Origin of the sequence: Vibrio crassostreae 9ZC13 (genome assembly GCF_000272045.2) — a bacterium.
Lineage (GTDB): Bacteria > Pseudomonadota > Gammaproteobacteria > Enterobacterales > Vibrionaceae > Vibrio > Vibrio crassostreae_C.
The window spans coordinates 651,644-708,107 of sequence record NZ_AJYZ02000042.1; the positions used below are offsets into that span (position 1 = coordinate 651,644).

Annotated in this window: 48 protein-coding genes, 3 pseudogenes and 1 riboswitch; of the genes and pseudogenes, 27 read left to right on the top strand and 24 right to left on the bottom strand. The window is 44.8% G+C overall.

Features of this window, described 5'->3' with window-relative positions; all coding sequences use genetic code 11:
- The 10 genes and pseudogenes from holA to lipA all read left to right on the top strand — a co-directional run.
- Positions 1 to 355, top strand: a pseudogene (holA, locus tag A136_RS21675) (DNA polymerase III subunit delta); the annotation flags it as partial.
- Positions 356 to 419: 64 nt separating this feature from the next.
- Positions 420 to 737: a ribosome silencing factor gene (rsfS, locus tag A136_RS21680; protein WP_004735247.1), complete on the top strand. Its 318-nt coding sequence runs from the start codon at positions 420 to 422 to the stop codon at positions 735 to 737.
- Positions 738 to 740: 3 nt separating this feature from the next.
- The gene (rlmH, locus tag A136_RS21685; protein WP_017068506.1) at positions 741 to 1,211 is read left to right on the top strand and encodes a 23S rRNA (pseudouridine(1915)-N(3))-methyltransferase RlmH; all 471 of its coding nucleotides are present in this window, start codon (positions 741 to 743) and stop codon (positions 1,209 to 1,211) included.
- Between the two features lie 6 nt (positions 1,212 to 1,217).
- Positions 1,218 to 3,110 carry a penicillin-binding protein 2 gene (gene mrdA, locus A136_RS21690; RefSeq protein ID WP_017064175.1) on the top strand — a complete coding sequence of 631 codons (1,893 nt, stop codon included), beginning with the start codon at positions 1,218 to 1,220 and terminating at the stop codon, positions 3,108 to 3,110.
- A complete protein-coding gene (rodA, locus tag A136_RS21695) occupies positions 3,110 to 4,231 on the top strand; it encodes a rod shape-determining protein RodA (protein ID WP_017062334.1) in 1,122 nt (373 codons plus the stop codon). Before mrdA ends, rodA begins: the two co-directional genes overlap by 1 nt.
- Before the next feature lie 3 nt (positions 4,232 to 4,234).
- Positions 4,235 to 5,074, top strand: a complete 840-nt coding sequence (locus A136_RS21700; protein WP_017064176.1) for a septal ring lytic transglycosylase RlpA family protein — start codon at positions 4,235 to 4,237, stop codon at positions 5,072 to 5,074.
- 93 nt (positions 5,075 to 5,167) lie between these two features.
- Positions 5,168 to 6,349 carry a serine hydrolase gene (locus A136_RS21705; protein WP_017062336.1) on the top strand — a complete coding sequence of 394 codons (1,182 nt, stop codon included), beginning with the start codon at positions 5,168 to 5,170 and terminating at the stop codon, positions 6,347 to 6,349.
- 232 nt (positions 6,350 to 6,581) lie between these two features.
- The gene (ybeD, locus tag A136_RS21710) at positions 6,582 to 6,860 is read left to right on the top strand and encodes a DUF493 family protein YbeD (protein WP_026084358.1); all 279 of its coding nucleotides are present in this window, start codon (positions 6,582 to 6,584) and stop codon (positions 6,858 to 6,860) included.
- Between the two features lie 195 nt (positions 6,861 to 7,055).
- Positions 7,056 to 7,715, top strand: a complete 660-nt coding sequence (lipB, locus tag A136_RS21715) for a lipoyl(octanoyl) transferase LipB (protein WP_004737632.1) — start codon at positions 7,056 to 7,058, stop codon at positions 7,713 to 7,715.
- Between the two features lie 4 nt (positions 7,716 to 7,719).
- Positions 7,720 to 8,685: a lipoyl synthase gene (lipA, locus tag A136_RS21720; protein WP_017064177.1), complete on the top strand. Its 966-nt coding sequence runs from the start codon at positions 7,720 to 7,722 to the stop codon at positions 8,683 to 8,685.
- Positions 8,686 to 8,889: 204 nt separating this feature from the next.
- Here lipA and A136_RS21725 read toward each other — a convergent pair whose 3' ends face one another.
- The 3 genes from A136_RS21725 to A136_RS21735 all read right to left on the bottom strand — a co-directional run bounded on the left by A136_RS21725 (position 8,890) and on the right by A136_RS21735 (position 11,879).
- Positions 8,890 to 10,251: a sodium-dependent transporter gene (locus tag A136_RS21725; RefSeq protein WP_017064178.1), complete on the bottom strand. Its 1,362-nt coding sequence runs from the start codon at positions 10,249 to 10,251 to the stop codon at positions 8,890 to 8,892.
- A gap of 289 nt (positions 10,252 to 10,540) precedes the next feature.
- Positions 10,541 to 11,317, bottom strand: coding sequence for a YggN family protein (locus tag A136_RS21730; protein ID WP_017064179.1), 777 nt, complete (start codon positions 11,315 to 11,317; stop codon positions 10,541 to 10,543).
- Between the two features lie 88 nt (positions 11,318 to 11,405).
- Positions 11,406 to 11,879 (bottom strand): GreA/GreB family elongation factor, encoded by a 474-nt coding sequence (locus A136_RS21735; RefSeq protein ID WP_017064180.1) that lies wholly within the window; start codon positions 11,877 to 11,879, stop codon positions 11,406 to 11,408.
- Between the two features lie 145 nt (positions 11,880 to 12,024).
- Here A136_RS21735 and A136_RS21740 point away from each other — a divergent pair, with 145 nt between their 5' ends.
- Positions 12,025 to 13,959, top strand: a complete 1,935-nt coding sequence (locus tag A136_RS21740; RefSeq protein ID WP_017064181.1) for a RecQ family ATP-dependent DNA helicase — start codon at positions 12,025 to 12,027, stop codon at positions 13,957 to 13,959.
- A gap of 64 nt (positions 13,960 to 14,023) precedes the next feature.
- Here the strand turns inward: A136_RS21740 and dinB are convergent, their stop codons facing one another.
- A complete protein-coding gene (dinB, locus tag A136_RS21745) occupies positions 14,024 to 15,100 on the bottom strand; it encodes a DNA polymerase IV (protein WP_029235195.1) in 1,077 nt (358 codons plus the stop codon).
- A 162-nt stretch (positions 15,101 to 15,262) separates the two neighbouring features.
- Between dinB and A136_RS21750 the strand changes: the two genes are divergently transcribed.
- A complete protein-coding gene (locus tag A136_RS21750; RefSeq protein ID WP_017064183.1) occupies positions 15,263 to 16,501 on the top strand; it encodes a GGDEF domain-containing response regulator in 1,239 nt (412 codons plus the stop codon).
- A gap of 135 nt (positions 16,502 to 16,636) precedes the next feature.
- Here the strand turns inward: A136_RS21750 and nqrM are convergent, their stop codons facing one another.
- The 9 genes from nqrM to bolA all read right to left on the bottom strand — a co-directional run bounded on the left by nqrM (position 16,637) and on the right by bolA (position 24,756).
- Positions 16,637 to 16,891 carry a (Na+)-NQR maturation NqrM gene (nqrM, locus tag A136_RS21755; protein ID WP_009848378.1) on the bottom strand — a complete coding sequence of 85 codons (255 nt, stop codon included), beginning with the start codon at positions 16,889 to 16,891 and terminating at the stop codon, positions 16,637 to 16,639.
- A gap of 16 nt (positions 16,892 to 16,907) precedes the next feature.
- Positions 16,908 to 17,912 (bottom strand): FAD:protein FMN transferase, encoded by a 1,005-nt coding sequence (locus tag A136_RS21760; RefSeq protein ID WP_017059913.1) that lies wholly within the window; start codon positions 17,910 to 17,912, stop codon positions 16,908 to 16,910.
- 174 nt (positions 17,913 to 18,086) lie between these two features.
- On the bottom strand, positions 18,087 to 19,313 hold the full coding sequence (gene nqrF, locus A136_RS21765) for an NADH:ubiquinone reductase (Na(+)-transporting) subunit F (protein ID WP_017059912.1): 1,227 nt from the start codon (positions 19,311 to 19,313) through the stop codon (positions 18,087 to 18,089).
- Between the two features lie 29 nt (positions 19,314 to 19,342).
- Positions 19,343 to 19,939, bottom strand: coding sequence for an NADH:ubiquinone reductase (Na(+)-transporting) subunit E (nqrE, locus tag A136_RS21770; RefSeq protein ID WP_009848375.1), 597 nt, complete (start codon positions 19,937 to 19,939; stop codon positions 19,343 to 19,345).
- A gap of 7 nt (positions 19,940 to 19,946) precedes the next feature.
- A complete protein-coding gene (locus tag A136_RS21775) occupies positions 19,947 to 20,579 on the bottom strand; it encodes an NADH:ubiquinone reductase (Na(+)-transporting) subunit D (RefSeq protein ID WP_008223083.1) in 633 nt (210 codons plus the stop codon).
- Positions 20,579 to 21,346, bottom strand: coding sequence for a Na(+)-translocating NADH-quinone reductase subunit C (locus tag A136_RS21780; RefSeq protein ID WP_017064184.1), 768 nt, complete (start codon positions 21,344 to 21,346; stop codon positions 20,579 to 20,581). Before A136_RS21780 ends, A136_RS21775 begins: the two co-directional genes overlap by 1 nt.
- Positions 21,336 to 22,580: an NADH:ubiquinone reductase (Na(+)-transporting) subunit B gene (locus tag A136_RS21785; protein ID WP_004735208.1), complete on the bottom strand. Its 1,245-nt coding sequence runs from the start codon at positions 22,578 to 22,580 to the stop codon at positions 21,336 to 21,338. The genes A136_RS21780 and A136_RS21785 overlap by 11 nt, the downstream gene beginning before the upstream one ends.
- 5 nt (positions 22,581 to 22,585) lie before the next feature.
- Positions 22,586 to 23,926 (bottom strand): Na(+)-translocating NADH-quinone reductase subunit A, encoded by a 1,341-nt coding sequence (locus A136_RS21790; RefSeq protein ID WP_032546829.1) that lies wholly within the window; start codon positions 23,924 to 23,926, stop codon positions 22,586 to 22,588.
- Between the two features lie 521 nt (positions 23,927 to 24,447).
- Positions 24,448 to 24,756: a transcriptional regulator BolA gene (bolA, locus tag A136_RS21795; protein WP_017064186.1), complete on the bottom strand. Its 309-nt coding sequence runs from the start codon at positions 24,754 to 24,756 to the stop codon at positions 24,448 to 24,450.
- 174 nt (positions 24,757 to 24,930) lie between these two features.
- Between bolA and A136_RS21800 the strand changes: the two genes are divergently transcribed.
- The 4 genes from A136_RS21800 (at position 24,931) to A136_RS21815 (ending at position 28,678) form a co-directional block, all read left to right on the top strand.
- A complete protein-coding gene (locus A136_RS21800; protein ID WP_017064187.1) occupies positions 24,931 to 26,082 on the top strand; it encodes a methyltransferase in 1,152 nt (383 codons plus the stop codon).
- 66 nt (positions 26,083 to 26,148) lie between these two features.
- A complete protein-coding gene (locus A136_RS21805; protein WP_017059907.1) occupies positions 26,149 to 26,718 on the top strand; it encodes a YajG family lipoprotein in 570 nt (189 codons plus the stop codon).
- Positions 26,718 to 27,266 (top strand): peptidylprolyl isomerase, encoded by a 549-nt coding sequence (locus tag A136_RS21810; protein ID WP_017059906.1) that lies wholly within the window; start codon positions 26,718 to 26,720, stop codon positions 27,264 to 27,266. Before A136_RS21805 ends, A136_RS21810 begins: the two co-directional genes overlap by 1 nt.
- Positions 27,267 to 27,319: 53 nt before the next feature.
- Positions 27,320 to 28,678: an AmpG family muropeptide MFS transporter gene (locus A136_RS21815; RefSeq protein WP_017064188.1), complete on the top strand. Its 1,359-nt coding sequence runs from the start codon at positions 27,320 to 27,322 to the stop codon at positions 28,676 to 28,678.
- Between the two features lie 62 nt (positions 28,679 to 28,740).
- Here A136_RS21815 and A136_RS21820 read toward each other — a convergent pair.
- Positions 28,741 to 28,960, bottom strand: a pseudogene (locus A136_RS21820) (DUF4397 domain-containing protein); the annotation flags it as partial.
- A 360-nt stretch (positions 28,961 to 29,320) separates the two neighbouring features.
- On the opposite strand from A136_RS21820, the gene A136_RS21825 reads away from it, so the two are divergent.
- From A136_RS21825 to csdA, 3 genes are all read left to right on the top strand, one after another.
- Entirely contained in the window at positions 29,321 to 30,103 is a 783-nt protein-coding gene (locus tag A136_RS21825; RefSeq protein ID WP_017059903.1) for an outer membrane protein OmpK, read from the top strand.
- 110 nt (positions 30,104 to 30,213) lie between these two features.
- Positions 30,214 to 31,107, top strand: coding sequence for a 2-dehydropantoate 2-reductase (gene panE, locus A136_RS21830; protein ID WP_017064190.1), 894 nt, complete (start codon positions 30,214 to 30,216; stop codon positions 31,105 to 31,107).
- Between the two features lie 87 nt (positions 31,108 to 31,194).
- On the top strand, positions 31,195 to 32,406 hold the full coding sequence (csdA, locus tag A136_RS21835; RefSeq protein ID WP_017064191.1) for a cysteine desulfurase CsdA: 1,212 nt from the start codon (positions 31,195 to 31,197) through the stop codon (positions 32,404 to 32,406).
- 69 nt (positions 32,407 to 32,475) lie between these two features.
- Here csdA and csdE read toward each other — a convergent pair whose 3' ends face one another.
- The 4 genes from csdE to A136_RS21855 all read right to left on the bottom strand — a co-directional run bounded on the left by csdE (position 32,476) and on the right by A136_RS21855 (position 35,532).
- Positions 32,476 to 32,904, bottom strand: a complete 429-nt coding sequence (gene csdE / locus A136_RS21840) for a cysteine desulfurase sulfur acceptor subunit CsdE (RefSeq protein ID WP_017059900.1) — start codon at positions 32,902 to 32,904, stop codon at positions 32,476 to 32,478.
- 37 nt (positions 32,905 to 32,941) lie between these two features.
- Positions 32,942 to 33,751: a tRNA cyclic N6-threonylcarbamoyladenosine(37) synthase TcdA gene (gene tcdA / locus A136_RS21845; protein WP_017059899.1), complete on the bottom strand. Its 810-nt coding sequence runs from the start codon at positions 33,749 to 33,751 to the stop codon at positions 32,942 to 32,944.
- Positions 33,752 to 33,864: 113 nt separating this feature from the next.
- Positions 33,865 to 34,977, bottom strand: a complete 1,113-nt coding sequence (mltA, locus tag A136_RS21850; RefSeq protein WP_017064192.1) for a murein transglycosylase A — start codon at positions 34,975 to 34,977, stop codon at positions 33,865 to 33,867.
- An 81-nt stretch (positions 34,978 to 35,058) separates the two neighbouring features.
- A complete protein-coding gene (locus A136_RS21855; protein ID WP_017064193.1) occupies positions 35,059 to 35,532 on the bottom strand; it encodes a DUF2850 domain-containing protein in 474 nt (157 codons plus the stop codon).
- A gap of 161 nt (positions 35,533 to 35,693) precedes the next feature.
- Here A136_RS21855 and argA point away from each other — a divergent pair, with 161 nt between their 5' ends.
- Together argA and A136_RS22485 are read left to right on the top strand one after the other, a co-directional pair.
- On the top strand, positions 35,694 to 37,031 hold the full coding sequence (gene argA, locus A136_RS21860) for an amino-acid N-acetyltransferase (protein ID WP_017064194.1): 1,338 nt from the start codon (positions 35,694 to 35,696) through the stop codon (positions 37,029 to 37,031).
- Positions 37,032 to 37,314: 283 nt separating this feature from the next.
- A complete protein-coding gene (locus A136_RS22485; RefSeq protein ID WP_046224581.1) occupies positions 37,315 to 37,506 on the top strand; it encodes a hypothetical protein in 192 nt (63 codons plus the stop codon).
- Between the two features lie 81 nt (positions 37,507 to 37,587).
- On the opposite strand, the gene recD is transcribed toward A136_RS22485, so the two are convergent.
- The 5 genes from recD to A136_RS21885 all read right to left on the bottom strand — a co-directional run bounded on the left by recD (position 37,588) and on the right by A136_RS21885 (position 48,436).
- On the bottom strand, positions 37,588 to 39,798 hold the full coding sequence (recD, locus tag A136_RS21870; protein ID WP_017064195.1) for an exodeoxyribonuclease V subunit alpha: 2,211 nt from the start codon (positions 39,796 to 39,798) through the stop codon (positions 37,588 to 37,590).
- A complete protein-coding gene (recB, locus tag A136_RS21875) occupies positions 39,798 to 43,472 on the bottom strand; it encodes an exodeoxyribonuclease V subunit beta (RefSeq protein WP_017064196.1) in 3,675 nt (1,224 codons plus the stop codon). Before recB ends, recD begins: the two co-directional genes overlap by 1 nt.
- Before the next feature lie 241 nt (positions 43,473 to 43,713).
- Positions 43,714 to 43,875, bottom strand: a complete 162-nt coding sequence (locus tag A136_RS22910; RefSeq protein ID WP_171732527.1) for a hypothetical protein — start codon at positions 43,873 to 43,875, stop codon at positions 43,714 to 43,716.
- Positions 43,876 to 43,881: 6 nt separating this feature from the next.
- Positions 43,882 to 47,358, bottom strand: coding sequence for an exodeoxyribonuclease V subunit gamma (gene recC / locus A136_RS21880; RefSeq protein WP_017064198.1), 3,477 nt, complete (start codon positions 47,356 to 47,358; stop codon positions 43,882 to 43,884).
- Between the two features lie 127 nt (positions 47,359 to 47,485).
- The gene (locus tag A136_RS21885) at positions 47,486 to 48,436 is read right to left on the bottom strand and encodes a TDT family transporter (protein WP_017064199.1); all 951 of its coding nucleotides are present in this window, start codon (positions 48,434 to 48,436) and stop codon (positions 47,486 to 47,488) included.
- Positions 48,437 to 48,644: 208 nt separating this feature from the next.
- Between A136_RS21885 and A136_RS21890 the strand changes: the two genes are divergently transcribed.
- The 5 genes and pseudogenes from A136_RS21890 to A136_RS21910 all read left to right on the top strand — a co-directional run bounded on the left by A136_RS21890 (position 48,645) and on the right by A136_RS21910 (position 52,959).
- Positions 48,645 to 49,541, top strand: a complete 897-nt coding sequence (locus tag A136_RS21890; protein ID WP_017059889.1) for a LysR family transcriptional regulator — start codon at positions 48,645 to 48,647, stop codon at positions 49,539 to 49,541.
- 88 nt (positions 49,542 to 49,629) lie between these two features.
- A complete protein-coding gene (locus tag A136_RS21895) occupies positions 49,630 to 49,923 on the top strand; it encodes a YebG family protein (protein WP_008223840.1) in 294 nt (97 codons plus the stop codon).
- Positions 49,924 to 50,078: 155 nt separating this feature from the next.
- Positions 50,079 to 50,163: riboswitch (Fluoride riboswitch) on the top strand.
- A gap of 194 nt (positions 50,164 to 50,357) precedes the next feature.
- The gene (locus tag A136_RS21900; RefSeq protein ID WP_017064200.1) at positions 50,358 to 51,050 is read left to right on the top strand and encodes an iron-sulfur cluster assembly scaffold protein; all 693 of its coding nucleotides are present in this window, start codon (positions 50,358 to 50,360) and stop codon (positions 51,048 to 51,050) included.
- 25 nt (positions 51,051 to 51,075) lie between these two features.
- A complete protein-coding gene (locus A136_RS21905; protein WP_017064201.1) occupies positions 51,076 to 52,065 on the top strand; it encodes a GGGtGRT protein in 990 nt (329 codons plus the stop codon).
- Positions 52,066 to 52,293: 228 nt separating this feature from the next.
- Positions 52,294 to 52,959: pseudogene (locus tag A136_RS21910) on the top strand (MarC family protein).
- A gap of 51 nt (positions 52,960 to 53,010) precedes the next feature.
- On the opposite strand, the gene ushA reads toward A136_RS21910, so the two are convergent.
- On the bottom strand, positions 53,011 to 54,711 hold the full coding sequence (gene ushA, locus A136_RS21915) for a bifunctional UDP-sugar hydrolase/5'-nucleotidase UshA (protein ID WP_017064205.1): 1,701 nt from the start codon (positions 54,709 to 54,711) through the stop codon (positions 53,011 to 53,013).
- Between the two features lie 505 nt (positions 54,712 to 55,216).
- On the opposite strand from ushA, the gene dapD reads away from it, so the two are divergent.
- Positions 55,217 to 56,248 (top strand): 2,3,4,5-tetrahydropyridine-2,6-dicarboxylate N-succinyltransferase, encoded by a 1,032-nt coding sequence (gene dapD, locus A136_RS21920; RefSeq protein WP_017059885.1) that lies wholly within the window; start codon positions 55,217 to 55,219, stop codon positions 56,246 to 56,248.
- Positions 56,249 to 56,464 lie beyond the last annotated feature (216 nt).

A 56,464-nucleotide genomic window follows, 5' to 3' on the forward strand; every position in this document is an offset into this window, starting at 1 on the left:
AGGAAATCGAGCACAACGAATCCTGCGTCAGCTAGAAGCTGAAGGTGTCGAACCCGTCATTTTATTACGTAGCATACAACGAGAGCTTGCTCTGCTATTACAAATGCAGCAACAAATGAAACAGATGCCGATTGGTCAGGTCTTCGAAAAACACCGTATCTGGCAATCTAAAAAGCCTCTTTATAACGCCGCGCTAACAAGAGTTTCGATTTCTCAATTACACTCTTTGTTCGCGTTGCTCACTCAAGCTGAATTGATGACAAAAACTCAATATGAGCAGTCGCCTTGGCCACTAATTCATCAGTTAAGCGTAGAGTTTTGTATCCCTTCAGCTTCAATACCATTTCACGCATAAAAGCGTGGTATATTCTAGGGTCGACAGCCCCTAAAAAGCTAAATTCAGATTAAAGGAACACCCCGTGTTACGTGAAGAACTAAAAGATTTTCTTGCAGACAAAGCCGACGACATGAAAGCAGAATCGATTGTGACTATCGATGTAGAAGGCAAATCAAGCGTTACTGATTACATGATTGTTTGTACAGGTACCTCTAAGCGCCATGTTGCTTCTATTGCACAGCATGTTGCTGATGAAGTACGTAAAGCAGGTATGCAGCCACTAGGCATGGACGGCCAGCAAGAAGGTGAATGGGTTGTTCTAGATATGGGGACAAGCATGCTTCACGTTATGCAAGAAGAACACCGTGAACTGTACCAACTAGAAAAACTTTGGGGCTAAGCTTTGAAGATCCAGTTAATCGCAGTTGGCACAAAAATGCCAAAGTGGGTTGAAGAAGGGTTTCAAGAATACAAACGCCGCTTCCCTCACGATATGCCATTAGAGCTCATTGAAATTACTGCAGGAAAGCGCGGTAAAAATGCAGATATTGCACGCATTCTTCAAAAAGAAGGTGAAGCGATGCTGGCTGCAGTTCCAAAAGGCAACCGTATTGTCACGCTCGATATCCCAGGTAGAAAGTGGGATACACCTCAACTTGCTGAGCAATTAGAAAGTTGGAAGCTGGATGGACGTGACGTATCTATCCTAATTGGCGGGCCTGAAGGATTAGCACCTGCATGTAAAGCGGCCGCAGACCAAAGTTGGTCTCTGTCTGCGCTTACTCTCCCTCACCCATTAGTACGCGTTATCATGGCTGAAAGCTTGTATCGAGCTTGGAGCATCACTGCTAACCACCCTTATCATCGAGAATAAGCGTTAATGTTACGTAAACGTAGCCAAATCCGTGATTACAAAGCAGAAGCACGACTATTTACTAATCGTGCTTTTGTTGCGTTTGCGGGGATCATAGTCATGATATCGATGTTGGTTGTTAATCTGTACAACATTCAGGTCAATCAATATCAAGACTATAAAACCCGCTCTAACGATAACCGTATCAAGGTCGTTCCAATCGCCCCTAACCGTGGTTTGATTTACGATCGTAATGGTGTACTTCTTGCCGAAAATCGCCCGGTTTTCAATCTAGAAATCATACCCGAAAAAATTAAAGATATGGATGATACGCTTGCTCGTCTGCAAGCATTAATTGAGATCCCGCCAGAGCGTATCGAGCGCTTTAATCGTGATCGTCGCAATTCACGACGCTTCAAGTCAGTACCTATTCTGAATCAGCTTACCGAAGAACAAGTTGCGATCTTCTCTGTAAATCAACATAAGTTCCCAGGCGTTGAAGTTACAGGTACGCTAAAACGTTTCTACCCTTATGGTGATGTGTTAACTCACGTGATTGGCTACGTATCGCGCATCAATGACCGTGATATGCAGCGCCTGGTTCGCGAAGAGAAAGACGCCAATTACCAAGCCACTCGCGACATCGGTAAACTTGGTATTGAGCGCTACTACGAAGACATGCTTCACGGTACCGCTGGCTATCAAGAAGTCGAAGTTAACAGCCGTGGACGAGTGATCCGTACTCTAAAATTTGTACCGTCGGTTCCGGGTAAAGATATCGTGCTCAACTTGGATATCAAGCTACAACTATACGTACATAAGTTACTGGATGGCCGCCGTGGCTCAGCTATCGTTCTCGACCCGAAAGACAATGGCGTGTTAGCCATGGTATCTAGCCCAAGCTACGACCCAAATGCATTCGTACATGGTATTTCGTCTAAAGGTTATAACGCCCTGCTTCAAGACAAAGACCGCCCTTTGGTTAACCGTGCAACGCTAGGTATTTACCCACCAGCATCGACGATCAAGCCATTCATTGCTGTTGCGGCTCTGCAAGAAGGTGTGATTACACCTAATACAACGCGTAATGACCCAGGTTATTGGAAGATCCCTAATTCAAAAACAAGACCATTCCGTGACTGGTTGCGTTGGGGACACGGGGTCGTTGATATAGAGAAAGCGATTGAAGAGTCAGTGGATACTTTCTTTTACCAAATTGCTTATGATCTCGGCATTGATCGCATATCCAAATGGATGATGATGTTCGGCTTTGGTGATTATACTGGCATCGATATTTATGAAGAAAGCAAAGCCAATATGCCAACTCGTGATTGGAAGATGGCCAGACACCGTGTGCCTTGGTATCAAGGTGATACTATTCCAGTTGGTATTGGACAGGGCTACTGGACTGCAACACCCATGCAGATTGCAAAAGCCACATCAGTTTTGGTCAATGAAGGTGAAGTAACCGCACCTCACCTACTTCGTTCAACCATTGATAACGGTCGTCCATTCGATGAACAAATCATGTCGGACATTGAAACTTACCCACCGCTAACCGGGGTTAAGAAGAAGTATTGGGATATCGCTCAGGAAGGTATGAGGCTGGCTAACCACGGTAAGAAAGGTACGGCAAGACGTTCATTCCAGAAGATGTCTTACCAAACCGCTGGTAAATCGGGTACCGCACAGGTATTCGGCTTAAAAGAAGATGAAGAGTACAACGCGGATGAAATCGCAGAGCACTTACGCGATCACGCCCTCTTTACGGGTTACGCGCCTTTTGAAGATCCTGAAGCCGTCGTGACTATCGTTCTAGAGAACGCAGGTGGCGGTTCTTCTAACGGCGGCCCAGTAGTAAGAAGGATTTTAGACCATATTATCCTTGCAGAAGATTATCAAAGTGAGCCAATTAAATAATGAAACTTGATCCTTCAACTGGACGAAATAGAGCCCTATTCGAAAGGCTGCATATCGACCTGCCGCTTTTGCTTGGCATTCTGGTTTTAATGGGCTTTGCCCTGCTGATCATGTACAGCGCAAGCGGACAAAGCCTTGCGATGATGGACCGCCAGGCGATGCGCATGGCTCTGTCTTTAGGTGTGATGATCTTCCTAGCGCAAATCTCACCTCGTACTTATGAAACCTTGGCACCACTGCTATTTGTAGGTGGTGTCATCTTGCTATTGGGCGTGTTGTTCTTTGGTGAAGCCTCTAAAGGCGCCCAGCGTTGGTTAAACTTCGGCTTTGTTCGATTCCAACCGTCAGAGCTATTAAAGCTCGCGGTGCCTTTGATGCTGGCACGATTTATCGGTAAGCGCTCACTTCCACCAACATTCCAAACATTAGCGATCTCGCTAGTGATGGTGTTTGTACCGACGATTCTAATCGCAAAGCAGCCTGACCTAGGTACATCTATCCTTATCGCCGCATCTGGTATCTTCGTGATATTCCTGGCTGGTATCAGTTGGAAAATCATTGCTAGCGCCGCAATCGCATTAGGGGCATTTATCCCAATCCTATGGTTCTTCTTGATGCGTGAATATCAAAAAGTGCGTGTTAGAACCCTTTTTGATCCTGAATCAGATCCATTAGGTGCGGGTTACCACATCATTCAAAGTAAGATTGCGATAGGTTCGGGTGGTATATCAGGAAAAGGTTGGCTGCAAGGCACTCAATCTCAATTAGAATTCATTCCAGAGCGCCACACCGACTTCATTTTTGCGGTCATCGCCGAAGAGTGGGGCATGATTGGTATCTTGTTCTTGCTTGCTATCTACCTGTTTATTATTGGACGTGGCTTAGTGCTTGCGAGCCAAGCTCAAACCGCATTCGGTCGAATGATGGGCGGCAGTATTGTACTGAGCTTCTTCGTTTATATTTTTGTAAACATTGGCATGGTAAGTGGCATTCTACCTGTGGTTGGTGTTCCTCTTCCTTTAGTCAGTTATGGTGGTACTTCAATGGTTACCCTTATGGCTGGTTTTGGTATTTTAATGTCGATCCATACACACAGAAAAGCATTCTCAAAGGCGACCTAATCGATGTCTATTACAACGTTTCAAAAAAAAGCATCCTTGGTTGAAGAGCTGCCAATCAAAAAAATAGTCTCTATCTTGGGGCTAGCGATTTTAATCAATGGTTGTTCTTCAAAGCAGCCAACAGGCCGCTACGATATTGATTCAGATATTGCACCAGACGCACCGATCTCAGTAGAGCATCTCGAGGATGCTCACCCTCAGTATGAACCTTATAGTTTAGGTGGTAACACGGATTACACTTTACGTGGCGAAGACTACAAGATCGTAAAGAAGACCGAAGGGTTTACTGAGAAAGGCAAAGCCTCTTGGTACGGTAAGAAATTTCATGGCCACTTAACGTCGAACGGCGAGATCTACGACATGTATTCGATGTCTGCGGCGCACAAAACATTGCCAATTCCAAGCTATGTAAAAGTGACGAATACTGACAACAACAAAACGACAATTGTTCGTATCAATGACCGCGGCCCATTCCATGAAGGCCGAATCATTGACCTTAGTTATGCGGCAGCTTACAAGCTCGATGTGTTGAGAACCGGCACGACAAATGTTGAGATTGAAGTCATTACTGTGGCTATGCCAACCGACGCAAATAAAAAGGCTGCTTTACCGCAATTTATTATTCAAGTCGCAACATCTCCACATGAAGATAGGACCGAAAAGTTAGCGAAAGATCTAGCCGAAAAGCTAGAAGTAGCAACGTTCTTGCAGCCAAATGATGACAAATACCGTCTGATGATTGGGCCATTTCATGACTATGCTCTGACTCAAGAGAAATTAGAACAAGTTAAGCTAATGGGTTACCCGTCAGCTTATATAAAAAAACACACCCTAACTCGCTAATTAATCTAACAGTTACTTCTGGTAATCAGCGCTCTGGTGTGACAGAGTGATTCTGTTAATATATGAATAGTTCACCAAATAATTGCATTCAAAATGATTAAATCTAATAAACTTGTTAAATCGATTTTTGCTACTTCTGTTGCTCTTTCTGCAACGATAGCTACATCGTCATTCGCCGCTCCTATTGTTGTTCCTGATGCACCTCAAATCGCCGCTAAAGGTTTTGTTCTGATGGATTACCATTCAGGCAAAGTACTAGCAGAGAAAGAGATGAATACTCAGCTTTCTCCAGCAAGTTTAACCAAGATGATGACGAGCTACGTGATCGGCCAAGAGCTCGACCGTGGCAACATCAACCTAAACGACGATGTTGTAATCAGTGAAAATGCTTGGGCTAAAAACTTCCCAGATTCATCTAAGATGTTCGTTGAAGTGGGCACTACGGTTAAAGTTGAAGAATTAAACCGCGGTATCATCATTCAATCAGGTAACGACGCATGTGTTGCTATGGCTGAACACATCGCTGGCTCTGAAGATGCATTCGTTGACCTAATGAACGCTTGGGCAAGCTCTATCGGCATGAAAGACACGCACTTCGCTAACGTGCACGGTCTAGACAACCCGAACCTCTACTCAACGCCTTACGATATGGCGCTACTTGGTCAGGCGCTGATTCGTGACGTTCCTGATGAGTACCGTATCTACTCGCAGAAAAAATTCACTTACAACGGCATCACCCAATACAACCGTAACGGTCTGTTATGGGATAAGAGCATGAACGTTGATGGCATCAAAACGGGCCACACAAGCAATGCAGGTTACAGCCTAGTAAGCTCAGCGACCGAAGGCAAAATGCGCCTAGTTGCTGTAGTTATGGGCACCAAGAATGCGAATGCTCGTAAAACAGAAAGCAAAAAACTGCTTAGCTACGGCTTCCGTTTCTTCGAAACAGTGGCGCCACATACAGCGGGTGAAACCTTCGTAGAAGAGAAGATCTGGATGGGTAGCAAAGACACAGTTGCGCTAGGTGTCGACGAAGATACTTTCGTGACGCTACCTCGTGGTCAAGCTAAGAACCTGAAGGCAAGCTTCGTTCTTGAGAAAGAGCTAGAAGCGCCAATCAGCAAAGGCGATGTAGTTGGTAAACTATTCTACCAAGTAGACGGTGAAGACGTTGCTGAATACCCCCTACTAGCACTTGAAGATGTAGACCAAGGCAGCCTATTCAGCCGTCTATGGGACTACCTAGTTCTTCTATTCAAGGGTTTATTCTAAACAAGCCAAAGGTTTGTTCTAGGTAAAACCTAAGCTTGTTATATAGCTAACCTAATGAGTAAGTTCATGATTTGCTCATTAGTGAACCAAAAGCCGCCATGTGCGGCTTTTGTTGATCTTGAGTTCGGTGATATTTACACGTAATATTCCGCCTTATTACTCGTGTCTGTTGACCGAACACGCTTTTTATCGACATTTCGCCAATTTGCGAGCGTCTAGCCTTTTGGAGCTAATCATGAACATCAATTCTGATGCAAAACTAAAAGACCTCTTAGAGTTCCCTTGTTCATTCACTTACAAAGTAATGGGCCACGCTAAGCCAGAACTGACTGAGCTAGTACTAGAAGTGATCCAGCGTCATGCTCCTGGTGACTACAGCCCAACGCTAAAACCGAGTGCGAAAGGTAACTACCACTCTGTTTCTATCAATATTACTGCGACTTCAATTGAACAAGTAGAAACTCTTTATAAAGAACTGGGCGAGATCGAAATCGTTCGTATGGTTCTGTAATCTCCGATTGCACATGAAAAACAGCGGCTTATTGCCGCTGTTTTTGTTTAAAGCACCCTATCTAGCTCAAATTCATTCAACTTAATTTTCAATAAATACAAAGAAAGTTGAAAAACCTTGCAGTCCGTCTGTAGTTAGAATCATGTTTCGCGTTTATAATGCGTTCACTTTATTAATCCTTGAGGGAGTGCAGCTTTGCAAAATAAGCTAATCGTAAAAAAATTAGGCCGTCAGGATTACGAACCTGTATGGAAAGCCATGCATAAGTTCACAGACGAACGCACGGAAGAAGACGTAGACCAAGTTTGGTTGGTTGAACACAACCCTGTCTTCACTCAAGGACAAGCAGGTAAAGCCGAGCATGTATTGAATGCTGGTGATATCCCTGTAATACAAAGCGATCGCGGTGGCCAAGTGACTTATCACGGCCCAGGCCAATTAGTCGCTTACTTTCTGATTAACATCCGCCGCAAGAAGTTCGGAGTGCGTGATTTGGTTACTCATATCGAGAACCTCGTAATCAATACTCTGAAAGCTTACAATATAGATTCAGCTGCCCGACCTGACGCTCCTGGTGTTTATGTCGATGGCAAGAAAATCTGTTCACTCGGATTACGTATTCGACGTGGCTGCTCGTTCCACGGGCTAGCACTCAACGTCGATATGGACCTGTCTCCATTCCTGCGTATTAACCCATGTGGTTACCAAGGTATGGAAATGGCGCAGGTAAGCCAACTCGGTGGACCAAGTGAACTAGAAAACGTTGAGCAACAGTTAATACAAGAGCTCGTAGAGCTACTCGGCTATGACCAAGTAGACATTCAAGCCACCAGTAACATTACAGCAGAAGCATAAAATCATGAGCAAACCAATCCAAATGGAAAAAGGCGTTAAATATCGTGACGCTGACAAAATGGCATTAATTCCCGTAAAGAATATGCCTGCTGAACAGAAAGAAGTTCTACGTAAGCCTGAATGGATGAAGATTAAACTTCCTTCAGACAGCCATCGTATTCAAGAAATCAAATCAGCAATGCGCAAAAACAACCTGCACTCAGTTTGTGAAGAAGCGTCTTGTCCTAACCTAGCCGAGTGTTTCAACCACGGTACGGCAACGTTTATGATTCTTGGCGCTATCTGTACTCGTCGCTGCCCGTTCTGTGATGTTGCCCATGGTCGCCCTGTTGCTCCTGAAGCTGAAGAGCCGAAGAAACTAGCTAAAACAATTCAAGACATGAAACTGAAGTACGTTGTAATCACTTCAGTTGACCGTGATGACTTGCGTGACGGCGGTGCTCAGCACTTTGCTGACTGTAACCGTGAGATTCGCGAACTCAACCCAAATATTCGTATCGAAACACTGGTTCCAGACTTCCGCGGTCGTATGGACGTTGCGCTTGACCTAATGAAAGACAACCCGCCAGATGTTTTCAACCACAACCTAGAGACAGCGCCACGTCTATACCGTAAAGCGCGTCCAGGTGCGAACTACAAGTGGTCTCTTGATCTACTGAAGAAATTCAAAGAGCAGCACCCTGATATCCCAACAAAATCAGGTGTGATGATGGGTCTTGGTGAGACAAAAGAAGAGATCGTTCAAGTACTGAAAGACCTTCGTGAACATGGTGTGACTATGCTGACACTAGGCCAATACCTAGCACCAAGCCGTCACCACTTACCAGTAGAACGCTACGTGCCGCCTTCTGAGTTCGATGAGCTGAAAGAGATTGCTCTAGAGCTAGGCTTTACTCACGCAGCGTGTGGCCCGTTTGTACGTTCTTCTTACCATGCGGACTTGCAAGCTCAAGGTATGGAAATTAAGTAATCACGATTGCTTAACGAACAATGCAAAGGCGCTGAATATTATGTTCAGCGCCTTTTTTCTATCTTGTTCGTGCCGCTATAGCTTTATATTTCGTGCCACTAAGCTTTATATAAAAACAACAAAGCCACTCTTTATGAGTGGCTTTGTGCTTAATATTTCAAGTTCAGAGGAGGTAATTTCAAAAACCCCAGATAGGGTTCTGCATTAACCGAAAGATGCCCAGATAACCGTTGCTACCAAAATTGGGCACACAAACTTCACATACATTGGCCAAACCTTACCAAACCAACCAAGTTGAAAATCAGGGCTGCCTTGTTCAAGCTCTTTCACTTTTGAAGCTCGGCTCCATACCCAACCACCAAACACACAGAACATCAGTGCAGCGACTGGTTGAAGATACTGAGTTGCAATCATCGCTACCATGCCAAACATCGCAGCAAAGTTGTAAACAATCACCACACTAAACAGCGCGATAGCACCACCAATCACCCAGCTTGTTGGCGTTCGTCTAGTATTGAAACGCTCACTCACTAGCGCAACCGGGCCTTCAAGCATCGAAATCGAAGAAGTCAGTGCAGCAATCGTTAGTAGTAAAAAGAACACAATCGCAAAGATCTGTCCAAGCACACCTAAACTATCAAACATCAACGGCAAAACCGTGAATACTAGAGTGTCAGAGCTTAATAGTGAGCCGTCTTCAGCGTAGATTTGAACGCCTTTTTGCATCGCAACAAACATTGCTGGCATCACCACTAATCCAGCAATAAAAGCGACAGCAGTATCCACCAGAGTTACGTTCATCGCCATTTTTGGTAGGTTCTCTTTCTTGCTTAAGTAAGAGCCATAAACCAACATCGAGCAACCGCCAATAGTGAGTGAGAAGAACCCCTGTCCCATTGCCGCCAGAACCAGTTTTCTATCCCACACTTTCTCAAAGTCTGGAATAAGGTAATGTTTTAGGCCTTCCATCGCGCCAGATTGCGTCATGATGTAAACAAACAATAAGCCAAATAAAACAAACAGCGCAGGCATCAAACGAGTCGACCATTTCTCGATGCCTTGCTTAACACCGCCCTGCACAATCAAGATAGTCAGTACATAGAACGCGACGGTACCAAATACGTTGCGCTCAACACTGAAGCCCTTAAACCAATCAGCAATCGCTTCTAGGCCGATAAGATCCGCGACCGCACCAATTAGGAAACAGATCAACCAGCCACCAACAATACTGTAAAACGCCAACACTGCGCTTGGTACACTCAGTCCAACCCAACCGACAAACTCACCGACTTTCTTACCCAAAGGGTTTGTCGTCAAAGATCGCATGCTATCAACTGGGTTTGCTTGGCCGTGACGGCCTATAGCCATCTCAACCACCAACATAGGGAAAGCAACCACGAAGATCATGATCAAATAGACTAAAAGGAAAGCGCCACCACCGTTGCTAGCAACTTGAGTCGGGAAACCCCAAATATTACCCAAGCCAACCGCTGCACCAGCCGCTGCTAAAATAAAACCTAAACGAGAGCTAAAGTGCTCTCTTGAAGAGGAAGATTGTTGGTCCATATCGCCCGCATTAAAAATCAGTGAACTAGTTGAGAAGTACAGTAATAAAAAGCAATGATAGGCACAACCAATAAATGAACAATTCTCTGATTTTTACAGTCAATGCGCTATTTAGAACAACAAAATTAACAAAAAACCAGTCTTATCGTTCAATTATAAGCAACAAAGCGAAGCAGTAGGCTTAAGAAGGAAATGGATTGAATTGAGATAAATACTCGCCGTGTGGTTCCATTTATACAAACAAAAAGAGCACCGACCGGTGCTCTTACTATTCATCACTAGACTCGAATTAAATTGTGAAGACTTGGTAATCTTTTAAGTTCGGAATGATTTCATGCAGTTCTTGCTCTTGTTCCGCCATCTCATCAAGTGAATCACAGAACTCATTCGCTTCCTCCTGTACTTGTTGAGAGTGTTCTTTCATTCGCTCTTCAACTTTCAGCTTTAATTCAGCCATACTGTCAGCCAATTCAGTCAGGTTTAGGCCACCATCTTGTTTCATTTTTTCTGACATCGCATTAAAAGCGCTAGAGATAAATTCTTGGTTAAAGATTTCTTTCGCCTTCTCGAAATCTTCAGACCAGCCATTGGCCATCGAATCAAAGCTTTCTGCAGGTAACACTAATTCGCCATCTTTGTAATAACGCGCTTCCAGTTCTGCAAAGTAGGTTTTCATCGATTCTTTTACATTATCAAATGACTCAGGTGAATCCAGGCTAGCCGCGATATCATCAATCACGTCATTGGCTAACGCTAAGCTATCGTTCGCCATTTGTTTCGCTCGAGGTAAGTACTCACTCATATTTTCGCGGTATTTCTCAATCGCCGCTTGTTGGTCGGCATCAAGCTCAACCTTCTCACCATGGATATAGAGGTCGTTGTTATCATCAAAAACGGCCGTATCACCATTCACTTGATGGATTTCGACTTTTTGATCATCGATTCTTAGTTCATTCTTCAAATCAACTCGACACTGAGCAGCAAACGTTGGCAGGCTCACAACTGCCATCGCCGCAGTTAACGATGCAATTAATACACTGTTTTTCATAAATACATAGCTTTTCATAACATCCTCTCATCAATCTGACAGATTACTATACCCTTGGTATATGCTTCTTTGTCAGAGAAACGTTTTATATATATCCGTTACTCAGTTAGTCGATAGATATTACTTCATAGCAAAACTGTTTATCTGCAACCTTAAACTCAATTTCATCACCGACTTCTTTACCCATTAGAGCCTGACCAAAAGGTGCGTTCACCGTTACGATAGCAACCTCATTATCATTCCACGCGACAGAAAGTCCTCCGACTCTTGGCCCAATGAAAAAGTGTTTACATTCATCATTTTCGTCAATAACCACAACATAGCTGCTTACTGCAATCTTTTCACTGTCTCGTAAGACGAGATTCCGGTAGCACTGGATATCATCTTCACACTCCTGCACTCGCATCGCTTGACCATGGGCAAGATACGAAGCTTCTAATGCCAATGTATCGTACTTATGTTCAGGCACAGTCTCTTCATCGGTCGCAGCATCAATCGCACGCTGAGTCGCAGATTGTGCGATACGTAATCGGGATTCGAGTTGCTCTATGATTATTTGGCGAAGCTTTGACTTATTCATACTATTGGGGTGCTTTTCTATAGGAGCTACAGAATAGAATTAGGTACAATCAGGTGCAAGACATTTGATTCATCAAGCGACGCTATCATGAATAGGCGCCCGCTTTAGCATCAATACGACACTTAATAACTCAGGTAGAACATAAATGATTGAGCAGAAGCTAAAACAAGTATTCGGATTCGACTCACTGCGCAATGGGCAAAAGCAAGTCATTGATAACGTTCTATCTGGTCACTCGACTGCCGCGATATTCCCGACAGGCTCAGGTAAATCGCTGTGCTATCAATTACCAGCATTAGAGTTACCGCACTTAACCTTGGTGATATCGCCACTGTTAGCCTTGATGAAAGACCAACTCGCTTTCCTGCACAGTAAAGGCATTAGCGCAGCGGCAATCGAATCAAGCCAAGACCGACAAACCACACAACAGGTTATGCAGTCAGTGCGTAACGGTGACACCAAGATCCTCATGATCTCCGTCGAGCGCTTGAAGAACGAACGCTTTCGTCAGTTTATCTCCCAAGTGTCGATCTCACTGCTTGTGGTCGATGAAGCGCACTGTATTTCAGAATGGGGACACAACTTCAGACCCGACTACCTGAAGCTTCCTCAATACCAAAAACAGCTCAATATTCCTCAGGTTCTACTACTGACAGCCACTGCGACTACAGCGGTTATCCAAGATATGAAGTCAAAGTTTGAAATTGATGAGGAGCGCGTTGTGGTTACGGGTTTCTATCGTCAAAATCTCGATCTGTCGATTCAACCTTGTGAACAAACCAGTAAGCTAGAAACCTTGTGCAATGTGGTTAACCAAGCTTCTCTCGCTCCGACTATTGTTTATGTCACCCTTCAACAAACGGCAGAGATGGTGGCTCAGCAGATTCGCAATGCTGGCGTTAATGCAGTGGCTTACCATGCGGGTCTTAAGCCTGAAAATAGAGATGCTATTCAACACCAATTCATGAATGATGACGTGAGCTGTATCGTCGCAACTATCGCGTTTGGTATGGGCGTGGATAAGTCCAACATTCGCCGAGTGATTCACTTTGACTTACCAAAATCGATCGAAAACTACTCACAAGAGATCGGCAGAGCTGGTCGAGATGGGCAAGCGTCTGAATGTATTTTACTGGCTAACAAACACGGTTTAAGCACACTCGAGAACTTCGTTTTTGGTGATACGCCAGACAACATATCGATCCAAGCGGTATTAAAAGAGATCTACGAAAATCAAAACATTGGCGCTTCTGGCTCGAATCAATGGGAGATCATGCTTAATCAACTATCACGTGAATCCAACATTCGTCAGTTACCGCTAAAAACACTACTGGTGTATCTCGAAATTGAAGGTGTGATTGAGCCCAAGTACAGCTACTTCGCAGACTACAAATTTAAATTCATTCGTCCGAAACAGCAGATCACAGAGCAATTTCAAAGTGAACGTCGTCAATTTGTCGAAGCGATTTTCCAATGCTCTCCTCAAGCAAGAGTGTGGTGCCAAGTCGACTTCGATGCGCTTTGGACACACTTCCAAGCCGATCGTCAGCGTGTGATTGCGGCTATCGACTACTTCAATGAACAAGGTTGGATTGAACTAGAAAGCAAGCAGATCACCGATGTCTACGCGATCCACAATACTTCTGAAGATATGATGCAACTGTCAGAGCGTCTAACTGAGTTGTTTAAAGCAAAAGAAAACAGCGAGATAAACCGCCTTAACCAAATGCTGAATTTCTTTGAGGCGGATACTTGCCTAAGCTCACGCCTTGCGAGTTATTTTGCCGATGATAAAGCACCAACAAACTGCGGTCACTGCTCTGTATGTCGAGGAGAAGTGGCAATCTTACCAACCGTTGATGTTGAACCTATCGATGATGAGACGGTGATGACATGGATACATGAGTTTATTTCGGCTAGCCAACAACTGATTACCGACGAGGCAATTACTCGCTTCTTATGTGGAATCGCCACCCCGCTTTCAACCAAACTCAAAGCCAGTAAAATGGTCGGTTACGGCAAGCTAGAGCAGCAACCGTTCAGTGATACCTTAGCGCGAGTAAAACAACTTCCTAGGTAATTCTTACTTATAAAAAACCGACTAGGCTATGAAGCGTAGTCGGTATTCATCTCACTCATTATCTTTAAAAGAAGCTCAACTGACGCATTTGGTCTTTAGGTTGCAGCATTACGCTTAAACCAAGCAGGCGTATTTCTCGCCCCTGTTGTCTTTTCAGTATTTCACTAAGCAGCTCTTTGAAGTGTTCACGATCGAGAGAGGCATGGATGTGTTCAATCGTGGTTTGTTGAAAGTCGGCGAACTTGAGCTTAATGCCCTGCTTGATGATCGCTTTACTTGGGCTAGCCTTTTCTAAGCGAGTTTCGAGTTCAGGAAATAGCTTATCTTCGATTACCTGCCAACATTCTGCGTAGCTTGAAATGTTTTGGGTAAAGGTGCGCTCTACACCTACCGATTTTCGCTCGCGCTCGATGATAACTTCTCGATCATCAATGCCATGACTGCGCTTCCAGAGTGATGCACCTTGACGGCCAAACTTGAGTAGCAGGTCTCGATAGTCAGACTCTTTGATATCCTTACAAGTAAAGAAACCCGCTTGGTGCAGCTTTTCTATGCTCACTTTGCCGACACCGGGAATCTTTTCAAGTGGTAGCTCATCGATCACTGATTGCACGTCTTGTGGAGGGATAACAAACTGACCATTGGGCTTATTCAGATCTGAGGCCACTTTCGCCAAGAATTTAATCGGTGCAATTCCTGCAGAAGCTGTCAGGTTCAGTTCGTTCCAAATATCACGGCGAATAGACTCGGCAATAAGTGTTGCTGAACCGTGACACCGCTTAGAATCGGTGACATCAAGGAAAGCTTCATCCAAGGAAAGTGGTTCAATGATTGATGTGTATCGAGAGAAGATTTCACGGATCTTTTTAGATATCTCGACATAGACCGACATTCTTCCCGGCACAACCAATAGATTAGGACAAAGCTGTAGGGCCTTTCCGGTAGGCATTGCAGAGCGAACACCAAACTTGCGGGCTTCATAATTACAGGTGCTCAAAACGCCGCGTTGCTTTTCATGCCCACCAACAGCTAACGGGCGATTTCGGTAAGCAGGGTTATCACGCATTTCTACAGCCGCGTAAAAACAATCCATATCGACATGGATTATTTTTCTGACTTTCTCTTGGTCCGAACTGCACATTTGGAAATAACTCAACCTTACAACTGTATCTATGAACAGTATAATCAATTATTCTCAGATTTAAAATGATCTGGAGTCCAGCTCAACAGGTTTCACTTCATTCGCCGCCCACTATTCTGATAGTATTGTTAGGAGTATTTAGTCTATAAGTAGGGATAGCTTTTGAGTGAAAAAATACTAGTGGTAGAGGATAGTCGCGCATTCAGAAACTATCTTTACCAACAATTTAAGAACGATGGCTATGAAGTTGCGTTGGCGGAATCTGTAGAAGAAGCCAAAGCGATCTTAGAGCAAGAAACGGATTTCTTGTGTGCAGTCCTCGACTACTGTTTACCTGACGGCCAAGACGGCGAGATCATTGATCTCGTCTTAGGCTATCAACAGAAAATCATTGTCCTGACCGGGATGTTCGACAATCAACTGCGAGAGCAAGTCCTAGCCAAAGGCGTTATCGATTACATACTTAAAGACAGTATGTCATCAGTAAGCTACCTACTTCCCCTGGTTCAAAGAATTTCGAATAATCGCCATCACAAAGCATTGGTTGTCGATGATTCAGCGGTCGTTCGCCGTTACATAGCTCAACTTCTAGAACACCAATATATCCAAACTATCCAAGCCGAAGATGGCGAACAAGCATTAAAGCTCCTTCATAACGATCCCGATATTACGTTCGTTGTTACAGACCATGATATGCCGAAGAAAGACGGTATAGCGATGATCCGTGAGATACGACGCGATCACGACAGAAACCAGTTGGCTATTCTAGGGTTATCAGGCAGCGATGATCGCACCATGACAGCTCGATTCCTTAAAGCGGGGGCTAACGACTTCCTTTACAAGCCTTTTAACCAAGAAGAATTTTTTTGCCGTATCCATCAACTGCTTGATATGAAAGAAGCGGCCAACGAGCTATTTCGACATGCCAACGAGGATGCTCTTACTGGCTTATGGAATCGTCGCTACCTGTTCAATCATCCTTGTAAAGGCTGCGATCAACGAAACATCGCGATGATGGACATCGACTTCTTTAAGAAAGTGAATGATACCTTTGGACACGATGGTGGTGATGCCGTGCTGATCGATGTAGGGAAAATAATCAAAGATCATTTCAAAGACGATGTCGCTGTGCGCTTTGGTGGCGAAGAGTTTTGTATTCAGTCGTGCGGCGCATTTGAAAGCTTTGTTGACAACTTAGAGTCCATGAGAGAAGCCATTGAAAGCCATGTTGTTGAGCATGACTCTCAAAGAATCAAGGTCAGTATCAGTATCGGCGTAACCGATTTAGACGCGAAGTTAGATGAACAGATCAAAGCCGCTGATGAGCTTCTTTATACGGCAAAAGAGCAAGGTAGAAACCAACTAGTGTTTGCGCGTAACAGCATGCAAATCGAACAATAGTCATTCGCCTCTGTTTCCATTTTTGGTATACCAAGATTAATTGCTAGACCTCAAAACTAAAAAAGCTCAAGACGATAATCTTGAGCTTTTCAATTTGAGGGCGTAGATAACTCTATCCCCTATGACTGTCACCAATTAAGCGATACGGTCTTTACTCCAAGCCGCTTCTTTTTGTTGACGCTCAGCCAGCTTCTCTTCACGGTAAGCTTCACGTGCTTCACGCTTCTTACGCGCGTCACAAGGTTCAGGGCAGTTACATACTTTATCAATACCAACAGCACCCAAACCGCCACAGCTACCTTTCACAACTTTCTTTTGGATAATGTAGCCAATTGACATCGCTGCGATTACTGCAAGAAAAACACCAAATGTAATCAGAAATGTATTCATAATTATCTCGCTTACCTTATTTACCTAAGTATGGCTTAAATGCTTCAGAAGCAATTTCTTTAAAGCCATCTGCTGTTTTTACCACCATGAACACTGGGATGTTATGTTGGTTTGCGACTTCCATTCCTTTTTCCTCACCTAAGACCATAAGGCCCGTAGATAAGCCGTCTGCAGTCATTGAAGACGGGTTTAAAACAGTCACAGAAACCACTTTATGGTGAAGAGGCTTTCCTGTTTCAGGGTTGATGATGTGTGAGTAACGAACACCATCACGTTCAAAATAGTTACGGTAATCACCAGAGGTTGCGATAGCCATATCACCCGGCTCGATGATCTCTTGGATATTACGCTCATCAACGCTTGGTTTCTCAATCGCGATACGCCAGCCCACGTTCTCACGGTTTAAACCTTTCAGACGAATTTCGCCACCGACTTCAACCATGTAGTTGTGAATACCGATAGAATCAAGGTAGTCAGCGACGACGTCAACACCCCAACCTTTTGCAATCGTGGATAGATCGACATACAGGTTAGGTAGGTCTTTCTTCAACATGTTGCCTTCAACACTAAGATGATGGATACCAATCTTAGCCTTGCGAGCCGCCAGCTCTTCATCTGATGGCACAACTTCAGGACGAGCTTCAGGACCAAAACCCCATAAGTTAACTAACGGACCAACCGTTACATCCAGAGCTCCTTCAGTAAGACCGTTCAAACGAATCGCTTCTTTCACAACCGTCGCTGTTTGCTCAGATACTTCGAACGCATCCGCACCTTTATGCTGGTTGAAACGGCTTAATTCGGAATCTTCACGGTAAGTCGACATCTGGTCGTTTACTTCTTCAAGTAGACGATCGATCTCTGTATGAACTTCATTAGACTCAGGAAATTCATCACCATTGATGTATTTAATATTGTAACTCGTGCCCATCGTTGGGCCACTCAAATGCACTTGCTCTCTTGACTGCTCACAGCCCGCAAGAAAAATCAAAGAAGTTAATGCAACAAGCCAAATTCTCACTTGCTTACTCCTGTCTAATGTTGAGGATTTATATAAGGAAAAATAAGAGTAAAAAATAGGTATTTTGAATGCCTTACTCTTTCTTATATAAGCCAGTATGTTGTCAAAAGCTGTCTTAGAAAAACAAATGGCTGACTCGTAGGAGTCAGCCATAATATCAATCACTTAAGTGGATTAACCACCGAAGTCATCTAGTAGGATGTTTTCATCTTCTACACCAAGATCTTTCAGCATGCCGATAACAGCAGCGTTCATCATCGGTGGACCACACATGTAGTACTCACAATCTTCAGGAGCTTCGTGATCCTTCAGGTAGTTTTCGTACAGTACATTGTGGATGAAACCAGTGTAACCGTCCCAGTTGTCCTCTGGTTGAGGATCAGACAGTGCACAGTGCCACACGAAGTTTTCGTTTGCAGCCGCTAGGCCATCGAAATCTTCAATGTAGAACATCTCACGCTTAGAACGTGCGCCATACCAGTAAGACATCTTACGAGTAGACTTAAGACGCTTAAGTTGGTCGAAGATATGAGAACGCATAGGCGCCATACCTGCACCACCACCGATGAATACCATTTCATTGTCTGTGTCTTTAGCAAAGAACTCACCAAATGGACCAGAAATAGTACATTTGTCGCCTTCTTTAAGAGACCAGATGTATGAAGACATAACACCAGGAGCTACGTCAGGGTTGTTTGGCGGCGGAGTTGCGATACGCACGTTAAGCTTGATGATGCCTTTCTCTTCTGGGTATGAAGCCATAGAGTAAGCACGGATCGAATGCTCTTTAACGATAGACTCATAACGGAACAAGTTGAACTTATCCCAGTCACCACGGTATTCCTCAGGAATATCGTAATCTGCGTATTTCACGTGATGTGGTTCAGCTTCAATCTGAATGTAACCACCCGCGCGGAACGGTACTTCTTCACCTTCAGGGATCGCTAGAGCAAGTTCTTTGATGAAAGTAGCTTCGTTGTTATTCGAGATAACAGTACATTCCCACTTTTTAACACCAAAGATATCTTCGTCTAGTTCAATCTCCATGTCAGTTTTCATAGCAACTTGACATGCAAGACGTTCGCCTTCGCGAGCTTCACCTTTTGTGATGTGATCAAGTTCAGTTGGAAGGATGTCGCCACCACCAGACTTAACTTTTACACGACACTGACCACAAGAGCCACCGCCACCACAAGCAGAAGATACGAAGATACCAGCGCCAGCCAGGGCACCAAGTAGCTTGCTACCAGGTTGAGTAACGATCGCCTTTTCAGGGTCGCCGTTTACTGAAATAGTGATGTCACCTGATGGTACTAACTTAGACTTAGCGAAAAGAATCACTAGTACTAGAGCCAGTACAATAATGGTAAACATCGCTACGCCAAGAATAATACTAAACATTTGTTATTCCTTATTACTGGGTGCTTACCCTACAGTTGAACACCAGAGAAAGACATAAAGCCTAACGCCATCAGACCAACAGTAATGAACGTGATACCAAGGCCACGAAGACCTGGAGGTACGTCAGAGTACTTCATCTTCTCACGGATACCCGCAAGAGCAACGATAGCTAACATCCAACCCACACCAGAACCGAAGCCGTAAACAACAGATTCAGCAAAGTTGTAGTCACGAGTTACCATGAAAGATACACCACCAAAGATTGCACAGTTAACTGTGATCAGTGGAAGGAAGATACCTAGTGCGTTGTACAAAGGTGGGAAGAAACGGTCTAGAACCATCTCTAGGATTTGTACAAGTGCCGCGATAACACCGATGAATGCGATGAAGTTAAGGAAACTTAAATCGACACCTTCAACAAGCGCGTTTTCTTTCAGGATGTGTGTGTAAACAAGGTTGTTTACAGGAACAGCGATTGTAAGTACTACAACTACCGCAACACCAAGACCAAAAGAAGTTTTAACTTTCTTAGATACCGCTAGGAATGTACACATACCTAGGAAGAAAGAAAGCGCCATGTTTTCGATGAAAATCGATTTAACTAGCAGACTAATATAATGTTCCATGACTACCTTACCCCTTCGCTTCTACTTGTTCTGGTTTGAACACACGAATTGCCCAAATCAAGAAACCAATTAGGAAGAATGCAGAAGGTGCTAGAAGCATCAAGCCGTTTGGCTGATACCAACCACCGTTGCTCACTAGAGGTAGTACTTCCATACCAAATAGTTTGCCAGAGCCTAGAAGCTCACGGAAGAAACCAACAGTGATAAGAACGAAACCGTAACCAAGACCGTTACCAAGACCATCGATTAGAGATGGGATTGGCGCAGACTTCATTGCGAATGCTTCAGCACGACCCATTACAATACAGTTAGTAATGATTAGGCCTACGAATACAGATAGCTGCTTAGAGATATCGTATAGGTATGCTTTAAGCACTTGGTCTACCACGATTACTAGTGATGCGATAATTGCCATCTGAACGATGATACGCACACTGTTAGGAATGTGGTTACGGATCAAAGAAACGAAGAAGTTAGACAGAGCAGTAACGAACATTACCGCGATAGTCATAACAAATGCTGTTTCTAGCTTAGTGGTTACCGCAAGAGCAGAACACACACCAAGAACCTGTAGCGCGATTGGGTTGTTGTCCAACACCGGCGCTAAGATGCTCTTTTTAATTTCTTTTGCACTAGACATTAGTTCAGACCTCCGTCACGAACTTTTGCTAGGAACGGACCAAAGCCCATATCACCTAACCAGAAGTCAAATGTATGTTGAACACCAACGCTAGTCAGTGTTGCACCAGAAAGGCCATCTACACCGTGCTCAGAACCTTGAGGAGCGCCACCTTTAACAACCTGAATAGCAGGTTTGTGGTTTTCGTCGAATAATTTCTTACCAACGAATTGAGCGCGCCAAGATGGGTTCTCAACTTCACCACCAAGTCCAGGAGTTTCACCTTGCTCGTAGTAAGTGATACCAGAAACTGTGTTGCCATCAGTTTCTACCGCAACGAATGCGTACATCATTGACCATAGACCGTTACCGTGAACAGGGATGATAACTTTAGAAGTTTCAGCGCCATCTTTCACAAGGTATACAGTACCCGTGTTAGCACGACGAAGGATCTTAGCGATGTCATCTTCAGCTGAAAGCTTGATTGACTGAGCTGGATCTTTTGCCGCTTTACGTTGGTCGTATGCAGCAGCATCGCCGTCAACGAAATCGCCAGTAGCGAAATCAACTAGACGAGGTTCGATGTTCTCTTTATACAGGTCTGGAATCTTACCCGTAAGCTCAATGCCCGCAACTTCAAGGATCTTAGTTTGCTGATCCAGAACCGCGTTCTCTTGTTGCTTAGGTTTAAGAACAACTGCAGCTGTTGAAACGATGATTGAGCACACTAAGCTCAATGCGATAACAACAAACAGCGTCTTTTTAATGCTATCGTTATTACTTGCCATAGCGCGCTAGTCTCCGCTTAATGTTCTTCTCGATTACAACGTGGTCAAACAGAGGAGCAAATAGGTTTGCGAATAGAATCGCAAGCATCATGCCTTCTGGGTATGCAGGGTTAACTACACGAATCATTACACACATTGCGCCGATTAGGATGCCGTACCACCACTTACCTTTATTGGTAAATGAAGCTGATACTGGGTCAGTCGCCATGAAGAACATACCGAACGCGAAGCCACCTAAAACTAGGTGCCAATGCCAAGGCATGCTAAACATTGCATTAGTGTCAGAACCAATCACGTTAAATAGTGTTGATACTGCAACCATACCGATCATTACACCCGCAATGATGCGCCATGAAGCAATGCCCATGTAAACAATCATTGCTGCACCAATCATAAGTGCAAGCGTTGAAACTTCACCGATAGAACCTGGAATGTTACCAATGAATGCGTCCATCCAAGTGATTGCTTCACCTGATGTTACGTTCATTAGTGCACTACCGCCGCCTTGAGCCCATTGGCTAAGAGCAGTTGCACCAGAGAAGCCATCTGCAGCAGTCCAAACTACGTCACCTGAAATCTGTGCAGGGTATGCAAAGAACAGGAACGCACGACCAGCAAGAGCAGGGTTCAAGAAGTTACGACCCGTACCACCGAAGATCTCTTTCGCAACAACAACACCAAAGGTAATACCTAGTGCTGCTTGCCATAGAGGAAGCGTTGGCGGAACGATAAGCGCAAATAAGATAGAAGTAACAAAGAAACCTTCGTTTACTTCGTGCTTACGCACCATACAGAACAGTACTTCCCAGAAACCACCAACGATAAATACCGTTGCGTAGATAGGTAAGAAGTAAGTCGCACCCAAGAGCATCTTACTGCCCCAACCTGCATCGGCCCCTAAGGAGGCTCCAAGCATTTCGGTTAGCCAGTAATGCCAGTTACCATCAATGATAGAAACTAGTTCTGCACCTGAATACATGTGGTTTAGTGCTGCGATAGCCTGACCACCTGCGTTGTACATACCCCAGAACATTGCTGGGAATACCGCAAGCCAAACCATGATCATGATACGTTTTAAGTCAACGCTATCACGGACATGCGAGCTTTTCTTTGTAACTGTACCTGGTGTGTAGAAAAGTGTTGCTGCAGCTTCGTAAAGCGCAAACCACGTTTCGTGTTTACCACCTGGTTCAAAATGATGCTCGATGTCTTCAATAAACTTTTTAAGGCCCATGAAAATTACCCTTCCTTCACAATTGTATCTAGGCATTCACGAAGTAACTGACCGTACTCGTACTTACCAGGACATACAAAGGTACACAGTGCTAAATCTTCTTCATCTAGCTCTAGCGCACCAAGTGCTTGTGCACTATCAACGTCGCCTGCACATAGATCACGAAGCAGCAATGTAGGTTCCATATCTAGAGGCATTACGCGCTCGTAGTTACCAATTGGAACCATTGAGCGGTCACTACCGTTTGTTGTCGTTGTCATGTTGAACAACTGACCTTTAAACAGGTGACCAAGGAATGAACGAGTAACAGAGAACTTGTTCTTACCAGGCATAGCCCAGCCGAATAGCTCTTTATCACGACCTTCACGTAGAACAGAAACTTGCTGATGGTAACGACCAAGGAAAGCATGTGGACCTGTTGCTTCAGTACCCGTAAGTACAGAACCAGAAATCACACGAACTTCGCCTGGCATTAACTCGCTGTCTGTCAACTCTTCAAGGCTAGCACCAATTTGAGTACGAACTAGACGTGGGTTGTTCACCACTGGACCAGCCAGAGAAACAACACGCTCAGAGTAAATCTCACCAGTAAGGAAAAGCTTACCGAATGCGATAACATCTTGGTAGTTAATGCTCCACGCTACATTTTGTGCATTTACCGGATATAGGTAATGCATATGCGTGCCTGCAAGACCTGCAGGGTGTGGGCCATCAAAAACATGTTCTTCAACGTTAGACTGAGCTGAACGAGGTAAGCTAGTACCTTTTTTACAAACGTACACTTTACCGTTAGTCAGAGTTGAAAGAAGATCTAAACCAGCAACGAAAGCATCAGACTGCTCGTTAATGATTAATTCTGGCTCAGCTGCTAGCGGATTAGTATCCATAGCAGTAACGAAAATAGCCTGAGTTTCAGAATCAACTGCTGGAACCTTGCTGAACGGACGAGTTCGCAAAGCGGTCCATGCGCCAGACTCAACTAACTGAGCTTTAACCGTTTCACGGTCAAGGCCTACTAGTTGGTTAGCTTCATAGCTATTGAACGTGATTTGCTCATTGCCTGCTACTTCAATCACTACTGATTGAAGAACACGCTTAGCACCACGGTTCACTTCAATAACTTTACCGCTTGCTGGAGAAGTAAATACAACACCTGGGTTCTTTTTATCTGCAAAAAGAACTTGGCCTTTCTTCACTTCATCACCAACGCGAGCATGCATCGTAGGACGCATACCAACGTACTCTTCGCCAAGCAAGGCGACTTTAGTGATGGACTTACCATCATTAATCACCTGGGATGGAGTTCCTGCGATAGGAAGATCCAAACCCTTCTTTATTGTAATCATACGCACTTGCACTACTTTATCGGGAAAAAGATTCTTTTAATTGCGTAAATTCGGGACGTTTTAAAATCGCCCTTAGACACGACATTACAGTGTCCGGTTTTGGTAAATTTGAGATACCAAAATCGCAACATTACATTAATAAACTCATCACAAATATTATGTGAGATTTATCAGGTGCCGTATTCTAGCATTTTTTGACAACTTGATGCCATGACCAATAACTTGAATACGGCCTTTATTTGGTGAGATTTGAAGCATATGGACTCTCAAATATGTATAAATTTGACGAGCCGCACAGATAGATTGGCTTTTGAATCGTGTTTTAAACAAGAGATTAATACTCTGTCACAAACTAATATTTTACGAGTTATGTTGAAACACTGTTAATAAAAACATTACTCATTGTAGGTATTTTTAGTCGTTCAAATTGCCATCAGTTTGAGTGATATAACAACGAAAAACACATAGGTTTGGCGACAAAAAAGGCGGCATCACCACCTTTTGTCAATATGCTCGCTGTGTTACTTGCCACCACCCATACACATAGGGCTGTCTGGCACGTTATCGAGCTGCTTCATCCATTCATCTTTTGTATAAGTGTGAATGGACAGTGCGTGAATATTATTCGCTAGCTCTTCTGAAAGAGCTTTATTTACCGCTCGATGACGAGCAATAAGACGCAATCCTTCAAACACATCACTGACAACAATCACTTTAAAATGACTCTCAGAACCGGCCGGAACATTGTGCATATAGCTCTCATTAACCACGTTTAAATGACTTGGTGAAAACTCATTGTGCAATTTTGTTTCGATAACTTCTTGGATCATTGTGATTCCTTAATAACGTATTGGCATTATCCGTGGGATGAGTATAAACCCTAAGCGGTCGACTGTCTGAGTATTTGATAGCGAATGGCGTAGGTTTGGTTGAGTTTTTTCTATCTTGTTCAGCCTGCATTTGAGACAATATCTTTGTTATTTCTTACATAAGTATCTCAAGCAATGAAAACCGAACTTACCCTTCACGATAGAACTTTAACCTTACATCGTTTCCCGAAACGTTCAAATGAAACCCTTCAAGCTTGGGATGCGGGCGACGAATACCTGATCAGTCATGTTGAAGAGATGAACCTCGAACCTGGCAAACACATCCTGATCATGAACGACAGCTTCGGTGCCCTATCCGCTTGGTTCTCGAAAGATCATGATGTCACTATGATGAGCGACTCATTTATCTCTCACCGTGGTGCCCTGAAAAACTTGCAGCGCAATCAAAGTAACCGAGTGAACTTCTTGAACACGATGGATGATATCCCACACGGTATCGATCTTGTGATCATGCAGCTGCCAAAAACAAATCGTCACCTAATCTGGCAATTGAGTCAGCTACGCCAAGCATTGCCTGAAGGCTGCCAAGTGATCGGCGTCAACAAGGTAAAAGAGATTCACACCTCTACGCTTAACCTGTTCGAAAAATACCTAGGCGAAACCAAAACATCACTAGCGAAGAAAAAACACCGCTTAGTCTTCTCATCTCCAAACTGCCAGCCAATTCAAACGGTAGAGCCTTTTGTTGAATGGGATGTAGACGGTGAAGATATCCGCCTGAAAAATTTACCAAATGTTTACTCAGGGGAAGCACTCGATCAAGGCGCTCGCTATATGCTAGAGCACATCCCTCAAGATCCTGAGCTACGTCATATCATCGATCTTGGTTGTGGCAACGGTGTATTGAGTGTAAAAGCAGGGCAATTGAACCCACAAGCCCGTATCACCTGTGTGGATGAAAGCTTTATGGCGGTGGAATCGGCGCGCCAAAACGTTAAAGATAACCTTGGTGAAGAAGGCAAATTCCAGTTCATCGCCAACAACTGTTTAGATGGCTTCAAGAAAAACAGCACCTACTTAGTGATGTGTAATCCTCCATTCCATCAGCAACAAGCGATTACGGATCACATTGCGTGGCAAATGTTCTGTGATGCAAAGCATGTTCTAAGCAATGGAGGCAAATTAATTGTTATTGGCAACCGACACCTCGGATACGATGTCAAACTAGCAAGACTATTTGGTGAAGCTAACGTTGAAACGCTTGAACTAAACCAAAAATTTGAGATATTACAAGCAACAAGAGAACCTGCGAATTTTAATAAATAAGCAGAAACGACTTCACAAGAATTTAAGATACCGAGCTTCTGGTGTGAATTTAGAAAGGATAAAGGAATGAAAAAACTGATTTTGGCTGCTTCTATTATGGCTTTGACAGCATGTTCAGCCCCTCAGCAAGAACAGATCAATGTAATGCCAGAAGCTTCACTAAGCTCAAGCAACCTTGTACAAGGCAAAACATACACACTAACCAGTAAAGATGTTCGTGCCGCTCAATATGTTGCATTGGTTGATAGTGGCCGTTCAAACATTCAGCCAATTCACGCTAAGCAAAACATGCGTATTTCTCTAGAAAATGCTGTTGCACAGCAGTTAGAGTCTCAAGGTTTTCGTGCGAGCGTAAACAGTGAAAACTCGATTGTTTTAGAGATTCAAGAAGCACTCGTTACCGTAGAGCACACCATTATGGAAAACAAAATGGACGGTAAAGTAACGCTTGAAGTTACCGCTGAAACGCCTGAAGGCAAACTAGTTAAAACATTCAACGGCACTGCAACACGCACTGGTGCATTGAGTGCATCTAACGACGACATCTCTATGGTTCTTAATGACGTGATCAACTTGGTTCTTACTGAGATCGCTAACGACCAAGAGCTACAAACTTACATGAAGGAACGTTTCTAATGGGTCGTATTTTATCTTCTATCGCATTAATGCTAGTGAGCGTGAGCGTTTGGGCTGGTCCTAAAGTAAACGTGGAAACAACATTAGGCGACTTCACTATTGAGCTTAACCAAGAACAAGCACCGGTTAGTGCGGAGAACTTCCTAAAATACGTTGCTGACGGCAGCTACGAAGGCACTATCTTCCACCGTGTTATTCCTGGCTTTATGGCTCAAGGTGGCGGCTTCGATCAAGAGATGAATCAACAAGCAACTTACGCTCCTATCAAGAATGAAGGCAGCAATGGCTTGAAGAACGATACAGCAACAATCGCGATGGCTCGTACTAATGCGCCAGATTCTGCAACTCGTCAGTTCTTCATTAACTTCTCTGATAATGACTTCTTGAACGCAAAAGGTAGCAACCCAGGCTACGCTGTATTCGGCAAAGTAACTGAAGGTTTTGATGTTGTTCAAAAGATGGCAACGATTCCAACCAAGCGAATGGGCCGCATGTCAGACATACCAGTTGACCCAATCGTCATCACTAAAGTGACCCTTCTTAAGTAATCCAATCTAACGCCCTTATTTCTTAAGGGCGTTTTTCTACACAAGGACGCCCTATGTCATCAGGCACTCCCTCTCTTTCTTGGATGCAGACTTTCCGCAGCTACCTAGATAAACGCCTACTTTGGGTGTTTATGCTCGGCTGTTCGAGTGGCTTCCCATGGGTTCTTATTGGATCCAATATGTCTGGTTGGCTAAAAGATGCAGGTTTAACGCGTGCTGCCATCGGCTACTTTGGCAGTGTGTTTGCCGTGTATGCGATTAACTTTCTATGGGCACCATTGGTAGACCGAGTAAAACTGCCGGTGCTTCACGCAATACTCGGCCAGCGCCGCAGTTGGATCTTTTTCTGCCAAACCATTGTTTTAATCGGCACCTTATTCATCGCAGGCGTCAATCCCGCAGAGAACTTGGCGTTTACTTCAATGTTGGCGCTCGCTATTGCCATTGCCTCAGCCACGCAAGACATCGCGATTGATGCATTTCGTATTGATACCTTCCCAAAATCCGAAGCATCAAAACTGCCGCAAGCTTCTGCAATGGCCGTAATTGGTTGGTGGACGGGGTATTCCCTACCAGGCTACCTTGCCTTTATTAACGCAGACTCAATCGGTTGGAATGGCGTGTATTACGGAATGGCAGGCGTCGTTGTCGTACTAATGCTGTTTACTCTTTTTGTCGGAGAGCCAAATACACAACGCGAAGCCCTGCAAGAACAGGCTCAGCAACGCCACAATAAGGTTGTCGGTTCGAAAGTCGTGGCTTGGTTCAGTGTTACCGTGTTAGAACCGTTTTATGACTTCTTCAAACGAAACGGAGTTCAAGTTGCCATCACCCTACTGCTGTTCGTATTCCTATTTAAGATAGGTGAAGCCTTCCTAGGTCGCATGTCGATCACCTTCTATAAAGAGATAGGTTTCAGTAATGAACAGATCGGTCATTACTCCAAGTTAATTGGCTGGGGCGCGACGATATTCTTCACTTTGGTAGGCAGTGTCTTCAATGTGAAATTCGGTATTGTACGCGGACTGATGATCGGCGGTGTGGCAATGGCGGCCAGTAATCTAATGTTTGCGTGGATCGCTCACACTGGCCCGAGTGAAACCTTGTTCTTGACAACCATCATTGTCGATAACTTTACAACTGCGTTTTCAACCGTAGCGTTTGTCTCTTTCTTAACACTATTAACCGGGCAAGCTTTCTCAGCGACACAGTATGCCTTGTTAGCATCGTTGGGGAATTTCGGTCGAACAACGCTGGCTTCATTCAGTGGTGAGTTGGTTGATTACCTCAATGATTGGTCAACCTTCTTTATACTAACCGCACTTATGGTGATTCCAAGTTTGATCATGCTCTATTCGTTGCGCCACTTTTTCACGGATTTATTAGAAAAAGCCAAAAACAATCAAGAATAGAGTCAAAAAAAATGATAAGAGGGTAGCATTGAGCTTCCCTCTTTTACGTTCGGTCTTCAGATCTAGTCTGTTGTGTCGCTCACGATAAGATTAAAACCTGTTCCCATCGAATCATCAATCGCCACAACCAAAGGCTGACCCGCTACAGTAATCGTCACAAAGTAAGACCCCGCCGCAACATAAATGCCATTCGCATAATCTTTGAATTTCACATCACTTAGCGCCGGAGTGCTGCCAGCAATACCCACCGTTTTCGGTCAAAGATAGATCAAAGACTGGATTGTAAGACGGGTTGAATTGTCATTTTTTAAGAGAAAACGCTTAGAAAAGAATACTGTTGATTTTGATATGCATATCACTCTAATTAGTAGAATCGTTTGCTTAGCACAGTATTTCACCTATTTATCCACAAAATAATCGAGTTTCACAAAATCAATAGAATTAGAGGTGCATCAAGATGCATTGCCACATTAAAGTTCCATCATTTAGATCATTAGTGTGATCAGCTTCACCTTAATAATTGTAATTTTCACTCCGTCTCACTTTTATTTGAGAACAAAATCGCTATTATGCTCGACATTCGGACATCATAAACACGCACGGATTAGCGGGTTACTTATTTCAAACATAGAGAGTTCCATTATGCGTAAATCACTTTTAACTCTTGGCCTACTTGCAGCAGCATCTGCTCCAGTAATGGCGGCTGATTATTCTGACGGCGACATCCATAAGAACGATTACAAATGGATGCAATTCAACCTTATGGCTGCAATTGACGAACTTCCAGGTGAGTCTTCACATGATTACCTAGAGATGGAATTCGGTGGCCGCTCGGGAATCTTCGACCTTTATGGCTATGTTGACGTATTCAACCTAACGTCTGATCCAGGCAGCGATAAAGCTGGTGCTGAAAAGATGTTCATGAAGTTCGCTCCTCGTATGTCTCTAGACGGACTTACAGGTAAAGATCTTTCTTTCGGTCCAGTTCAAGAGCTTTACGTATCTACACTTATGGAATGGGGTGGTAACTCTGGCGTTAACACTCAAAAAGTTGGTTTAGGTTCTGACGTAATGGTTCCGTGGTTAGGCAAAATTGGCCTAAACCTTTACGGTACATACGATTCAAACAACAAAGATTGGAACGGTTACCAAGTTTCTGCAAACTGGTTTAAACCTTTCTACTTCTTCGAGAACGGTTCATTCGTCTCTTACCAAGGTTACATCGATTACCAATTTGGTCTGGAAGACAAGTACTCTTCTGCAAGTAACGGTGGTGCAATGTACAATGGTATCTACTGGCACTCAGATCGTTTTGCTGTTGGTTACGGCCTAAAAGGTTACAAAGACATCTACGGTATTAAAGATACTGATGGATTCAAATCAACAGGCTTCGGTCACTACGTTGCAGTAACTTACAAGTTCTAATCGAACTTCTAAGAAAGTTTCCTAAATGGCACCCTCGGGTGCCATTTTTTATTGCTTTCATTTAATGCCTCGCTATCCTTGCAGCATCACTTTCTTATCTCGGTATTGCTGTGAACATCACTATTGTTGGGCCAGGGGCCATCGGCTCTTTATGGGCAATAAAACTACTTCAAGCTGGTCATAATGTGTCTTTGTGGAGTCGTTCCACTGATAACTCAATTGACTTATCACTTGATGGACAAGCTTCCCTTTCCTTCAGTAACAACAATATCGAAAAGCTATCAGCGAGTGACTTGGTTATTTTCACGGTCAAAGCTTGGCAAATAGCAGAAGCAACCACTCCACTGCTTCAACATCTCGATCCCGACACCATTCTCATATTCATGCATAACGGAATGGGCGCGGTTGATGAGATAGCCACTCAAATTGATGCTTACCCAATAATATTGGCAACCACTACTCAAGCTGCATTCAAACCCGACCGCAATAATGTGTCTCACACAGGAATCGGACAAACCCAGTTGGGTGCTTTCAACCAAATCGGCCAACAGTGTGCGTTTTTAGTTGATGTCTTAGATGATGCTCTCCCTGCTGTGCGTTGGAACCCACAAATAGAAACCGCGCTTTGGACTAAGCTCGCCATCAATTGTGCGATCAACCCACTCACGGGCCTTGAACAAATCAAGAATGGCGAACTTGCAGATAAAAGATTTGAGGGTATTTTGAATTCTATCGTTAAAGAGCTCACGCAGGTTATGCAAGCCGAAGGGATCGTTTGTTCATTCGATGAATTGGAAGCAAGCGTCAAACAGGTTATCCAAGCCACGGCACAGAACAATTCATCCATGAAGCAGGATATGTTTTACCAACGTAAAACAGAGATCGACTTCATTAACGGCTACCTTATTAAGACTGCACTCAAGCATCAGATAGACGTTCCTGTTAACCAAAGACTGTTCGCTCAAGTCAAAGGGCAAGAAAATCGCTGGAATCATCAAGATTAGTCAGCAACGGTTAACAAGTCGCGATAAAATAACAATACCGCTAAGCACAACGCTAGCACCAATTCCCAAGATTTTAGGTAAGAATAGATGCTTGATATCAATCACATCCGAGAGCAGTTCCCTGCGCTATCACAAACCATCAATCAACAACCATTGATTTACTTAGACAGCGCGGCAACGACACAAAAACCTCAGGTAGTTATTGATGCCATTAGCCAGTATTACTCCAAGCAAAATGCCAATGTTCACCGCGGTAGCCATAGTTTAACAGCGAACGCGACCAGTCAGTTTGAAGCAGCCAGAGATAAGATCGCTCAGTTTATCGGTGCAAGCTCTTCAAAAGAGATCATCTGGACTCGTGGTGCCACCGAGGCGCTCAATTTAATTGCTCAAACTTACGCAAGAAGTACTCTTCAGCCTGGCGATGAGATCTTAGTCAGCGAAATGGAGCATCACGCCAACATCGTGCCTTGGCAAATTGTCGCAGAGCAAACCGGTGCTAAAGTCGTTAAAGTACCGATGACACCGGATTGCGAATTTAACCTAGTCGCGTTTGATACGCTTTTAAATGAACGAACCAAGATTGTTGCATTAGCTCAGGTAACCAACGTAACGGGTTCTCGTCAGCCAATTGAAGCTGTCATAGAAAAAGCACACAAGATGAATGCGATTGTTGTGGTCGATGGCGCGCAAGGCATCGTCCATGAGCCTATTGATGTTGCAGCTTTAGGTGCGGATTTCTACGTATTCTCTGGACACAAGCTCTATGCCCCTGCGGGCATCGGTGTGCTTTACGGCAAGCTTGAATTGTTAGAAGCGATGCCACCTTGGCATGGTGGTGGCAAAATGGTCGAGCGCGTCTCTTTCTCTGGCACTACTTTTTCAGAACTGCCTGGCAAATTCGAAGCGGGCACGCCAAATGTGGCAGGAGCCATAGCACTAAGCACCGCAATAGAATGGTTAAGTGGTTTTGTACAACAAGATGTCGAAAATCATATCCACCAACTACAACACGAGACTTATCTTGCTCTCAGTAAACTGGATGACATTCAGATTTTAGGGTATCAACCTAACGCAAGTGTGATTACTTTTGTGATGGATGGTGTTCACCATCAAGATATAGCGACTCTACTGGATCAGCAAGGTATCGCAGTACGTGCAGGACATCATTGTGCTCACCCATTAATGGATGCACTTAATGTGAAAGGAACGGTTCGAATTTCATTTGGTATTTACAACAACATGGATGATGTTGAAAAGCTCGTAGCGGCGATAGAAAAAGCCGTTGATATGCTTTAGGGAGTAGCGAAATTACTTAGGGTTGGCGTTTAACGTCAACCCTTTTTGCTTCTGTGTATCAAGGAGATATTAAGCACTTAGCTCTTGGATTTGAGCAACAATCGCTTTTAATCCATTACCGCGAGATGGGCTAAGGTGGGTAATTAGACCGATTTGTTCAAAGTAACCATCAATATCGAACGCTTGAACCTGCTCTGATGTTTTTCCATCATACGCAGCCATCACTAATGCAATCAGACCGCGCACAATACGAGCATCAGAATCAGCACAAAAGTGCCAAACACCGTCGATATTTTGAGAAACCAACCACACTTGGCTTTCACAGCCAGAGACAATCACCTGCTCACTTTTCAGTTCATCAGGCATCGTTGGCAGTTTCTTACCCCATTGAATCACTTGGCGATAACGGTCTTCCCAGCCGCTGAATGTCTGCATCTTCGCGACGATATCATCACTGGTAATTTCAGTGCCGAATGGAGAGCTTGGGAATGTGGTCATTTTAATATCCAGTCGATTGTTAATTGAGTAAAAGACGTTACTTAGCGTGCTTTTGAATCAGCTTTTCAACGATACGCGAAACAGCTACAAAACCAAACGTCGCCGTTACAACTGTTGCCGCACCAAAACCCGTCGCACAATCCATACGTTTTGGACCTTCTGCTGTCGCTTTCGCAGCACAGACACTGCCGTCAGCTTGAGGGTATTTCAGCTGTTCAGTTGAGAACACACAATCGATACCAAACTTACGTGCTGGATTCTTAGGGAAATTATGATGACGACGAAGGGTATCTTTTAGCTTCTTCGCGAGCGGATCTTGAATCGTCTTCGTCAGATCAGCCACTTTGATTTGAGTCGGATCGATTTGACCACCCGCACCACCAGTGGTGATCACCTTAATTTTGTTGCTACGACAATATGCCAACAGTGAAGCCTTAGCTTTCATGCTGTCAATCGCATCTAATACAAAGTCGAACTCTTTCGACAGGTATTCAGCCTGATTGTCTGGGCCGATGAAGTCGTCAATCAGGTTAACTTTACACTCAGGGTTAATCAGCTTAACGCGCTCTGCCATCACTTCAATTTTGCTTTTACCAACGGTACCCGACATTGCGTGGATCTGACGGTTGATGTTGGTCACACACACATCATCCATATCGATCAAAGTCAGCTCACCTAAACCAGTACGAGCAAGCGCTTCAACCGCCCATGAACCGACACCACCAATACCGATCACACACACGTGTGCTGCTCTAAGTATGTCGACTTCACTATTGCCATATAGGCGACGGGTGCCACCAAATCGTTGGTCATAGTTTTCTGAAGCTGGAGTGGTCAATTCACGCATTGTTGCCGCCAATTTATTTCTGAGAAAAAGAAAAGAGTGCGTTTTATACGCACTCTTGAATAAAAAGTCTAGGGGATTAGCGATTCGCTTTCAATGCCCTATTTTATTGTAGCTTACTCAACCTTTTCAGGAGGCAAAGCCCAAGGCGCTTCAGTTGCGCTGCCATCTAAACCGAGCTTCCACACACGACCAAAATGCTTGTAATGGCCCGCTTCTGTACCCGCTCGAGGGCCCATGCCGTGGTAAAGGTCCAAATGGTTTTGCTTAACCGCGCCGCCCGTATCCAAAACCAATAGCAGTCTTAGTTGATGAGCGCCGCTCCAAGTACCATCAGCATTCAGTAGTGGAACCTCAGCAAGAATCGGTGTTCCCATAGGTAAGATAGAGCGATCGCCCGCTACCGCCGCCATCGGTAATAGAGGAATGCCCGCGCTGCCCATTACCGATAGGTCGTCTCTCGCTTCAAAAAACACGAAAGATGGGTTTTGCTCAAGCAGCTCTTTGACCACTTCAGGATCGTTTGCCAATACCCACTCTTTGATTGCTTTTAGCGACATTTTTTCGCGTGGAACTAAGCCTCGTTCAATCAGAACACGGCCAATGCTCACATAAGCTTTATTGTTCTTACCCGCGTAGGCGAAATACTGCAGCGTGTCATCATCACCGAAGTGTACAAATCCACTGCCCTGTACTTCCATCATAAATGGGTCGATACGGTTTGCTGAGTAACCTAACTCAAGGCCCTGACCTTCTAGTGCGCCGTTGTAAATCTCTTGGCGTGTTGGACACTCTTTACCACACTCAGGAAGCCCGTAAACAGGGTAACGATATTCTTCATTCGCTTCGTGGCGCAGCTCCATCACAGGAGAAAAGTAGCCCGTGAACAAAACATTGCCTTGTTTATCACCACCACCTAGTTGAGCGGTTTGAACGCCAAAATTCGCTAGCTCGCTTGGATCTCCACTCAACATCGCCCACTCATTGAGTTGTTGATAAAGCGGCTCATAGATTTTAGCCATCGAAGGGGATTTAGAAACCACCATCTCAGCTTGTTCTGCAAATGCGGTGTAGTCTCTTGGTTTATTGGATTCAACCTGATCGACCTTATTCAAGGTGCGAGGAAATTCGTCATCAAGGTGTTGCTGAGCAAGATCAGTGGGTTGAGCACAGCCAAATAACAAAGAGGCAGCGACAAGGGGAAGCCATTTTTTAATCACAAGAGTCATCCTAAAAATTCTATGCATCGAGGATGACAAAAACAGTCAGATAACACAATCTTAGATTGTAAGAGTTTACAAGAAGATAACCTATCGGACGGAGTTATCGATATGGCCCTTAAGGCGGAAGATGGGATTGTAGTGACTGTCAGAATCGAGCACCATTTCTGTATTGTCAGAATTGGTCATGCGGAAGCGATAGGTTTTATCACCCGCCTTGTATTCAAAGTAGTTTCCATCAAAGTCAAAGCTCGTCGAAACAACAGACCCACGAACTGACACACCATTAGCATTCAGAACAAACTCATCGGTCGCATAATGTGCAACATCTTGCTCTATCCAAGTGCCGTATATCAGATTGTCGGGCGTCGCCGCATTTTGCACTCGGGAAAGCACATCGCCGAACAAAGAAACCACCGCAAACGAACCCACTAAGGCTAGAACCATTAAACAACGTTCAATGATCTTACGCTTCAACTTAGATTGATTGCGCTGATCAGCTTCGCTGTAGAGACCTTTGGTTATCTCATCGATTTTGTTCTTTGTTGCTGGAGCTTGTTGCATTCGGTGACTACTCATAAGGATGCTATGCGCATTCTACACTGAGACAGTTTATATATTGAAGCCTAGATAAGAATAGTTTGCGCTTTATTCCAAAAAGGTGTTGTTTACATTTGAATTTAAATGCTAAATTATCGAATAAATAAACAAAATGGACTTGTTCTGTGAAATTAAGAAGTACAGCGCTAGTAAAAGGTTTCAGACAATCAACCCCTTACGTAAATGCTCACCGTGGCAAAACCATGGTCATTATGCTGGGAGGCGAAGCCGTTGCCGACAGGAACTTTGGTAACATTATTAGTGATATAGCCTTGCTCCACAGCCTTGGAGTAAAGATTGTTCTCGTTCACGGGGCAAGACCGCAGATCAACCAATTGCTCGCCAAGCAAGATTGCCATACGCCTTATCACAAGAATATTAGGGTCACTGATGAATATTCTTTGGGCGTCGCTATGCAGGCTGCTGGACAGCTTCAACTTGCCATCACCGCACGCCTCTCAATGAGCTTAAACAACACGCCGATGGCAGGCACTCAACTCAATGTTATGAGTGGTAACTTCATTACGGCTCAACCGCTTGGCGTGGATGACGGTACGGATTATTGCCATAGCGGGCGTATTCGTCGAATCGATATCGAAGGGATCAATCGCACGCTTGACCAAGGTTCAATTGTACTGCTTGGCCCTATTGCCAGCTCCGTGACAGGCGAAAGCTTTAACCTACTTTCTGAAGAGGTCGCTACCCAAGTTGCTATTCGTCTAAAGGCCGACAAGCTGATTGGCTTCTGCTCCGAACAAGGGGTAACAGATGAACGCGGTAACGTGCTCGCCGAACTCTTCCCTAAAGATGCCAAGCAAATTCTAGAACGATTAACGGAATCTCAAAATCCTGCCGAAGACATGAGCACAGGAACACTGCGCTTCTTGAAAGGAGCGATCTCCGCTTGTCGAGCTGGTGTGCCTCGTTGTCATCTAATCAGCTACAAGGTAGATGGCGCATTAATCCAAGAGTTGTTCTCTTTTGACGGTATTGGAACCCAAGTGGTCATGGCTAGTGCCGAGCAAGTAAGACAAGCTCAGATTGACGATATTGGTGGCATATTTGACCTTATTCGTCCTTTGGAAGAACAAGGCATTCTCGTTCGTCGCTCAAGAGAACAATTGGAACAAGAGATTCACCGCTTTACGATTATCGAAAAAGACGGACTGATTATTGGTTGCGCTGCACTATATGCGTATCCGGAAGATCACATGGCAGAGATGGCGTGTGTGGCGATTCACCCTGACTATCGCGATGGAAACCGTGGGCAAATATTACTGGACTACATGCGTCATCAATCGAAGTCTCGTGATATCGACCAAATTTTCGTTTTAACCACACATAGCCTGCATTGGTTCCGTGAACAAGGGTTTTACGAGATCGGAGTTGATGAGCTACCGATGGAAAAACAGGGGCTGTACAACTATCAACGTAACTCAAAAATCTTAGCGTTAAATGTGTAAATAAAGTTTTGGACTAAAATCTCACTTCAAAGGAAAAATAATTGCAAATGTAATCGTTTTCTATATGAGATTTATTAACTATGCACTTTCACTCACACGTATAATTGTATAGAATTTAGACGCTTTAATAATCTTAACAAATGTTTTTATTGGAATTGCCATCTCGATAGTCATGTCGAACTCATTGAGGTGGTCACTGCACGGATTGCTATACCCGTTGACGGCCAGCACGCTAACATTAGCTCTGCTCGTTAATATAAACAGCAAAAAGAGCAATATTGATATGAGAACCATTGTTTGTAACTCGCTGCAAAGTTTTTGGGATATGGCTGATAACCAATTCTTAGAAGGGCTAGACGTACACTGCGTGTTCCCTGTTAGCGAGAATCTAAAAGAGTTTATTTTGAATTGCCAAGCAAAGTACAAGATAAACCACATATCGTTCACTCGAGCGTTTTTAGGCTCTGATTCCTAATAACGCTCAAAGCAACCAAGGATGGTTGCTTTGTGTTTGTCTAGCCCTAAGTTCAAAACCTTCTCTAGCCGTCCAAAACGACTAATTCGTTAAGCGACTGCCTAAACCACTCACTCGCTCTGTTTTCACCTTAATCCCACGCTTCAACACATTTGTATCGCTGAACATCATCAGTCGTTTCTTCGCACGTGTAATACCTGTATAGATAAGCTCCCGCGTTAAAATAGGGCTGAAATCTGGCGGCAAGATCATTAAGGTCAGATCAAATTCACTACCCTGAGATTTGTGTATTGTCATTGCATAAGCCGTTTCATGATCGGGCACTCGGCTTGGTAGCACAGCTTTTACGCTGCCATCGGGCAACTCAAAATAGACCTTCAAACGAGGGGTTAAGTCAGGTTGACTAGAACCCGCCTCAAGCATACAGATACCAATATCACCATTGTACAAACCCAAGCCATGATCATTTCGCGTCACCATAACAGGACGTCCGTGATACCACAGCTCATCATTATGAGGGCTCACCAAACGCCTTGCGGCCAGTGCTCTTTCAATTCTGTGGTTGAGGCCTTTAACACCAAAATCCCCTTCACGAATGGAACACAACAGTCGGCATTGGCTGAACAAATCGAGTACCGATTTCGCTCTCGCTTCTTGAGTTTCTAACTCTTCCAACGGCACATTCATTCTATTGAGGTACGCACCATACTCGTTAACCAAAGTACGCAGCATCAGGTTATAACTGTCACTCGACAGAGGGTGGTTTTCGATATCGCCAAAACCTTTGGCAAACACTTGGTCTACTTGATTCGCAGAACCATTATTGATTGCTTTTGCCAGCTGACCGATACCGGATCGCGCATCGAAACGATAACTCTTCTGCAGCATACACAAGCTATCCGCAATCGCAGGCGGATTCACCGCTCCAGCTTTGTCTTGTCTTGGTTTAGCTATCGCATCAAAACCTGTCATCTCTGCAATCAAATTGCCTTGCGCTGTGCTGTACCCTGCAGAGTTGAATGAACAGATATCACCGAGCACAGCACCTGCCTCTACTGAAGCGAGTTGGTCTTTATCACCCAATAAGATGAGCCTTGCGTGCTCAGGAAGTGCATCCACCAGCTTATACATCATCGACAGATCAACCATTGAAGCTTCATCCACTACCAAGATATCAAGGTGGAGTGGATTGCGTCGGTTATGCCTAAACTCAGCACGGTTAGGAATCGCGCCGAGTAATCTGTGTAAGGTGCTCGATTCGGTCGGTATGTTGGCTTTCACTTCAGGCGCTAATGGCAGCTGTTCAATTGCTTTACCGATCGACTCGGTTAAACGCGCCGCCGCTTTACCCGTTGGTGCCACTAGCTTAATCGTTGGTGTTTTACCTTGGCTGAGAGATTGCTCGACCATCGCCGACAGTAATTTGGTTACCGTGGTTGTTTTACCAGTACCCGGCCCACCAGAAATCACCGCAAAACGACGACTCAGCGCCACCGCTGCCGCGACTTTTTGCCAGTTCAAACATGCCGATAACGGCACCAAGTCGTCCAACACATCTAAGTCCGTCACCTGCTTAGCTTGTACAATCGCTTGGTCGATTGATCCCCAATCTAAAGCCTGCTCATTCACAATATCAAGATGGTCACACACCAATTGTTGGCGTAATACCTGAGACGTCTGCTGATTTGCTTCAGCCCTGGCTAAGGCGTTAAACAGAAAATGATAGCTACGTGCAAAAAGCAGATTGAGCGTTTCAGTCAGCGCTTTTTTCTGCTCAGTATTGAACTCTACCGGCTTACTTAAACGGTTTAAGGTCTCAGCCAACACAACTTCGTAGTTCCAATAACGCTGTAAATAGACACGCTGCCCATCGAACATTAGAGGCTTAACACAATCGTTGGTCGTTCCCACTAAGTTTGATGATTGAAGCACAGCCACCCAATCAATACCCAACAGTTTTTGGTTCAATTGCAGTGCAGTTTCACCGTATAACCCAAGTAACTGAGCAAGATCTGCCGCTAGTTCAGGGCCTGTCGTATGCTGCTGTATAAGCTGAGTACAAATGTGTCCTTTGCCTAATTCATGGCTCACTACCCCCGCGAGAAAGCCGATCTCTTGAGGGTAGCTCGTGGCTTGCTGAGCAAGAAAACGGGCAAATTGATAATCCAACTGACGAATAGAACCCTTATCCGCAAGAAACTGGAGTACATCCATCAGTTGCTCAGGAATAAGTGAAACTGGCTTTGCTGTGTTCGCAGTATCTATGCCGGTATTAGTGGTCGTTGTTGTCATTATAAAAGCCCCATCTGTCCAGTTTCATCGTCATTCAATTGTGCTGAACGTCTGTCTATCACTTTACCGTCAATCAATTGATCCATTTCATCGAGCAAAGCCAGTGTTGGTTTCGCCGAGAAAACACCTTGTTGTGATTGGCCATCCATTCCTCTTAGGAACAAGTAATAAACCCCACCGAAATGTTCGTCATAACTGTAATCCGCAACGCGACTGCGTAGGAAGCGGTGCAGTGCCAGCGCATAGATTTGATATTGCAGATCGTAGCGGTGGTCGGCCATCGCCGATTTCAATGCCTCGCCATGGTAGACAGCAACATCATCTCCTAAGTGATTCGATTTCCAGTCGAGTACATAGTATTTACCTTGGTGCTCAAACACCAAATCGATGAAGCCTTTCAACATACCTTGCACGGTTTGGAAACCTAGATCGCCCGCTTTGGCTGACAATGGATCGTGATATTGAATGGTTTGATTCAGTTCAGATGCAGCCAATACTTCGATCGGCAGTAAGAATTCCATCTCAACTAAACGTTGCGTCGAGTCTTTCTCGCTTAGCTTTAAGTTCTTGCCGTCTAATGCGGTGTTCAGCACTGTATCGACCAGTTGCTGAAGCACAGGTAGCCACTCTAATTCATATTGCTCTGATTCTAATAAGTGAGTGATTACTTGCGTGTTATGTTCACTGGTTGCTGGCTCGGTAAATTCAACCTCCTCAAACAAGGTGTGTAAGAAAGTACCTGGGCGAGCACCACGAGGGAACGTAAAGATAGAGCGTTCAGGCTCAATCAACTCAGACTCATCCTGCTCATCAGCCGAGTCAATATCAAAACCAGACACCTCAATGGTCGCGTCATGACTCGCACCGTGACTGCCCTGTTTGACAAGCCCCGAGTAACTGGTGATACGCCAAGCTCGGTCAATTGAAGCCTTAAGTTCACTGGCCTGTAAGTCGTCACTCACTTGCTCTGTTTGCACAAAAATTTGTTCATGAGCGGTAGGTGTTTCGGCTAACAGCACACTGGAATTCTTACCCTCAATAGCCGATAGAGCTTGATGCAACTCGGCGATGCCTTGCTCTTGTCCGTTTTGAACCAAATAGCCCATGGCACTCAAGTGCACGCCGGTCGGCTCTTTGGTTGAACGCCCTTTACGTAGCGGTGCCATGCCAATAAAACATCCATAAACAGCACGAGTCAGCGCCACGTAAATCAAACGTAAGTCTTCCGCCAATCGCTCTTTGTCGGCTTGCGCTAAGGCACTATCGCTACCCGTAATATCAAGTACCGTGGTATCTGAGTCATGGTCGTAGAACTTGCCTTCGCTCGCTTCTCGGTAACTCGCGACAAATGGGAGGAATACAAGGTCATATTCCAAACCTTTCGATTTGTGAATAGTAACGATTTGAACCAAGTTTCTCTCTGACTCAAGACGTTGAATGTCATCTTCACTGCCGCCTAAACCATTTTGTGCATCTGATATCGCTTCTGCCAACCAACGCAACAAGCCATAGTCACTGTCGAGCTCCTGCCTAGCTTGTTGCAACAATTCGCCAATGTGCATTAAATCAGTGAGTGAGCGCTCACCATTTTCTTCTTCCAGTAAGCGTTCCGCGAGATGTCGTTTACTGATCACGCTGCGAAGCATTGGCAACACGCCGCGCTGAAGCCACAACTTACGATATTCTCTAAACTCGTTAACGACGTTTTCCCACACCACTTCATCGTTGTTGAGTTCATCCAATGATGCGGCATCCAGAGCAAACAACTCCGACGCTAAACTGGCGCGTAATGCTCGATCGTTTTCAGGTGTCAGCACAGCTTGTAGCAAGCGTTGAATATCTTGTGCGACTAAGCTGGTAAACACACTGTCTCGGTTCGACAAATACACACTCGCAATGCCTTGTTCAGACAGCGCATTTTTGATCAGGCGACCTTCACTGCCGGTTCGAACCAAGACAGCAATATCACCCGCATTCACGGCATGTTGTTTTTTGCCGTTATCAAAATAGGCTTGCTGGTTTTGAGAAGCGGTCAGAATGGTTTGAATTTGACTCGCCGTCGCCTCTGCCATTGCCTTGTGATATTCGCCCTTTGGTAACGGCTTGTCTTCAGCCTCTTGCAGCCAAAAGGTGAGTGCGTGCTGAGTTTCTCCGTTCATTACCCATTGGCGTTTGTCGGCCGATGGACTGGCAGCAACGGGCAAGAATGGAATGTCTTGATCGTAGATAAACGGGCTATCCGAGTTCATAAAAACTTGGTTTACTGCGCTGACCATATCGGCACTTGAACGCCAGTTAGTGCCTAAGGTGTAGTGAGCACTAACTTGGTTTCTCGCCTTGATATAGGTAAAGATATCTGCGCCACGAAAGCCATAAATAGCCTGCTTCGGGTCACCGATCATAAACAAGCCGCACTGCGGATTATCGAGATAGATTCGGCTAAAAATACTGTATTGCAGCGGATCGGTATCTTGGAATTCATCGATCATTGCAACTGGGTAGAGTGTGCGAATTCTTTCCACCAGCAAGGACTGCTCATCGACATCAATCGACGCAGATAACTGAGTCAACAAATCATCAAATGATAACCACTGCTTTTGCTGTTTCGCCTTTGCTAGCATAGTTCGACAATGGGTAATCGCATGTGCCAGCAATGGAGCTTTCAAGTCGGCTGGGTGATTTAAGAAATCTTCAATCGCTTCGAAAACGGCATGCTGAGGTGCGACGCCTTTTGGTGTTTTTTCAATTAACGTTGCTTGTGAGAACTTCTCTAGTTTATCTGGAAACTGGTAATCATGAGTGTCGCTCTGCGCCCATGCTGTCACAGCTTCTAACCATGTCGGCAGAGATTTCTTAGTGTAGCTACGCTTGTTCACATCCGAAGCAGAGATCAAAGCCAAAAAGTCCGCTTCGGATTCACACCACAGCGCTTTAAGTTGCTTCACTTTATCTAGGTTTTGGTTGTGCAGAGTTTGCAGGTCGCCCGACATCGCATCTACCGTCAATTTCAGCGGAGATCCTGTCAGATAACGATTTACGTCTGCTAATAACGCAGCAGGTGACCCCCAAATATTACGAACCTCACCAGCCAGTTGAATCGGCAGCGGGTAAAACTGCTTACGCCAGTAGTCAGCAACCACTTGCGCTTTTAGGTGACTTTCATCGGTCACAAATTCATTATCAAAGCGGCTTCCAGACTCGAAGGCATTTTGAGTCAACATACGCTGACAGAAGCCGTGAATGGTGTAGACCGCGGCTTCGTCCATTTGCCTTTCGGCATTGAGCAGTGTTTTCGCAGCGCCTACGTGGTCTTCGATCTCTTGCAACAGAGGCGCAATCACTGGGTCATCACTTTGCCCGCGAGCAAACGCAATGCGTGCATCATGGATTCGAGCACGGATACGATCTCGCAGCTCTGCGGTTGCCGCTTCGGTAAAGGTCACCACCAGAATTTGGTCTACGGTTAGCGGCTCATGGTGTCGAGTGGCTTCAGTCAGATCACCTTGTGGAGCGGCCGTGCCATGCCCGAGCAGTAGGCGTAAGTACAAGCCAGCGATGGTAAATGTTTTACCTGTACCCGCTGATGCTTCAATTAAACGCGCGCCATGAAGTGGAAACGTCATGGTATCGAGTGTCTGTGGAGCGATTACCTGAACACTGCTTGTGGTCGTCATGCCTTACTGCCTTCTGATAAATGTGTTGTTACAAATGTGACCTAGCGTGGAAAACGTCATTCAATTTACGTCCTACGCTAATTTGTTAATAGTTAGTGCGATCTCTCTCACGGATCAATTCGGATCGCCCCGCTACTATGCGCCCACGAGTTCAGGAGCACGTACGAGTTTTGTACTTTACGGCGTTACTTTGAACCACAGAATAATGGTCCCTCTGACCTGTGGCCGTACAGCGAACGCCCTACACTAATAATGATTTACTGGCGGCCACTTTATTTACTGTACCTTGCTTCTCTTCATCTTGATTCCCTTCACCTTGAAAGCAAGCGTCCCAAATGCTTACCAGCGACTCTCTTTCGTCTTTCATTAGTTCAGCGTACACACAATTGATCTTATCGATCACAGCCACTTACTCCTGATCTTCCAGATCGGCAGCAGCCAACCTTGCCGCCTGTAACACAAGCGTTGAATACATACGCGACTCAGCCGCCAGCTCATCGTCCCACTTAGGCCAAATACGCGAGATGTAGGTATCTCGACCCTCGCCCGTGAAAGCGAAGCTGTCATTAAAAGTATCGGCCATTTTCTTAAGTGACTTCTCTTCATCATCGACCCATTTACCACGGCTAAAGCCCGCTTCAACGCCAGCCAATGCGGTTTTCGGGAAGTAAGGCAGTGGTGCTGTCATACCTTGATAGAACAGTCGTACTAACTCCGCCAACAAACTCTTCGCCTGCTGCGCATCGCCAATAGGCTGTAGCGTTTGGTGAACCACGCCTTCTTTTCTGTCATAGCCAATAATATGAGTCGTTTTGCCGTGCCCCATCACTGCACAACACAAGTGATCGATCCACGCGGCCAAGTAATCTTGAGAGCGTATTTTGCCACTACGAAAACGCACTAAACCCGATTGATAGTTTTGAGTAAGCCAGCCCATCAAACGAACCGGTTTGCCTTCACCTAGCACGTCAAATTCAATATTTACCTCAAGATCTTGCTGTGGCTGCCCACTTACAAATCGAATCTCTTTGGCTAAGTCTTCTGCTTGAACACGGTTGGTTTCAAACTCGATATCACCAAAAGCACCAACCGGTAATCGACCTTGGGCTTTTTGCTCAGAAACAAACAAGCGAACCGCTTCATCTGCTCCTTCTGGGTGATCCAACAGTACCTGCAGCAGCGCATCTTTAAGCTGGAAGCTTTCTAAGCCATTAAGCACGAACGGCTCGTCGTCTTCCATTACCGGAAGCGGTGGCTCAAACACTACCTTTAGGCGACGATTAAAGAAGTATTGCACTGGCAGGCGCCAGAAACGCTGTAGCTCAACCAAATCGAGTTCTAACGGATAAGTCACACCAAGCAAATAGTCATCCAAGGCACGATTGAATTCACCACTGCGCTCACCGGAACGGTTAGCTGCAGGAAGCCATTCTTTGGCGTAGCTCAATACATGACTTGCATCACCTTGTGTAAAGGCTGCCGGGCTGAACGGGGTCATGGTGTGCTCAAAGTTCATCGCTTGAGTCAGCTTGATACCAGAATCATCACTTGGTAGCGCTTGATCTGCACTTAGGCAGTAGTTCTGGTGGCAGTACTCAATCAACTCAGAAACCAATACCGACGGTACTCGCTCAGTATTGTCTTGAATCGAGCGGCCGACATAACTGATGTATAAACACTCTTGCGCCGACAACATCGCCTCTAAGAATAGGTAACGGTCATCATCACGACGAGAACGATCTCCCGGACGAGTACGCCCGTTCATTAGGTCAAAACCTTCTGGCGGCATTGAGCGAGGGTAAACACCGTCATTCATGCCTAACAGACAAACAGTTTTGAACGGGATGGAACGCATCGGCATCAGGGTACAGAAGTTCACTTGCCCCGCTAAGAAACGCTGACTGATACGCGCGCCCGACAGTTTATTATTCAAGTACTGATAGATAATGCTTGGCGATAGCTCTTGTTCGTACAAGGCATCATCAAGCTGTTCATTGAGTTGATAAAGTGCATCGCGAATCGACTTAAGCACCACCTCGCCTTCTAGTTCAACGGCAAAGAAGTCATCAATCATTTGCAGCAAGGTTTCACGCCACATATCGATGGATTGCGTCTCGGCAAGGCGTTGACGGTAATGGGCAATACGATCAATAAAGTGCGCTAACTTACCAGCAAGTTCGGCGTTAATACCCTGAACTTCGTTATAAGCAGCAATTGGAGAGTGTTCAGTTTCAAACAAACCTGCGGAATCCGACATCGCATACCCCAGTAACATACGCTGGATACCAAATAGCCAAGTATTTTGCTCGGTGGCAGGCAAATCAAACTCTGTTGCCGTAGAAGAATCGACGCCCCAGCGGATACCCGCTTCTTCAACCCACTGCTTAGCTTGTTCAAATTGAAATTCATCAATACCGAAGCGTGCCATCATCGCTGGGATTTCTAATAACTCTAGAAGTTCAGAAGCTAGACAACGCGTGTTCGGTAGCGCGACTAACTGCATGAACGCGGTCAGGATTGGGCTCTCTTGATCTGCGGTTCTATCCGAGATCGAGTAAGGGATATAACGCTCACCCGGAGCATTACCAAATACCGCCTGAATAGCAGGGCTGTAAGCATTGATGTCTGCCACCATCACAATGATATCGCGTGGCTTTAATGTCGGGTCAGCGTCAAACATTGCTAACAACTGATCATGAAGAACTTCAACCTCGCGCATTGGGCTGTGACAAGCGTGTACCGTCAACGAACGATCGCCCAGCTCAACCACTTGTTTATGGTTGCTGGAGTCTAAGATGTGATCGTCTTGGTGTTCTTCTAACTCAAGAATATCGGCTTGCAGTTGATGCAGCAGGCTGTCTCTCTCGACATCAATAAAGAACTCATGCTCTTCGCTGTCTAATTGAGACAGCAAGAACAGGTTATCTCTGCCCAATTTACCCATAGACGCCAACAAGCTATTACCGACAGCTTGGCTAGTATGCAGTTCATCTTCAACGTTGGCTTCAATGCCATCTTTCAAAGGTGATACTTCACCTTCTAGCTGAGGTAAACCATCAACCAACGCAAACTGCTTACGACGCTGCGCTTCAACTCTTGCCAAGTATTTACGATCGCGAATATCGCCCCAATAATGTTGGCAAGGGTTGGTAAACATCAAATGAACATCAATCTGCTCACCAAGTGCTTTCAACGCGTCCATATAACGAGGAGGCAGCGAAGAGATACCAAACACAAACAGACGCTTAGGTAAGTGTTGTAGCTGACCTTGTTGATTGGCTAACGCTTCAATAAAGTCGTGATACAAGTTACCACGGTGATACTTCGATTGGCCTTGAGACAGGGTTTGCTCATAGAGTGTCTTCCACAAAATTGGCTGCCAAGGATGTTCTTGTTGCCCCCCATCATCAATTAACTCGGCAACGGGCTCTCCCGCTTCCCACATCGCCATCCACTCCGGTCGATACACCAAGTAACCATCGAAGATGTCGGCAATTTTCTCTGCCAATTGGTACAACTTCGAATCATCTTCGTCGTTTTCAAGGTAGCGTTGTAGAGGTAAGAAATCAGGGTGGTCAAGCTTCGCAGGTAGCAAACTCATTAGCTTCCACGTCATCGCTTCTTTGTTAAAAGCACTGCGTTTAGGTACATCAGGAAGCACTTGGGTAAACATATCCCAAATGAAGGTTGCTGGAAGAGGAAAGTCTATATTTGCTGCTACACCAAACTCTTTGGCGAGTTCCATCTTAAGCCATTGAGACATACCTGGGCTCTGAACCAAGATCTGCTCTTTTTCGAAAGGGTTGGCTAAAGGATCACTTTTGATTAAATGAACGAGAAGGATTTTTAAAGTATCGACTTTATTGGAATGGTAAACAGTAAACAAAGTGCACTCACGCTAATCTTGCCACAATATACTGCCAGATTAGCATAAGTGCCGAGTTTGGATTAGGAATATAAGCTTATGAAATACTGAAAACTTAAGCTCCGTTTATCTTTTGAACTATTGCTTCTTACAATCTACTGCCTACCGCGCTTAGAACACGGTGAGGTTTGTAATTCATGTAATAACGAACCGCCACATAACCCACTACAAACGTTGCCACAATCAATTCTAGATACGCTAGGCCAAACACTTGATTGATGTAATGCGCTTCAATACCTTGTGCTTGCATCCACGCAGCCAGTTTGAACAAGGCTGTTGCACCAATCACGATTGGGAAGGTAAACGCTGCATAACCAGGGCTAAATGGAAGACGAAGTAGTTTGAAAAACGCCATATAGATAATGAACGTCATCAACACTGCAATACCAAATAGTAAACCAATGATCACAGGTGAAGGGTTAGCAGTAACGGTTAAGTAACCCGCCAAAGATAGGCTTGCCGGTGCTGCCATAATCGCAATGGTTGGTTTTGCTGCATCTGGCACTTCGTGAGAGAAGATCAAACGGTAAACCATCAGTGGTAGCATCACAGCGTAAACCAATAAGCCGAATACCAAAGTAGCGTTCGCTACAGGCTCTAAAACTGGATTACCTGAGAAAGAGACGTCAGCGACGATAATACCGATCGGTGGCACAAACCAGCTTGGCACCATGTGGTGAATCTCAAAGTTTTTAGCTCTGTGGTACAAAAAGCTCATTAGAAACACAACATGCAAAGCCACAGAAGCCAACCACATAGCTTCTTGTAAGAATTGAGAGATTGGCGCCAAAGACGCTGACACCACCATGCACCCCATTGCAAATGTTGGTACCACACTGCCGACAACAGGGTGAGCAAGATCTTCACGCAATAGGTGACCATGAATCAAAAATTTCACAGCTAAAACAAGAAGTAATACCGCCGTAATGCCAGCACTGATCCACTGCACCAAACCCGGTGTGTGTAAGATACCTTGTGCGACTAGAACACCATCCCAACACCAGCCTAAGCTTGCAATTGCGAGTGCTAACCCTGCCATGGGTGTTGGAGCTCCTGTTAATCTATATTTAATACGTTGAATCATGTCAGCCTCTCTTAAACCTAATTCACTAAACTTGTGAACTCATCAGCTTGTTGAAGCCATAATACGCTTGCGCTTCGTTAAACAATATCCAATTATATATAACAAGTGTTCATCAATACTGAACAGAATCCATTTTCACCAGCAGAGTAAAACTAGGAATCTGATGGCTAATATTTCAATAAAACAGCTCAAAGTGTTCGTCACTATTACTCAGCACTCGACATTGACTGCTGCCTCTGAGGCTCTGTTTCTGTCTAAAGCTGCGGTCAGCATGGCACTAGGCGAAATGGAGAAACAACTCGGCCACTCTCTATTTGACCGGGTCAACAACCGATTAATTCTCAACCAAGAGGGACATAAGTTACTTCCATTGGCGGATGAAATATTACATCGTGCTGCTGGTATTGATGTTTTGTTCCGTGATGATCAGCCTTTAAGTGGCAATCTAAAGGTCGGCGCGAGTGACACGATTGGTAATCAGGTCGCACCGTTTATTTTGTCAGGCTTTCGCGAACGAACTCAACATCAGGATCAAAGCTTGTTCATTTCAAACAGTGCACTGATCTGCCAAAAGTTGGTGGATTATGAACTTGATATCGCGCTAATTGAAGGAAAAACATTACACCCTGAACTCATTTCGAGTCAGTTTAGCAGCGATGAAATGTGCATTATTGTTAGTAATCAACATCCTCTCGTTGCCAAAGAAAAAGTGATTTTAAGCGATTTAGAAGACAGCCATTGGATTTTACGTGAATCAGGCTCAGGGACTCGCGAGTTTTTCCTTCGTGCCGTCGCACCGCGCATCGAACATTGGTATGAATCTTTTGAACTCAACACCACAGAAGCAATCATCAACTCTGTTTCTGCCGGTCTTGGCTTTGCCTGTTTGTCTCGTTTAGCTGCTCAGCGAGCGATCGATTCAGGCCGAGTAAAAGCGCTTAATGTGCCACTTGATATGAAACGCCGATTCTGGATGCTGGTCCATAAAGACAAATATCAAAGCCCACTGCTGAAATCTTTCATGAGTTATTGTGAAGACTGGGCGGCACATCAAGATTGAGGCCGCATAGTACGGGCTCCAACTGGACTTTTAACATCAGAAACTGTATAAAAAGCCAGTAAAATTTATCAAACTTAGAGGATTAACCATGGCTGTTATCGTCAAGTACGTGGTGGAACGCAACGGAGAAGAGAAAATGACTTTTACCTCTAAAGCCGAAGCTGACGCATACGACAAAATGCTGGATATGGCTGATGAGCTTTTTGAACTGTTAGGCAAAAGCGATTTAGTTGAAGATGAAGGCAAGCAAGAAGAACTTGCAATGTACCTAGCGAAGAACAAAGAAGAAGTTCTTTACGCATTAGGTGCTAAGCGTAAGCCAGCTCCGAAAAAAGCTAAGAAGCTTGAAGCTGTTGAAGACGCAGAAGAAGATGCAGCTTAACTAGCTGATACCTTTCTAAAAAACGTCAATGACGCCTCTAATCAGAGTTCGTTATTGGCGTTTTTTTATACTTATCGAAATATAATGAAGCTTGTTTATAGTCGAAATCGCTCTAAACATTCGCTTGCATGAAAGTGTGAGGAAGATCTAATCTATAGCCATCAGGTGATGGGGTTCCACCTAAGCTTTTGCTTCAACCGCCCGTTCTTTCCGAACAGTGCTAATGACTCCTACAGAATCGAAAACAGGTAATACTGTTGGACGTATCGCTATTCCTCCATTTTGAAATGGACTTAGTCTATTAAGACCAAGTTCCATGACACCTTTGGATTATCGATACTCAAGATCTGTAGTGAATTAGCCGCACCTCTTCCAACACGTCCTGTTTTCTCAACGCCCTAGGCCTTAAATGGCTCTATAAGTGAGAAAACATTATGCACTACTCTTCAGAAATTCAATCAATGTGCCCTATTCAAAGGGGTGATCTTCACAATTCAGCTCCAATTCCAGTTGAAGGCGCAATGGTTAGCCCAAAAGGTGTCATCGCTATTTCTGGCTTAAGCCACGGTGTTGGCACTTGTGCACCACAACAAGGTGCTGCAAAACTGACTCTTAACGTAAAAAACGGCATCATCGAAGAAGCATTAATCGAAACGATTGGTTGTTCAGGTATGACTCAATCTGCCGCGATGGCTGCGGAAATCCTCACCGGAAAAACCATTCTAGAAGCGCTGAATACTGACTTGGTATGTGACGCGATTAACGTCGCGATGCGCGAAATCTTCCTGCAGTTTGTTTACGGTCGAACTCAGTCTGCTTTCTCTGAAGGTGGCCTAGAGATCGGCGCAGCACTAGAAGACTTAGGTCAAACACAGCGTAGCCAAGTCGGCACCAGTTATTCAACCTCAGCGAAAGGCGTTCGTTACCTAGAACTTGCAGAAGGTTACGTAACTAAGCTTGCACTTGATGATCACAGCGAAGTGATTGGCTATGAATATCTCAACCTCGGCAAAATGATGAAGGCGATTAACCAAGGCGTACCAGCGAATGAAGCTGCTGACCTTGCGACAGGGACTTATGGTCGCTTCGACGAAGCCGTGACCACCATTAACCCACGCCAACAATAATTTTTGCCAATAAAAGAGGAAAGATATGATGAACACTCAATTTAATGAATCAGTAACTCGCGTATTGGCAAAAATGAACTTCGACTCTTTAGAGCAAGCAAACCAATACTGTTTATCACACAATGTCGATCCAAAAGCATTAGTGATGGACACTCAACCTATCGCATTTGAAAGCGCAGCTGACGCTTACACTCTTGGTGCAGCATTGGCTCTGTTCCGTAAAGCGAACAACGCAGAACAAGCAGCGAATATCATTGGTGAAGGCCTTCAAGCATTCACAAAACCCGGCAGTGTTGCGGAGCAACGCCAAGTCGGTATCGGCCATGGCGCACTGGCTGCTCGCCTTCTCAATGAAGAGAGCCACTGCTTTGCTTTCCTTGCAGGCCATGAGTCTTTTGCTGCTGCAGAAGGTGCGATCAAGATTGCACTGAACGTGAACAAATCACGCAAAACACCATTGAAAGTTATCTTGAACGGTCTAGGTAAAGATGCCGCTTACCTAATCTCTCGCATCAATGGCTTTACTTATGTTCGCACTCAATTTGATTACCAAACGGGTGAGCTAGTTGAAACAGAACGTCGCCGCTTCTCACAAGGCCCTCGTGGCGAGATCTTGTGTTACGGCGCTGATGATGTACGTGAAGGTGTAGCGATCATGCACAGAGAAGAAGTGGATGTGAGTATCACGGGTAACTCAACCAACCCAACACGCTTCCAACACCCAGTAGCGGGTATCTACAAAGCAGAACGCACTCGCCAAGGTTTGCCATACTTCTCAGTTGCTTCAGGTGGCGGTACAGGTCGAACATTGCACCCAGATAACGTAGCAGCAGGCCCAGCGTCTTACGGCATGACCGATACCATGGGCAGAATGCACGCTGATGCTCAGTTCGCAGGTAGCTCTTCAGTTCCTGCTCACGTGGCGATGATGGGCTTCATCGGCATGGGCAACAACCCAATGGTCGGAGCGACGGTTGCATTGGCTGTGGCAGTGAGTGAATCTCAACACGCATAACGACAAAGTGAGTCCCACAATCTGCCTGTTATGTAGAGTCTGTTAGTTGAGAATCAAGCAATAACGGACGACTAAAACTCTACACCTATCACTAAAACCAAACAGCCAGCCTTATGCTGGCTGTTTTTTATTCACACTTGCTCTACTATCTATTTCTAATAATTATTTGTATCTAAGATTAAATACATTCTGCTGTCGTATTTAACTACATATTTTCAAAGGAATAATATGAAAGAGCTCATCATTCATACCATTACCGTGTTCATGGGCTTTTTTGCCATCATGAACCCTATCGCCAACACACCGATCTTTCTTTGATTAACAGGTGATAATGATAGGGAAACGGTCAAGTCTATCGCTTTCCGCTCAGTGTTCATCGCCTTCATCATCGTCAGCACCTTTGCTGTCTCGGGTAAACTCATCTTCGACCTCTTTGGTATCACGCTTTACGCGCTTCGTATCACCGGCGGGATCCTCGTGTTCTTGATTGGCTTTCATATGCTGTAAGGTGACTCAACACACTCTAAAGCAAAAGAGAAGGTCAACTCAGACGCTCAACAAGATGCGGCGCTCAGTATCGCCGTCTCGCCACTGGCAATGCCAATATTAGCCGGACCGGGCACCATTGCCACCGCGATGAACTTTGCCAGCACCGAAGGCATCTACGAAACCATCGTCGCCTTTGGCCTACTATGCGCCTTAACCTACGTATTGTTTGTATTTGGCGAGCGCTTCGTTAAAGCCGTTGGACCAAGTGCATTGAATGTAATTACCCGAATGATGGGTTTGATACTCGCGGAAATCGGTATGCAGATGTTGATTGAAGGGATTGAGCAAGCTTATAAGGCACTGTTTGTTTCAGCTCAGAACAACAAATTTCTGATACAAAAATAGCCAGCGATTCGCTGGCTATTTTCTTTGGCGCTTTTGTTTACGAATTATAAATTAGTTCGCAGGGCAGCCTTTTACTTCTAAACCTTTACTCATGTAGATTAGATCACCATCCGCTGGTGCGTAATTCGCTGCAGTGACATCAGGGTTCTTAACAAAGAATTCGCGCAGTACCGAGGCATCCGTTAACTGTGTCGATTCAACGTCAATTACTGGGTAGTCATCACCACCAGCCGCACTGAAACTGATCACGGAGAACGTGTAAGTGTCTGCTAAATCAAAACCTTTGCCATTGATGTCTCGAATGGTCACATCACTCAAATCGCAGTCAACCGTTAAGCTGATATTGTCGAGTTGGGCATAAGCGCCGGATCCTGCAGTCTTCGTCGCAACAACGTCCAAATACGCTTTTACTTCAGCACCTGTCATCGTTGCTTTAGTCACGAAGTTCCCGAAAGGTTGAACCGTCAGTACATCACGATAAGCAATGTCTCCTGCCGCAATTGAGTCACGGACACCACCAGAGTTCATTACACCAAAGTCAGCATTCACCAATTCATAAGTGCGGTATGCTTCTCCTAACAAGTGACCAAGATTAGTTTGTTCTGAACGAACAACATCACGATCACCTTCCAGTTTTGCATCTGTCTTTGAGATGATGACATCGAGGAGATCTTGCCCTTGTTGTTGATATGGGTAGAGAGTAGCTTTTACAGCTGCATCAGGCTTTATTTCAGATTGAATAAACTGATAATCACCGTTTTCATCCTTCTCTTTTAGGTTCACAGGAACCAGATCGTACTTCGCTAAATGCAGTTTGCCGTCATAAAACTCAAAGTCAGCTCTGCCTACATACTTACCCCACTCGTGAGCTTGCATGATGTAGGTACCATTTTGCTGATCAGGTTTGCAGTCATCCCCTGGGTTGAAGTCGGCGTATTCATTGCCTTCCATACAAACAGGGTTTTGAGAGTGTCCACCAATAATTGCATCTAGCTGACCTTCTTCTAGAGAGCGAGCAAGCAATACATCGCCAGGCGCTTCACTACCATGCTGACCATCTGCGTAATGCCCCATATGCGTGGTAGCAAAAATCAGGTCAACCGTTTCATTGGCCTCTATTTCTTTTATGGCTTTTTTGATTTCAACTTGTGGGTCGGCAAAGTGAATTGTCGCGACGTTGTCAGGATTAACTAATTTAGCCGTATCTTTGGTTGTCAGGCCAATAACAGCAATCTTTAAACCATTAATGGTGAATACTTTATATGGAGAGAAAAGGCGTTCATCAGTAACTGTGTCTCCATCTTTGATATAAATATTCGCCGCAAGCATCGGGAAGTCAGCTAGCTCAGATTGCATCTCAAGCACATCCAAGGTGTTGTCGAATTCATGGTTACCTAATGCCATCGCATCGTAACCAAGAAGGTTCATGCCAACAAAATCTGGTATCGCATCCTGCATATCAGACTCTGGAACACCAGTATTAATGTCACCACCGGACAGTAGGATCGTCTCACCACCGTTTTGAGTCACTTCCGCACGAATACTATCAATCAACGTCTTACGAGCCGCCATTCCATATTCACCCTTACTATTTTCCCAGAAGCGACCATGGTTATCGTTGGTATGTAAAACAGTAAACTTGGTACAAGAAGCGGCAGTGTCACATGTCACTGCGATATCGTCACTGTCCGAGCCACAACCAACCATCGCTACGCCGATAGATAACACCAGTAAAGACTTAGTAAAATTCATAGAAGATCCTTTATTAATCGTTTTAATGTCGTTATGGCCGGCAATATACTGACATCTTGCAGGGTTTTAGTGATCGTTCTCTTAATTACATGTCTGGAAAGTTGAGTATTTACCCTAACTGTAGGCACAAGCGATTAATCAACAGAAGTCGAATAATTCTGATAATAAACATGAATTTATAAAGAAAGTGTGACTCACTCTATTGATACGGCTAACAAGAGGATGGACTAAAGATAAGTGTCAGGCATGGAAATGAAATGGCACCGCGCTACTTAAGTAAGAACGCCCATATTTAAGAGCGAGGTATAATATCCGGATAATGAAAACTATCTCTCAAAAGACAAGCAATATCATTTTACAGACTTTATCCCGATACGCCCTTTCATAACGAGGGCGCTCTCTTTATGATGAACGCAATTAAATTAACTTTGCTAACGGCAGCGCTTGTTATTCGAGCCGTTGTTTTGGAATAGCAAAATCAAGACTCAACACATGGAGATTCAACATGGCTTATTTTTCACTAGCCTTCGGTACGGCAACCAAAAATCGCGACAATAAAATCATTGAAGCGTTCTTCCCTAACCCGCTTCTAAACCCAAGCGACGCTCTTGTAGCAGCTGTAGCTGAAGTGTCAGGTTACGCTGAAGGCAACCAAGCTATCGAAATCTCTGCTGCACAAAGCGCAGAACTGGCGAAAGCATTCGCAGCAAACGATGATGCAGCTAACGCATCTTTCGCAGAAAAAGCGGCAGCGTCTGAACAGCCACTTGTTCTTGTTGTTCTTGCTACTGACGAGAAGCCAGCATCAGTTGCTGAAGGCTTCCTAAAGCTACAACTTATCTCTAACCGCCTAGTACAACCACACGGTACGGTACTGGACGGCATCTTCGGTCTACTGCACAACATCGCATGGACAAACGAAGGCCCTATCGACCTACCTGAGCTGGCTGAGCGTCAAATCGAAGCTCGCCTTGCAGGTCGTGCTCTGTCTGTAGATTGCGTAGACAAGTTCCCTAAAATGGTGGACTACGTAGTACCAACAGGTATTCGTATTGCTGACACTTCTCGTGTTCGTCTTGGCGCACACGTAGGCGAAGGCACAACAGTAATGCACGAAGGTTTCATCAACTTCAATGCTGGTACAACTGGCGTGAGCATGGTTGAAGGTCGTATCTCTGCGGGTGTTGTTGTAGGTAACGGTTCAGACATCGGCGGCGGCGCTTCTATCATGGGTACTCTGTCTGGTGGCGGTACGATGGTTATCTCTATCGGCGAAAACTGCCTACTAGGCGCAAACGCGGGCCTTGGCTTCCCTATGGGTGACCGTTGTACAGTTGAGTCTGGTCTTTACGTGACTGCGGGTACTAAGGTTCGCATGCTAGATAAAGAAGGCAATGAAGTAGAAATCATTAAAGCTCGCGATCTTGCTGGCGTGTCTGATCTTCTGTTCCGTCGCAACTCAATCACAGGCCAAATCGAGTGCCTAGCGAACAAGTCTGCGGTTGAGCTAAACAGCGAGCTGCACAGCAACAACTAATCTAAGCACTAGATGCTAGATGCTAGATGCTAGATGCTAGATGCTAGATGCTAGAAAATAATAAGCCGCTGGGGTTCAATCCAGCGGCTTTTTTGTATGTTCTGGGAATCATTATTGCCCCATTACCAGTCAGATTTAACAGAATGTTAACATGTATTTACCCTACTAAAAGTAATCCCTTGTCTGTTGGATATTTGCAAGGCAAACTGCTGGGCA

Coding starts and splice junctions, on each gene's coding strand:
- mrdA (WP_017064175.1), top strand. CDS start 1,218: ATGTTACGTAAACGTAGCCAAATCCGTGATTACAAAGCAGAAGCACGA.
- rodA (WP_017062334.1), top strand. CDS start 3,110: ATGAAACTTGATCCTTCAACTGGACGAAATAGAGCCCTATTCGAAAGG.
- A136_RS21700 (WP_017064176.1), top strand. CDS start 4,235: ATGTCTATTACAACGTTTCAAAAAAAAGCATCCTTGGTTGAAGAGCTG.
- A136_RS21705 (WP_017062336.1), top strand. CDS start 5,168: ATGATTAAATCTAATAAACTTGTTAAATCGATTTTTGCTACTTCTGTT.
- lipA (WP_017064177.1), top strand. CDS start 7,720: ATGAGCAAACCAATCCAAATGGAAAAAGGCGTTAAATATCGTGACGCT.
- A136_RS21725 (WP_017064178.1), bottom strand. CDS start 10,251: ATGGACCAACAATCTTCCTCTTCAAGAGAGCACTTTAGCTCTCGTTTA.
- A136_RS21730 (WP_017064179.1), bottom strand. CDS start 11,317: ATGAAAAGCTATGTATTTATGAAAAACAGTGTATTAATTGCATCGTTA.
- A136_RS21735 (WP_017064180.1), bottom strand. CDS start 11,879: ATGAATAAGTCAAAGCTTCGCCAAATAATCATAGAGCAACTCGAATCC.
- A136_RS21740 (WP_017064181.1), top strand. CDS start 12,025: ATGATTGAGCAGAAGCTAAAACAAGTATTCGGATTCGACTCACTGCGC.
- dinB (WP_029235195.1), bottom strand. CDS start 15,100: ATGTGCAGTTCGGACCAAGAGAAAGTCAGAAAAATAATCCATGTCGAT.
- nqrM (WP_009848378.1), bottom strand. CDS start 16,891: ATGAATACATTTCTGATTACATTTGGTGTTTTTCTTGCAGTAATCGCA.
- nqrF (WP_017059912.1), bottom strand. CDS start 19,313: ATGTTTAGTATTATTCTTGGCGTAGCGATGTTTACCATTATTGTACTG.
- nqrE (WP_009848375.1), bottom strand. CDS start 19,939: ATGGAACATTATATTAGTCTGCTAGTTAAATCGATTTTCATCGAAAAC.
- A136_RS21775 (WP_008223083.1), bottom strand. CDS start 20,579: ATGTCTAGTGCAAAAGAAATTAAAAAGAGCATCTTAGCGCCGGTGTTG.
- A136_RS21780 (WP_017064184.1), bottom strand. CDS start 21,346: ATGGCAAGTAATAACGATAGCATTAAAAAGACGCTGTTTGTTGTTATC.
- A136_RS21785 (WP_004735208.1), bottom strand. CDS start 22,580: ATGGGCCTTAAAAAGTTTATTGAAGACATCGAGCATCATTTTGAACCA.
- A136_RS21790 (WP_032546829.1), bottom strand. CDS start 23,926: ATGATTACAATAAAGAAGGGTTTGGATCTTCCTATCGCAGGAACTCCA.
- bolA (WP_017064186.1), bottom strand. CDS start 24,756: ATGATCCAAGAAGTTATCGAAACAAAATTGCACAATGAGTTTTCACCA.
- A136_RS21800 (WP_017064187.1), top strand. CDS start 24,931: ATGAAAACCGAACTTACCCTTCACGATAGAACTTTAACCTTACATCGT.
- A136_RS21805 (WP_017059907.1), top strand. CDS start 26,149: ATGAAAAAACTGATTTTGGCTGCTTCTATTATGGCTTTGACAGCATGT.
- A136_RS21810 (WP_017059906.1), top strand. CDS start 26,718: ATGGGTCGTATTTTATCTTCTATCGCATTAATGCTAGTGAGCGTGAGC.
- A136_RS21815 (WP_017064188.1), top strand. CDS start 27,320: ATGTCATCAGGCACTCCCTCTCTTTCTTGGATGCAGACTTTCCGCAGC.
- A136_RS21825 (WP_017059903.1), top strand. CDS start 29,321: ATGCGTAAATCACTTTTAACTCTTGGCCTACTTGCAGCAGCATCTGCT.
- csdA (WP_017064191.1), top strand. CDS start 31,195: ATGCTTGATATCAATCACATCCGAGAGCAGTTCCCTGCGCTATCACAA.
- csdE (WP_017059900.1), bottom strand. CDS start 32,904: ATGACCACATTCCCAAGCTCTCCATTCGGCACTGAAATTACCAGTGAT.
- tcdA (WP_017059899.1), bottom strand. CDS start 33,751: ATGCGTGAATTGACCACTCCAGCTTCAGAAAACTATGACCAACGATTT.
- mltA (WP_017064192.1), bottom strand. CDS start 34,977: ATGACTCTTGTGATTAAAAAATGGCTTCCCCTTGTCGCTGCCTCTTTG.
- A136_RS21855 (WP_017064193.1), bottom strand. CDS start 35,532: ATGCAACAAGCTCCAGCAACAAAGAACAAAATCGATGAGATAACCAAA.
- A136_RS22485 (WP_046224581.1), top strand. CDS start 37,315: ATGAGAACCATTGTTTGTAACTCGCTGCAAAGTTTTTGGGATATGGCT.
- recD (WP_017064195.1), bottom strand. CDS start 39,798: ATGACAACAACGACCACTAATACCGGCATAGATACTGCGAACACAGCA.
- recB (WP_017064196.1), bottom strand. CDS start 43,472: ATGACGACCACAAGCAGTGTTCAGGTAATCGCTCCACAGACACTCGAT.
- A136_RS21885 (WP_017064199.1), bottom strand. CDS start 48,436: ATGGCAGGGTTAGCACTCGCAATTGCAAGCTTAGGCTGGTGTTGGGAT.
- A136_RS21890 (WP_017059889.1), top strand. CDS start 48,645: ATGGCTAATATTTCAATAAAACAGCTCAAAGTGTTCGTCACTATTACT.
- A136_RS21895 (WP_008223840.1), top strand. CDS start 49,630: ATGGCTGTTATCGTCAAGTACGTGGTGGAACGCAACGGAGAAGAGAAA.
- A136_RS21900 (WP_017064200.1), top strand. CDS start 50,358: ATGCACTACTCTTCAGAAATTCAATCAATGTGCCCTATTCAAAGGGGT.
- A136_RS21905 (WP_017064201.1), top strand. CDS start 51,076: ATGATGAACACTCAATTTAATGAATCAGTAACTCGCGTATTGGCAAAA.
- ushA (WP_017064205.1), bottom strand. CDS start 54,711: ATGAATTTTACTAAGTCTTTACTGGTGTTATCTATCGGCGTAGCGATG.
- dapD (WP_017059885.1), top strand. CDS start 55,217: ATGGCTTATTTTTCACTAGCCTTCGGTACGGCAACCAAAAATCGCGAC.